The 57,671-nt window shown below is 71.9% G+C and carries 48 protein-coding genes (2 of these 48 only partly in view); 34 read left to right on the forward strand and 14 right to left on the reverse strand.

Annotated features, from left to right (window positions below):
• The 9 genes from ACZ53K_RS12140 to ACZ53K_RS12180 all read left to right on the forward strand — a co-directional run.
• Positions 1-691, forward strand: partial view of an ABC transporter permease gene (locus ACZ53K_RS12140; RefSeq protein ID WP_468834419.1) — the 3' portion only. Its footprint begins 308 nt before the window's first position; the window shows 691 of its 999 coding nt (coding positions 309-999); its start codon lies beyond the left edge, outside the window; its stop codon occupies positions 689-691.
• A gap of 70 nt (positions 692-761) precedes the next feature.
• Complete coding sequence (locus ACZ53K_RS12145; protein WP_468834421.1) at positions 762-2,510, forward strand: ABC transporter substrate-binding protein; 1,749 nt, start codon at positions 762-764, stop codon at positions 2,508-2,510.
• A gap of 77 nt (positions 2,511-2,587) precedes the next feature.
• Positions 2,588-3,598, forward strand: coding sequence for an ABC transporter permease (locus ACZ53K_RS12150; RefSeq protein WP_468834423.1), 1,011 nt, complete (start codon positions 2,588-2,590; stop codon positions 3,596-3,598).
• The gene (locus ACZ53K_RS12155; RefSeq protein WP_468834425.1) at positions 3,595-4,785 is read left to right on the forward strand and encodes an ABC transporter ATP-binding protein; all 1,191 of its coding nucleotides are present in this window, start codon (positions 3,595-3,597) and stop codon (positions 4,783-4,785) included. The genes ACZ53K_RS12150 and ACZ53K_RS12155 overlap by 4 nt, the downstream gene beginning before the upstream one ends.
• Complete coding sequence (locus tag ACZ53K_RS12160) at positions 4,782-5,873, forward strand: ABC transporter ATP-binding protein (RefSeq protein WP_468834427.1); 1,092 nt, start codon at positions 4,782-4,784, stop codon at positions 5,871-5,873. The genes ACZ53K_RS12155 and ACZ53K_RS12160 overlap by 4 nt, the downstream gene beginning before the upstream one ends.
• 164 nt (positions 5,874-6,037) lie before the next feature.
• Positions 6,038-6,853 (forward strand): class I SAM-dependent methyltransferase, encoded by an 816-nt coding sequence (locus ACZ53K_RS12165; RefSeq protein WP_468834429.1) that lies wholly within the window; start codon positions 6,038-6,040, stop codon positions 6,851-6,853.
• A 121-nt stretch (positions 6,854-6,974) separates the two neighbouring features.
• On the forward strand, positions 6,975-8,378 hold the full coding sequence (locus ACZ53K_RS12170; protein ID WP_468834430.1) for a M1 family metallopeptidase: 1,404 nt from the start codon (positions 6,975-6,977) through the stop codon (positions 8,376-8,378).
• A gap of 114 nt (positions 8,379-8,492) precedes the next feature.
• Entirely contained in the window at positions 8,493-9,554 is a 1,062-nt protein-coding gene (locus tag ACZ53K_RS12175) for an alpha/beta hydrolase (protein WP_468834433.1), read from the forward strand.
• Between the two features lie 192 nt (positions 9,555-9,746).
• Entirely contained in the window at positions 9,747-10,103 is a 357-nt protein-coding gene (locus tag ACZ53K_RS12180) for a DUF6191 domain-containing protein (RefSeq protein ID WP_468834435.1), read from the forward strand.
• On the opposite strand, the gene ACZ53K_RS12185 is transcribed toward ACZ53K_RS12180, so the two are convergent.
• Positions 10,100-10,717, reverse strand: a complete 618-nt coding sequence (locus ACZ53K_RS12185) for a trimeric intracellular cation channel family protein (RefSeq protein ID WP_468834437.1) — start codon at positions 10,715-10,717, stop codon at positions 10,100-10,102. The genes ACZ53K_RS12180 and ACZ53K_RS12185 overlap by 4 nt on opposite strands.
• Before the next feature lie 138 nt (positions 10,718-10,855).
• Between ACZ53K_RS12185 and ACZ53K_RS12190 the strand changes: the two genes are divergently transcribed.
• From ACZ53K_RS12190 to ACZ53K_RS12210, 5 genes are read left to right on the forward strand one after another with little or no spacing between them, the layout of a single operon-like run.
• Positions 10,856-11,716: a thioesterase family protein gene (locus tag ACZ53K_RS12190; protein ID WP_468834439.1), complete on the forward strand. Its 861-nt coding sequence runs from the start codon at positions 10,856-10,858 to the stop codon at positions 11,714-11,716.
• Between the two features lie 53 nt (positions 11,717-11,769).
• Positions 11,770-12,213, forward strand: a complete 444-nt coding sequence (locus tag ACZ53K_RS12195; protein WP_468834441.1) for a CU044_2847 family protein — start codon at positions 11,770-11,772, stop codon at positions 12,211-12,213.
• A gap of 22 nt (positions 12,214-12,235) precedes the next feature.
• Positions 12,236-14,503 (forward strand): VMAP-C domain-containing protein, encoded by a 2,268-nt coding sequence (locus ACZ53K_RS12200; RefSeq protein ID WP_468834443.1) that lies wholly within the window; start codon positions 12,236-12,238, stop codon positions 14,501-14,503.
• Positions 14,504-14,538: 35 nt separating this feature from the next.
• The gene (locus ACZ53K_RS12205; RefSeq protein ID WP_468834444.1) at positions 14,539-15,558 is read left to right on the forward strand and encodes an AAA family ATPase; all 1,020 of its coding nucleotides are present in this window, start codon (positions 14,539-14,541) and stop codon (positions 15,556-15,558) included.
• Positions 15,555-20,825: an SAV_2336 N-terminal domain-related protein gene (locus ACZ53K_RS12210; RefSeq protein ID WP_468834446.1), complete on the forward strand. Its 5,271-nt coding sequence runs from the start codon at positions 15,555-15,557 to the stop codon at positions 20,823-20,825. The genes ACZ53K_RS12205 and ACZ53K_RS12210 overlap by 4 nt, the downstream gene beginning before the upstream one ends.
• A gap of 5 nt (positions 20,826-20,830) precedes the next feature.
• Here the strand turns inward: ACZ53K_RS12210 and ACZ53K_RS12215 are convergent, their stop codons facing one another.
• A complete protein-coding gene (locus ACZ53K_RS12215; protein ID WP_468834448.1) occupies positions 20,831-21,661 on the reverse strand; it encodes an alpha/beta fold hydrolase in 831 nt (276 codons plus the stop codon).
• Between the two features lie 165 nt (positions 21,662-21,826).
• Here ACZ53K_RS12215 and ACZ53K_RS12220 point away from each other — a divergent pair, with 165 nt between their 5' ends.
• Positions 21,827-22,996 carry a cysteine desulfurase family protein gene (locus ACZ53K_RS12220; protein WP_468834450.1) on the forward strand — a complete coding sequence of 390 codons (1,170 nt, stop codon included), beginning with the start codon at positions 21,827-21,829 and terminating at the stop codon, positions 22,994-22,996.
• 76 nt (positions 22,997-23,072) lie between these two features.
• On the opposite strand, the gene ACZ53K_RS12225 is transcribed toward ACZ53K_RS12220, so the two are convergent.
• Positions 23,073-23,636, reverse strand: coding sequence for a hypothetical protein (locus tag ACZ53K_RS12225; RefSeq protein WP_468834452.1), 564 nt, complete (start codon positions 23,634-23,636; stop codon positions 23,073-23,075).
• 58 nt (positions 23,637-23,694) lie between these two features.
• Complete coding sequence (locus ACZ53K_RS12230; RefSeq protein WP_468834454.1) at positions 23,695-24,384, reverse strand: N-acetylmuramoyl-L-alanine amidase; 690 nt, start codon at positions 24,382-24,384, stop codon at positions 23,695-23,697.
• Between the two features lie 54 nt (positions 24,385-24,438).
• Between ACZ53K_RS12230 and mnmA the strand changes: the two genes are divergently transcribed.
• Both mnmA and ACZ53K_RS12240 read left to right on the forward strand, forming a co-directional pair.
• On the forward strand, positions 24,439-25,557 hold the full coding sequence (gene mnmA, locus ACZ53K_RS12235) for a tRNA 2-thiouridine(34) synthase MnmA (protein ID WP_468834455.1): 1,119 nt from the start codon (positions 24,439-24,441) through the stop codon (positions 25,555-25,557).
• Between the two features lie 161 nt (positions 25,558-25,718).
• Positions 25,719-26,054 carry a hypothetical protein gene (locus ACZ53K_RS12240; protein WP_468834456.1) on the forward strand — a complete coding sequence of 112 codons (336 nt, stop codon included), beginning with the start codon at positions 25,719-25,721 and terminating at the stop codon, positions 26,052-26,054.
• Positions 26,055-26,103: 49 nt separating this feature from the next.
• Here the strand turns inward: ACZ53K_RS12240 and ACZ53K_RS12245 are convergent, their stop codons facing one another.
• Both ACZ53K_RS12245 and ACZ53K_RS12250 read right to left on the reverse strand, forming a co-directional pair.
• Positions 26,104-26,274: a hypothetical protein gene (locus ACZ53K_RS12245; protein WP_468834458.1), complete on the reverse strand. Its 171-nt coding sequence runs from the start codon at positions 26,272-26,274 to the stop codon at positions 26,104-26,106.
• A 178-nt stretch (positions 26,275-26,452) separates the two neighbouring features.
• A complete protein-coding gene (locus ACZ53K_RS12250; protein ID WP_468834460.1) occupies positions 26,453-26,830 on the reverse strand; it encodes a hypothetical protein in 378 nt (125 codons plus the stop codon).
• A gap of 130 nt (positions 26,831-26,960) precedes the next feature.
• Between ACZ53K_RS12250 and ACZ53K_RS12255 the strand changes: the two genes are divergently transcribed.
• Positions 26,961-27,515: a hypothetical protein gene (locus ACZ53K_RS12255; protein WP_468834461.1), complete on the forward strand. Its 555-nt coding sequence runs from the start codon at positions 26,961-26,963 to the stop codon at positions 27,513-27,515.
• Entirely contained in the window at positions 27,512-27,838 is a 327-nt protein-coding gene (locus ACZ53K_RS12260; protein WP_468834463.1) for a transcriptional regulator, read from the forward strand. The genes ACZ53K_RS12255 and ACZ53K_RS12260 overlap by 4 nt, the downstream gene beginning before the upstream one ends.
• 224 nt (positions 27,839-28,062) lie before the next feature.
• Here ACZ53K_RS12260 and ACZ53K_RS12265 read toward each other — a convergent pair whose 3' ends face one another.
• Positions 28,063-28,896: an alpha/beta fold hydrolase gene (locus ACZ53K_RS12265; protein WP_468834465.1), complete on the reverse strand. Its 834-nt coding sequence runs from the start codon at positions 28,894-28,896 to the stop codon at positions 28,063-28,065.
• Positions 28,897-28,944: 48 nt separating this feature from the next.
• On the opposite strand from ACZ53K_RS12265, the gene ACZ53K_RS12270 reads away from it, so the two are divergent.
• Entirely contained in the window at positions 28,945-29,346 is a 402-nt protein-coding gene (locus ACZ53K_RS12270) for a MerR family transcriptional regulator (RefSeq protein WP_468834467.1), read from the forward strand.
• Between the two features lie 172 nt (positions 29,347-29,518).
• On the opposite strand, the gene ACZ53K_RS12275 is transcribed toward ACZ53K_RS12270, so the two are convergent.
• A complete protein-coding gene (locus tag ACZ53K_RS12275; RefSeq protein WP_468834468.1) occupies positions 29,519-30,577 on the reverse strand; it encodes an aldo/keto reductase in 1,059 nt (352 codons plus the stop codon).
• A 215-nt stretch (positions 30,578-30,792) separates the two neighbouring features.
• Between ACZ53K_RS12275 and ACZ53K_RS12280 the strand changes: the two genes are divergently transcribed.
• Positions 30,793-31,623, forward strand: coding sequence for a VC0807 family protein (locus ACZ53K_RS12280; protein WP_468834470.1), 831 nt, complete (start codon positions 30,793-30,795; stop codon positions 31,621-31,623).
• On the opposite strand, the gene murJ is transcribed toward ACZ53K_RS12280, so the two are convergent.
• Positions 31,589-33,262: a murein biosynthesis integral membrane protein MurJ gene (gene murJ, locus ACZ53K_RS12285; RefSeq protein WP_468834473.1), complete on the reverse strand. Its 1,674-nt coding sequence runs from the start codon at positions 33,260-33,262 to the stop codon at positions 31,589-31,591. The two genes, ACZ53K_RS12280 and murJ, sit on opposite strands and share 35 nt — an antisense overlap.
• A 183-nt stretch (positions 33,263-33,445) precedes the next feature.
• Here murJ and gdhA point away from each other — a divergent pair, with 183 nt between their 5' ends.
• From gdhA to gatB, 10 genes are all read left to right on the forward strand, one after another.
• A complete protein-coding gene (gene gdhA, locus ACZ53K_RS12290) occupies positions 33,446-34,828 on the forward strand; it encodes an NADP-specific glutamate dehydrogenase (RefSeq protein ID WP_468834474.1) in 1,383 nt (460 codons plus the stop codon).
• An 82-nt stretch (positions 34,829-34,910) separates the two neighbouring features.
• Positions 34,911-35,453 (forward strand): LOG family protein, encoded by a 543-nt coding sequence (locus ACZ53K_RS12295; RefSeq protein ID WP_468834477.1) that lies wholly within the window; start codon positions 34,911-34,913, stop codon positions 35,451-35,453.
• Between the two features lie 138 nt (positions 35,454-35,591).
• Positions 35,592-36,281 carry an SDR family oxidoreductase gene (locus ACZ53K_RS12300; protein WP_468834480.1) on the forward strand — a complete coding sequence of 230 codons (690 nt, stop codon included), beginning with the start codon at positions 35,592-35,594 and terminating at the stop codon, positions 36,279-36,281.
• A 124-nt stretch (positions 36,282-36,405) separates the two neighbouring features.
• Positions 36,406-37,368 (forward strand): methionine synthase, encoded by a 963-nt coding sequence (locus tag ACZ53K_RS12305; protein WP_468834559.1) that lies wholly within the window; start codon positions 36,406-36,408, stop codon positions 37,366-37,368.
• A gap of 31 nt (positions 37,369-37,399) precedes the next feature.
• On the forward strand, positions 37,400-39,616 hold the full coding sequence (gene ligA, locus ACZ53K_RS12310; RefSeq protein ID WP_468834482.1) for an NAD-dependent DNA ligase LigA: 2,217 nt from the start codon (positions 37,400-37,402) through the stop codon (positions 39,614-39,616).
• A 156-nt stretch (positions 39,617-39,772) separates the two neighbouring features.
• Entirely contained in the window at positions 39,773-41,893 is a 2,121-nt protein-coding gene (locus ACZ53K_RS12315) for a putative bifunctional diguanylate cyclase/phosphodiesterase (RefSeq protein WP_468834485.1), read from the forward strand.
• 276 nt (positions 41,894-42,169) lie between these two features.
• Positions 42,170-42,466: an Asp-tRNA(Asn)/Glu-tRNA(Gln) amidotransferase subunit GatC gene (gatC, locus tag ACZ53K_RS12320; protein ID WP_003984986.1), complete on the forward strand. Its 297-nt coding sequence runs from the start codon at positions 42,170-42,172 to the stop codon at positions 42,464-42,466.
• A 5-nt stretch (positions 42,467-42,471) separates the two neighbouring features.
• Positions 42,472-43,965 (forward strand): Asp-tRNA(Asn)/Glu-tRNA(Gln) amidotransferase subunit GatA, encoded by a 1,494-nt coding sequence (gene gatA, locus ACZ53K_RS12325; RefSeq protein ID WP_468834488.1) that lies wholly within the window; start codon positions 42,472-42,474, stop codon positions 43,963-43,965.
• Positions 43,962-44,204, forward strand: a complete 243-nt coding sequence (locus ACZ53K_RS12330) for a hypothetical protein (RefSeq protein WP_468834491.1) — start codon at positions 43,962-43,964, stop codon at positions 44,202-44,204. Before gatA ends, ACZ53K_RS12330 begins: the two co-directional genes overlap by 4 nt.
• A gap of 24 nt (positions 44,205-44,228) precedes the next feature.
• Positions 44,229-45,737, forward strand: a complete 1,509-nt coding sequence (gatB, locus tag ACZ53K_RS12335) for an Asp-tRNA(Asn)/Glu-tRNA(Gln) amidotransferase subunit GatB (protein ID WP_468834494.1) — start codon at positions 44,229-44,231, stop codon at positions 45,735-45,737.
• Positions 45,738-45,804: 67 nt separating this feature from the next.
• Here the strand turns inward: gatB and ACZ53K_RS12340 are convergent, their stop codons facing one another.
• Complete coding sequence (locus ACZ53K_RS12340) at positions 45,805-47,565, reverse strand: chitinase (RefSeq protein ID WP_468834497.1); 1,761 nt, start codon at positions 47,563-47,565, stop codon at positions 45,805-45,807.
• A 344-nt stretch (positions 47,566-47,909) separates the two neighbouring features.
• Between ACZ53K_RS12340 and ACZ53K_RS12345 the strand changes: the two genes are divergently transcribed.
• Positions 47,910-49,580, forward strand: a complete 1,671-nt coding sequence (locus ACZ53K_RS12345) for an FAD-binding oxidoreductase (RefSeq protein ID WP_468834499.1) — start codon at positions 47,910-47,912, stop codon at positions 49,578-49,580.
• A 430-nt stretch (positions 49,581-50,010) separates the two neighbouring features.
• Here the strand turns inward: ACZ53K_RS12345 and ACZ53K_RS12350 are convergent, their stop codons facing one another.
• The 4 genes from ACZ53K_RS12350 to ACZ53K_RS12365 all read right to left on the reverse strand — a co-directional run bounded on the left by ACZ53K_RS12350 (position 50,011) and on the right by ACZ53K_RS12365 (position 53,086).
• Positions 50,011-50,919 (reverse strand): radical SAM/SPASM domain-containing protein, encoded by a 909-nt coding sequence (locus ACZ53K_RS12350; protein ID WP_468834501.1) that lies wholly within the window; start codon positions 50,917-50,919, stop codon positions 50,011-50,013.
• A gap of 85 nt (positions 50,920-51,004) precedes the next feature.
• Positions 51,005-51,322, reverse strand: coding sequence for a DUF7848 domain-containing protein (locus tag ACZ53K_RS12355; RefSeq protein ID WP_468834504.1), 318 nt, complete (start codon positions 51,320-51,322; stop codon positions 51,005-51,007).
• Positions 51,319-51,543 carry a hypothetical protein gene (locus ACZ53K_RS12360; protein WP_468834506.1) on the reverse strand — a complete coding sequence of 75 codons (225 nt, stop codon included), beginning with the start codon at positions 51,541-51,543 and terminating at the stop codon, positions 51,319-51,321. Before ACZ53K_RS12360 ends, ACZ53K_RS12355 begins: the two co-directional genes overlap by 4 nt.
• Before the next feature lie 268 nt (positions 51,544-51,811).
• The gene (locus ACZ53K_RS12365; RefSeq protein ID WP_468834509.1) at positions 51,812-53,086 is read right to left on the reverse strand and encodes a helix-turn-helix domain-containing protein; all 1,275 of its coding nucleotides are present in this window, start codon (positions 53,084-53,086) and stop codon (positions 51,812-51,814) included.
• Between the two features lie 219 nt (positions 53,087-53,305).
• On the opposite strand from ACZ53K_RS12365, the gene ACZ53K_RS12370 reads away from it, so the two are divergent.
• Positions 53,306-55,438, forward strand: a complete 2,133-nt coding sequence (locus ACZ53K_RS12370; protein ID WP_468834511.1) for a phosphocholine-specific phospholipase C — start codon at positions 53,306-53,308, stop codon at positions 55,436-55,438.
• Positions 55,439-55,684: 246 nt separating this feature from the next.
• A protein-coding gene (locus ACZ53K_RS12375; protein ID WP_468834514.1) for an MMPL family transporter crosses the window boundary here: on the forward strand, positions 55,685-57,671 show its 5' portion. The gene runs 290 nt beyond the window's last position; only the first 1,987 of its 2,277 coding nucleotides appear in the window; it begins with the start codon at positions 55,685-55,687; the stop codon falls past the right edge of the window.

Raw genomic sequence — 57,671 nt, forward strand, 5'->3', positions numbered from 1 at the left:
CGGCGTGGACCCGAAGTTCGGCCGCGACCTGCTCGCGCGGGTGCTGGAGGGCTCCTGGGTCTCGCTGATCGTGGCGTTCGGGGCGACGGTGCTGTCGGTGGCCATCGGCACCGTGCTCGGTGTGGTGGCCGGCTTCTACCGGGGCCGGGTGGACGCGCTGATCAGCCGGCTGATGGACGTCTTCCTGGCGTTCCCGCTGCTGCTGTTCGCCATCGCCATCTCGGCCTCGCTCCAGGGCGGCGCCTTCGGGCTCGAAGGGCTGCCGCTGCACATCTCGGTCCTGATCTTCGTGATCGGATTCTTCAACTGGCCGTACATGGGCCGGATCGTGCGGGCCCAGACGCTCTCGCTGCGCGAGCGGGAGTTCGTGGACGCCGCGCGCGGCATGGGTGCCCGCGGCCCGTTCATCCTCTTCCGGGAGCTGCTGCCCAACCTGGTGGGCCCGATCATCGTCTACTCGACGCTGCTGATCCCTTCCAACATCCTCTTCGAGGCGGCGCTGAGCTTCCTGGGCGTCGGCATCCAGCCGCCCCAGGCGTCCTGGGGCGGAATGCTCAACCAGGCGGTCAAGTACTACGAGGTCGACCCGCAGTACATGCTCGTCCCCGGCCTCGCGATCTTCGTCACCGTGCTGGCGTTCAACCTCCTCGGCGACGGCCTCAGGGACGCGCTGGACCCGCGCAGCCGCTGACTCCGCCCGGGCCCGTACGCCCGGCAGCACCCATCCAAGTTTCCGACCCATGAAGGGGAAACCGACCATTATGCGAAGGTCAGTCCCGGTCGCGGCGATCGCGGCCCTCACCAGTGCGGGCCTGTTGCTGTCCGGCTGCAGCGGCAAGAGCTCCAGCAGCGGCTCGTCCGAGGCGAACGCGGCCACCAAGGGCATCGTCAACGCCTCGGACGACAAGGGCGGCACGCTCACGTACGCGATGAGCGACGCCCCCGAGTCCTACGACCCGGGCAACACGTACTACGCGTACGTCTGGAACTTCAGCCGCCTGTACGCGCGTCCGCTGACCACCTTCAAGCCGGGCCCGGGACCCAAGGGCAACGAGCTGGTGCCCGACCTGGCGGAGTCGATGGGCAAGTCCAGCGACGACAACAAGACCTGGACGTACAAGATCCGCAAGGGTCTCAAGTACGACGACGGCAAGCCGATCATCTCGAAGGATGTCAAGTACGCCGTGGAGCGCAGCAACTTCGCGCGCGACGTGCTCTCGCTCGGCCCGAACTACTTCCAGACGTACCTCAAGGACAACGAGGGCGGCTACAAGGGTCCGTACAAAGACAAGAGCCCGGAGGGCCTGAAGTCCATCGAGACGCCGGACGACCAGACCATCGTCTTCCATCTCAAGCAGCCCTTCGCCGAGTTCGACTACCTGGTCAGCGCCCCGCAGACGGCGCCGGTGCCGCAGGCCAGGGACAAGGGCGCGGACTACACCAAGAACATCGCCTCCTCGGGCAGCTACAAGTTCGACACCTACGAGGAGGGCAAGAAGGTCGTCCTCGTCCGCAACCCCCACTGGGACGCCAAGACCGACCCGCTGCGCAAGCAGCTGCCGGACAAGATCGTGCTGAACATGAAGGTCGCCCAGTCGACCATCGACAAGGACCTGAAGGCCGGCAACACCCACATCGACATGGCCGGCCGCGGTGTGGACGCCCAGACCCAGGCCCAGCTCCTGACCAGCACCAAGGAGAAGGCCAACACCGACAATGCGCTCGGCCAGCGCCTGTCGTACGTGGCGATCAACCCCAAGGTCGCGCCGTTCGACAAGGTGGAGTGCCGCAAGGCCGTGCAGTACGCGATCGACAAGAAGGCCGTGCAGACCGCGCAGGGCGGTCCGATCCGCGGTGACATCGCCTCCACGGTGCTGCCCACCGACCTCGCCGGGTTCCAGAAGTTCGACCAGTACCCGCAGAAGTACAACGGTGACAACCTCGACCTGACCGAGGCCAAGAAGCAGTGGCAGGCGTGCGGCGCCGGCAACGTGAGCACCACGATCACCGCCCGCAGCGACCGGCAGGACGAGGTGGACGCGGCGACGTCGGTGGTCGGCTCGCTGAAGAAGATCGGCATCGACGCCAAGATCCAGACGTACCCGAGCGGCAAGTACTTCTCGGACTACGCGGGCGTGCCGGAGTTCACCAAGAAGAACAACATCGGCCTGATGATGATGCAGTGGGGCTCGGACTACCCGACCGGCTTCGGCTACCTCCAGCAGATCGTCAACGGCAAGGCGATCCAGAAGTCCGGCAACTCCAACCTCTCCGAGCTGGACGACCCGACCATCAACAAGCTGCTCGACGAGGCCATCGCCACCAGCGACAAGGCACAGCGCGAGAAGGACTACGCGGAGATCGACAAGAAGACCATGGAGCAGGCGGTCATCGTCCCGCTGACCTACTTCAAGATCCTGCTGTACCGCTCGCCGAAGGCCACCAACCTGGTGTCCACCTCCGCCTACAGCGGTGAGTACGACTACCTCAACGTCGGCGTCAAGAAGTAGCAGCCCCGGAAGGCAGGTGAAGGCATTGGTGTCCGCGGGCCGGCCGGTCCGGTCCGCGGCGCCGACGCCGCAGTCCCGTGTTCGCGTACATCATCCGCAGGTTGATCAGCGCGGTGATTCTGCTGCTGATCGTCAGCGCGGTCACCTTCGGCATCTTCTTCGTGCTGCCGAAACTGGCCGGACAGACCGCCGACCAGCTGGCCGCGCAGTACATCGGAAAGGCCCCATCGGCCGCGGACCTCGCCGCGGTGAAGAAGAACCTCGGCTTGGACAAGCCGGTCTTCGTACAGTACTGGGACTTCCTCAAGGGCATCTTCGTCGGGGTCGACTACAAGTTCGGCCCGGACGCCGCCACATGCAACGTGCCGTGCTTCGGCTACTCCTTCAAGACCCATATCGAGGTCTGGCCCGAGATCCAGACCCGGCTCCCGGTGACGATCTCGCTGGCCGCCGGCGCGGCCGTCGTATGGCTGGTCTCCGGCGTCGCCACCGGCGTGCTCTCCGCGCTGCGCCCCGGCTCGGTCTTCGACCGGGTGGCGATGAGCGTCGCGCTGGCCGGCGTGTCGCTGCCCATGTTCTTCACCGGCGCCCTGGCCCTGGCCCTGTTCACCTACCAGTGGCCGATCATCCAGCGCAGCGACTACGTACCGCTGTTCGAGGACCCGTTCATGTGGGCCCAGACGCTGGTGCTGCCCTGGATCACCCTGGCCTTCCTCTACTCCGCCCTCTATGCACGCCTGACCAGAGCGGGCATGTTGGAGACGCTGAGCGAGGACTACATCCGTACCGCGCGCGCCAAGGGGCTGGGTGAGCGCAAGGTCGTGGTGCGCCACGGCCTGCGTGCCGCGCTCACCCCGATCATCACGGTGTTCGGCATGGACGTGGGCCTGCTGCTCGGCGGTGCGCTCATCACCGAACAGGTCTTCTCCCTCAAGGGGGTCGGCGCGTTCGCCGTCGAGGCGATCAACGCCAACGACCTGCCGAACATCCTCGGCGTCACCTTGCTCGCCGCGTTCTTCATCGTCATATGCAACCTGGTGGTGGACGTTCTGTACGCCGCCGTCGACCCGCGGGTGAGGCTCTCGTGACCGACTCCCCAGACTCCACCGCCGGCCCCGGCGCCGGACCCACCGCCCCGGAGACCGCCACGGCCGGGCCGCTGCCCGCCGCCGCGCCGGACCTGACGAAGACGGGAGCCGTGGTCGGCGAGCCGGCTCCGGCCGGCTCGGGAGCGCCCACCGCCTTCCTCGAAGTGCGTGACCTGAAGGTGCACTTCCCCACCGACGACGGCATCGTGAAGTCCGTGGACGGCCTCTCCTTCACCCTGGAGAAGGGCCGCACCCTCGGCATCGTCGGCGAGTCCGGCTCCGGCAAGTCCGTCACCTCGCTCGCCGTCATGGGCCTGCACCGGGCCTCCCGGCAGCAGCGCGCCAAGGTGGACATGTCGGGGGAGATCTGGCTGGACGGCAAGGAGCTGGTCGGCGCCGACCCGGACGAGGTGCGCCGGCTGCGCGGCCGCGAGATGGCGATGATCTTCCAGGACCCGCTGTCCGCGCTGCACCCGTACTACACGGTCGGCGCCCAGATCGTGGAGGCGTACCGGGTCCACCACGACGTCGACAAGAAGACCGCACGCAAACGGGCGGTCGAGATGCTGGACCGGGTGGGCATCCCGCAGCCCGACAAGCGGGTGGACGATCACCCGCACCAGTTCTCCGGCGGGATGCGCCAGCGCGCGATGATCGCCATGGCGCTGGTCAACAACCCCGAACTGCTGATCGCGGACGAGCCGACCACCGCCCTGGACGTGACGGTCCAGGCGCAGATCCTCGACCTGATCCGCGACCTCCAGAAGGAGTTCGGCTCGGCGGTCATCATCATCACCCACGACCTGGGGGTGGTCGCCGAACTGGCGGACCAGCTGCTGGTGATGTACGGCGGCCGGTGCATCGAGCGCGGCCCGGCGGACAAGGTCTTCTATGAGCCGCAGCATCCGTACACCTGGGGGCTACTGGGGTCGATGCCGCGCATCGACCGCGAGCAGACCGAACGCCTGATCCCGGTCAAGGGATCGCCGCCCAGCCTGATCAACGTCCCCAGTGGCTGTGCCTTCAACCCCCGCTGCCCGTACGCGGACGTCCCCAAGGACAACGTCACCCGCACGGTCCGCCCCGAACTGCGCGAGGCCGGCGGCGGCGGACACTTCTCCGCCTGCCACATGGCGCAGGAGGAGCGGGAGCGTATCTGGACCGAAGAGATTGCGCCGAAGCTGTGACCGAGACTGATGAGACCGGCGTCGCCGCCGGTACGACGGGCGGGACCGACGAGAGCGCCGACGCCGCGCCGCTGCTGAAGGTGCGCGGCCTGGTACGGCACTTCCCGATCACCAAGGGCCTGCTCAAGCGGCAGGTGGGTGCGGTTCAGGCGGTCGACGGCATCGACTTCGACGTACGACCGGGGGAGACCCTGGGCGTGGTCGGCGAGTCCGGCTGCGGCAAGTCGACGATGGGCCGGCTGATCACCCGGCTGGACGAGCCGACCGGCGGCAGCATCGAGTTCGAGGGCCGCGACATCACGCATCTGTCCCCGGGCAGGCTGCGTCCGATGCGCCGCGACGTCCAGATGATCTTCCAGGACCCGTACGGCTCGCTGAACCCGCGGCACACCATCGGCGGCATCATCGGCACCCCCTTCCGCCTCCAGGGCGTCGAGCCCGAGGGCGGCGTGAAGAAGGAGGTGCAGCGGCTGCTGGAGCTGGTGGGCCTGAGCCCGGAGCACTACAACCGCTATCCGCACGAGTTCTCCGGCGGCCAGCGGCAGCGCATCGGCATCGCGCGGGCGCTGGCCCTCAAGCCCAAACTGGTCGTCGCCGACGAGCCGGTCTCCGCGCTGGACGTCTCCATCCAGGCGCAGGTCGTCAACCTCATGGACGACCTCCAGGACGAACTGGGCCTGACCTACGTCATCATCGCGCACGACCTGTCCGTCATCCGGCACGTCTCGGACCGCATCGCGGTGATGTACCTCGGCAAGATCGTGGAGCTGGCCGACCGGAAGTCGCTGTACGAGGCGCCGATGCACCCGTACACCAAGGCGCTGCTGTCCGCCGTGCCGGTGCCCGACCCCAAGCGGCGCACCCAGCGCGACCGCATCCTGCTCAAGGGTGACGTGCCCTCGCCGATCAACCCGCCCTCGGGCTGCCGGTTCCGTACCCGCTGCTGGAAGGCGACCGAGGTGTGCTCGACCACCGAGCCGCCGCTGGTGGCGCTGCGCGGCGGCCACAAGGTGGCCTGCCACCACCCGGAGAACGCGCCCGAGAGCGTCGGCGCGGGAACTCCGGACGCCGCGGGGAGCGGCGGCTGAACCGGCGGACACGAGGCGTGCGGGGCCGGTGCGGAGCGAGCGGGAACGCCGCCCCGCACCGGCCTCCGCGCGTCCGCGACCGCCCTTGACCGGCCGGTTTTGCCGACCATAGATTCATCGGCGCCCCGGCGGCGCCCGCCGGCCGGTCCCATGGAGGTAGTGCCTTGTCCGCGCAGCAGGAAGCCCACGACGCCGACGCCACGGCCCCCGACCCCGCGCTGACCGCCTACGAGGCGGTCGCGGCGGAGTACGACACCATCGTCGAGGACCCGTATCTGCTGCGCTGGGTCACCTTCTACCGCAAGCTCATCGAGCGGTACGGGCCGGACGGCAAGCGGCTGCTGGACGCGGGGTGCGGCACGGGGCGCGGCACCCTCGCCCTGCGGGACCGCCTCGGGTTCACGGTGACCGGCTGCGACCTGTCGCCGCAGATGATCGAGGCGGCGCGCGCCAAACCGGAGGCGGCCGGCACCCCGTTCGTCGTCGCCGACCTGCGGGACATGCCGGACCTCGGCTCCTTCGACGTGGTCACCTGCATGGGCGAGCCGCTGGCCTACCTGGCCGGCGGGCAGCTCGCCGCCGCCTTCGCGGGCCTGGGCCGGCAGCTCGCGGACGGGGGTGTCGTCGTCTTCGACATGACGACACTGGGCAGCTTCCGGCGCGACTACGCGGTGACCAAGGTCGTGGACCGGGACGGCCGGTTCGACGTGTGGCGAGGCGGTCCCGTACCGGTTGCGCCGGACGCGGTCGTGGACGTCACCCATGACTATTTCGCGCGCACCGGCGAGGACACCTGGCACCGGGTGTCCTCCCGGCACCTGTACCACCACCACTCCGACGCCACGGTGCGCCGGGAGCTGGCCGCGGCCGGTCTGCGGCTGATCGCCGCACACGGGGTCGACGGCCGCAAGCTGACCGATGTCCCGGATGAGGACGCCTGCCGCAAGATTCTCTACGTGGCCGGAAAGTCGTCTGAGTGAAGCATCAACTGCCCTGTATGTAATGACGAGTTGGCAAAATGCGGCGTGAAAAGCGACAGCAGAGTGCAGAGTCGGCGCGGTTGTTCGTCAGACGACATCCGTGTGTCCGAAGGGACGGCTCATGGCACTCTCCCGTTCAGCACGTCGCCGCGCTCGTCTGCTCCCTCTCGCCACCGCGGTGGCCGCCGCCTGCACCATCGCGGCGGCCCCCGCCGCCTCACCCGGCGCCCCGGGCGTCGGCGACCCGTACTTCCCGAACCTCGGCAACGGCGGCTTCGACGCCCTGCACTACGACCTCGGCGTCAGCTACGAGCCCGCCACCGGCCGTCTCGACGGCCGTACCGAACTGACCGCGCGCGCCACCCAGGACCTCAGCTCCTTCCACCTCGACCTCCAGAAGCTGGAGGTCACCTCGATCGAGGTGGACGGCAGACGCGCGCGGTTCACCCGCTCCGGCGACGAGATCACCGTCACGCCCAAGCGGCCGCTGGAAGAGGATGAACGATTCACCGTCGAGGTCGTCTACGGAGGCGTGCCGCTGCCGCTCAGCGGGCCCATCGTCTTCGGCTCGGACTACGGCTGGATGAAGACCGACGACGGGGTCTTCGTGGCCTGCGAGCCGAACGCCGCGTCCACCTGGTTCCCCTCCAGCGACCACCCGGGCGACAAGGCCACGTACGACATCCGCATCGACGCGCCCGAGGGCCTGACCGGCGTCTCCAACGGGCGGCTGGTCGACCGGTACGACGAGGACGGGCGCTCGTACTTCCACTGGCGCGAGCGCAAGCCGATGGCGACGTATCTGGCCACCGCCACGATCGGGAAGTTCGACGTCCGGACGGGCACCACCCCCGGCGGTATCCCGATCTACGTCGCCACCGACCCGAAGCTGCCGACCGGGACCGTCGACGTCTACGGCATCACCGCCGCGGTCACCGATTACTGGTCCAAGGTCTTCGGCTCGTACCCCTTCGAGGAGACCGGCGCGATCGTCGACGACATGCCACAGGCGGGCTTCTCCCTGGAGACCCAGACCAAGCCGGTCTACTCGGCCGTACGCAACGAGACGACCATCGCCCACGAGGTCGCCCACCAGTGGTTCGGCGACTCCGTCACGCCCCGGAACTGGCGGAACATCTGGCTGAACGAGGGCTTCGCCTCGTACGCGCAGTGGCTGTGGGACGAACACAAGGGCACCCGCACCGCGGCCGACGCCTTCCGCGCGGCGTACGCGGCCCGGCCCGCCGAGTCGGACTTCTGGAAGGTCAAGGTCGGCGACCCGCAGCGGGACACCATGTTCGCGCAGGCGGTCTACACCCGCGGCGCGATGACGTTGCAGGTGCTGCGCGAGCGGATCGGTGACCGGGCGTTCTTCAAGCTGCTGCCCGCGTGGACCAAGCAGCACCGCCACGGCAACGCGGACATCGGGCAGTTCATCGCGCTGGCGGAGAAGATCTCCGGGCAGCGGCTCGGTGACCTCTTCCACACCTGGCTCTACACCACCGGCAAGCCGGCGCTGCCCTGACGCACCGGCGGGCCCGCGCGGCGGAAACCTTCCGGCGCGCGGGCCCGGTCCCGTGGTGGGGCGGGACATGTCACGTACCGTCGGAGGCGGTACGCGAGGTGGAAGGGGACGCGGATGAGCCTGACCGGAACCCCGTTCTTCGTGGTGCTGGTGATCGCGACGGTCCTCGCCGTCCTCGCCACACTGCTGCTGTGGGGCAGAGCCCGGGGGCCGCGTCCCCTGCGCTGGCTGGCCAGAATCCTGCTGATCGGCCTGTGCCAGCTCACCGCCATCTGCGTCGTCGCGGTCGCCATCAACAACAGTTACGGCCTCTACGCCTCCTGGGACGACCTGCTCGGCACCGAACAGGACGCGGTCGCCATGCCGGGGCCGCCGGTCGCCCGCGCCAAGTTCAACGACGGCCCGAACGGCATCAAGGACACGTACTTCCGCGGGGCGAAGTCCCGGCTGTCCGGGCAGGTGATGGTCTGGACGCCGCCGCAGTACGACGACCCGGCGTACCGCAAGACCAGGTTCCCGGTCGTGATGCTGCTGCACGGCGTGCCCGGCTCACCGCAGTCCTGGCTCGAACAGGGCGGAATGCCCGGCGACCTCCAGCAGCTCGTCGAGGGGAACGCGGCGCACCCCTTCATCCTCGCCATGCCCGTGGTCAACCCGGGCAGCGTGGACACGGACTGCTCCGACACCCCGCACCGCAAGACCGCGACCTGGCTGGCGACGGACGTCACGGACCTGATCAGCCACCACTTCCGTACGGCGCCGGGGCCGAAGAACCGGGGACTGCTGGGCTTCTCCACGGGCGGGTACTGCGCGGCCAAGCTGCCGCTGCAGTATCCGAAGACGTTCGGCGCGGGCGTGGCCTTCGACCCCGATCCGCTGACCGGCGACCCGGACGTGCTGACCGATCCCGCGCTGCGGCAGCGCAACAGCCCGCAGTGGCTGGTCCGGCACGCCAAGGCCGACGTGGGGCTGTTCCTGGCGACCTCGGCGCAGGACCCGATCAGCCCGCCCGCCAACATCGAGCGCTTCAAGAAGGCCGCCCAAGGCACCAGGACCCGGGTCAGGACGCTGGTGCTGCCGACGGGCGGCCACAACTACGGGACGTGGACGCGGATGTATCCGGCAGCCTTCGGGTGGCTGAGCCAAGAGCTGGAGGCGCCGCGGCCGGCGGCGTAGGGACGGCCATCGCCCCGGTCGAACCCTCCTGGACCAGGACGACGCGGCGCCTCCGCCGCATGGGGGAGGCGGATCGTCCTCCGGGCTGATCCCTGCGCGCCGCGGACCCGGAACAGTGGTCCCCATGACGATCAGCGGGACGGGTGCGGCTGCGGTGCGGACGGCGGGGGGCCGTCCGTGACGGTCTGGCTCATGTCGTTCCCGGCCTTCGCGTGTCTGCTGGCCTTGTTCGCCCTGGTGGAGAGCGGATGGCGGTGGTTCACCGGACTGGGCCTGATCCCGTGGCTGCGCCGGCACTCGGGGCCTTCGTTGTCGGGCATCGCCTTCGACGAATTCACGGCGGTGGTGAACGGGAACAAGGCGGCGGAGCTGGAGCAGCGGCGGGTGGAGCTGCTGCGGCGGGACGACGAGAGCGACGGTGCGCCGCTCTGCTCCCGTATCGACCTGACCAGTGGCACGGCGTTCATCGTGGTGCCGGAGGAAGCAGGCCCGGCCCGTGCGCTGATCGGGCCGGCGCCCGCGGGCGCCGGCCGGTCGGACCCGTCCTAACCCCGCGGTTTGAGCTGCTGCGGGCGCGGCAGGTGGAAGCCGAAGTAGACCGCCGCCATCCGGAGCGCGAAGACCAGCCCGGCGCAGACCACGGCGGCGACGTCGGCGCGTACGTGGAGGTGGTGCAGGCCCAGGTAGGAGGCGGCGCCGGCGAGTGCCGCGATGGCGTACACGTCCTCGCGCAGCAGCAGCGGCGGGAACTCGCCGCACAGCACGTCGCGGATCACCTCGCCCGCCACGCCGCTCATCACCGCGAGGATGATCACCGCCAGCGGGGTCGCGCCCGCCGCGATGGCGGCGCGGGCGGCGATGACGGTGACGACGGCCAGCCCGACCGCGTCGACGACCAGCAGCGACTTGCGGGGCAGCTGCCAGTACCGCAGGTAGATGATGGTGCCGACACTGACGCAGACGATCAGCGTGAGCAGGACCCAGTCGTGCGTCCAGTACAGGGGGTGGTCGTCGAGGATCAGGCTGCGCAGGGTGCCGCCGGAGGTGGCGGCGGCGAAGGCGAGCACCAGGCCGCCGAACGGGTCCATGTTGGCGCGGTACGCGGCCAGCACCCCGCTCGCGGCGAAGGCGGAGACGCCGACCAGGTAGAGCACGTGAAGCATGGGCCCATGATCTCAGGCCGCCGGGGCGCGGCGCGCGGGCCGCGCACGGGCGGTGCCCGTGGCCGGGTGCCAGACCCGGCGGGCGGTTGAAGAAAAAAGGTCTACCGGTCAGTAACAAATCCGTGTAGCGTGCCGCGCATGGCACAGGTGACCATAGGTAACAGCGAATTCGACCGCGACACGGCGGTCGTCCGCCGCGCCCCCGGCCACTACGAGGCGGATCTCTCCGCCGGCTGGACGATCATCCACGCGGTCAACGGCGGCTATCTGCTCGCCCTGGTGGGCCGGGCCCTGGGTGACGCCCTGCCGCACCCGGATCCCTTCTCGGTCACCGCGCACTACCTGACCGCCTCGGTCCCCGGACCCGCCGTCATCCGCACCGAGGTCGTCCGCACCGGCCGCACCATGTCCACCGGCACCGCCACCCTCGTACAGTTCGAGGAGGACGGCAGCGAGGTCGAGCGGCTGCGCGTGCTCGCCGCGTACGGCGACCTCGACACCCTCACCGACGACGTACGGACCACCGCCAAGCCGCCCGCCATCCCCCCGTACGAGCACTGCCCGGGCAGCGAGAGCGCGCCCGAAGGGCAGCCCACCATCCCCGGCAGCACCGCCATCGCCGACCGCCTCGACATCCGGCTGGACCCCGCCACCTGCGGCTGGGCCGTCGGCGCGCCCTCCGGCAACGGCGAGATGCGCGGCTGGTTCGGCCTCGCCGACGGCCGCGACCCCGACCCGCTGTCGCTGCTGCTCACGGTCGACGCGCTGCCGCCCACCGCCTTCGAGATCGGCCTGACCGGCTGGGTGCCCACCGTCGAGCTGACCACCCACATCCGTCGCCGCCCGGCCCCCGGCCCGCTGCGCGTCGCCATCACCACCCGTAACCTCGCGGGCGGATTCCTGGAGGAGGACGCGGAGGTCTGGGACAGCGCGGACCAACTGGTCGCCCAGTCCCGTCAACTGGCCCGCGCGCCCAGGGAGGGCGCGGACGCGGCGTGAATCGCTGCCCCAAAGGGGGCGCGGCGGCCCCGGTGACGTGCCAGACTGATCACATGGGGGACATGCCACTGAGCATCGACGAAGGCACCGGCGAAAGCGCGGTCGTCTGGCTGCACTTGGCCCCGGCCGGCGCGCCCGGCGGCAACGGCGCGCAACGGCCCGCGGACGCGCCCGACGGCAAGCCCGGGGAGCACGACGGCCAACTGGAGCTGCCCGACGGTTTCGGCCACTCCCGCCCGGTCAGCGTGGACGGACGGGTCGCACGCGCGCTGACCCGCGGCGGCGAGACGCTGGAGGGCGCGCTGCGGCCGCTCGGCGCCGTACTGGGCAGCATCCACCGCTCGCTCGCCGCCGGTGACCACCGGCCGGACGAGGTCACGGTGGAGTTCGGGGTCACCCTCGGCTCGGACCTGAGCCTGGGGGTCTTCTCCGGCAACGGCGAGGCCAGCTTCAAGGTCTCCGCCACCTGGAACCTCGGCAGCGGCAGCACGACCTGAGGACGGCATGGTGGTGTCCGGTGTGGATCAGCCGCTGTACCGCTCCTTCGTCTCGGTGCGCGACGCCGGGCGGGCCGTGGGCGCCGGTGTCCTGCTCGGCGACGACGCCGTGCTCACCTGCGCGCACGTCGTCAACAGCGCCCTGGGACGGGACCGTTACGACCAGACGCTGCCTGGCCCGGGACAGCCGGTCCGCGTCCGGCTCCCGCACGTCGCGCCCGACCGGGATCTGACCGCCCGGGTCGAGCCCGCCCTGTGGAGCCCGCCGCGGGCCACGGCGGGCGGCAGCGGACCCGTGCCGCCCGGCGCGCTCCTCTACCACGGCGACCTGGCCGTGCTCCGCCTGTCGGGACCCGCGCCCGCCGGTGCCGAACCGGCCCCTTTCCTCCCGCACGCCTACGGCAACGAAGTCATCGCCCTGTGGGCCAGCGGCCACCCGCTGCCCACCGTGCGCGCGGTGCCCCGGGTCTCCGCGCCGCCCTGGGTCGCGCTGGACGTGGTCGGCGGCACGGAGGTCAGGGAGGGGTTCAGCGGCGGGCCGCTGTGGGACCGCGAACGGCAGGCCGTCGTCGGACTCGTGGTGGCCGACCTCCAGGCCCCGCCCGGCGCCCGGCCGTCGGGGGCACCGGCCGCGGCCACCCTCTACGCGATCAGCGTCCCCGCGATCGAGGCCGAACTGCCCGACCTGCCACCACCCGTGGTGCCCACCGCCCGGCGCGGCGTCCAGCAGCTGCTGGCCGTCCTGGAGACGATCCTGACCACCCCGGACGCGGTCCGCGGCTGTGAGGAACTGCTCGCCTCCCGGCTGCGCCGGCCGTCCCTGGGCCCCGGCGCCGACCTCGACCGGCTGGTCGGCCTGGCCGTGGGCGTCCGGCGCGGCGTACCCGAACTGCTCCAGGCCGTACGGCAGCTGATGCCGGCCGGCGGCGGGCCGCAGTGGGAGCGGCTGTGCAGGGTGGCCCGCGCCGTCAGCCCCGGCGAGAGTCTGACCCACAAGCAGCGGCGCGACCTGACCGGCCTGCTGGCGCACTGCGGCCGCACCGACCCGCGGGAACTGCTCACCACCGTACTGCCGCACGCCATCGAACTGCCCGCGGTGACCGGACTGGCCGACGCCGTCGATGTCCTGGAGGGCTTCGAGGCCCAGGGCGCCCAGCCCATGCCGCCGCTGCTCCAGGGCGTGGTGCGCATCGGTGTCGACGAGGGCGAGGCGGGCCCGTACCCGGCCGAGGACCTGGAGGCGTGGACGGAGCGGACCGCCGTACGGCTGGGGGTGGACGTGGCCGCCGTACGCCAGTACACCGCTGACGTACGGGGCTACCGCGCGGAACGGGCACGGTACGCGGCGGCGGAACACCGCGCCGTCCACCACGACGCCCGCCGCGACGCGCGGCCGCCCGGCGGCTGGGCGGGGATCGGGAGCGACGCGGTGGGCATGGCGGCGGCCGGGACGCCCCCGGCGGTGAACGGCAGCCGCCCGCCCCGGGCCGGGGGGCAGCCAGGCGGCGCGCGGCTGTCGAAAGTGCCGCGCGTCCAGGTGGAGCTGCTGCCCACCGCCACCGGACGGCACTACACGTACCAGGTCTGGGCATGGAGCGGCGGCGACGCGCCGCACCACCTCGTCCTCGCCCAGGACGCCGAGGTGACCAGCGAACAGGTCGTCGACGACATCCACCGGGTGCTGGTCGACGAGATCCGGGAGGACCCCGAGCCCGCGCTGGTCGAATTCTTCCTGCCGGCTGCCTGGCTCGGCCTGCCGGTGGACCGCTGGGAGTCCTTCGACAGCGACGAGGACGGCCCCTTCGGCCTGGGATTCACCCGCCGGGTGGTGATCCGCACCGCCCGGCGTTCCCCCGCGAGCTACGCCGGGTGGAAGCGGCGCACCGCCGCCCTGGACGGCGCCCGCAGCCTCGTCCTGGACCACGACTGCACCGACCGCAAGGTGGCCCGCGCCCGGCTGGAGATGCAGCCCGAGGTGGGCACGGTGATCGTGTGCTGCGAACCCCGCCACCACGGGGCGCTGCTGCGCCAGTGCGTACAGGCGGGCGTCCACACCGTCCTGTGGCACCGCGAGGAGCACGGCGAGAGCGTCGCGGCGGGCCTGCTCGAACTGGTCGAGGGCGGGCACCACACCCAGCTCCCGGAGACGGTACGGCTGGAGCGCGCCAAGGCGGTCGCCGAGGTCGCGTGCACCGGCCACCGGGGGCGCCAGCTCTCCCTGATGTACGACGCGCCCGACCACCGGCCACCGCAACTGGCCCCGGACGCCTGGGTCCTGACCCAGCCGTGACGCAGCAAGCGAGCAAGGACGAAGGAGAACGACCCGTGGCCCGACCAAGCACACCCGACCACGGCCCGGAAGCCGGGCCGGAGCCCGAGGGCTGGTGGGTGTTCCGCGGTCCCGCACCCCTGCCGGCGGCGCCCCCGTGGCGGTACTTCGCGGCCGCCCGCAGGCGGGCCGAGACGCCCGCGCCGTATCTGATGGACCGCAACGAGGTGTCCGTCGTCAACGCCGCCCTGCACCTGCACCGCCCGCTGCTGGTCACCGGTCGCCCGGGCACCGGCAAGAGCTCGCTGGCCCGCGCCGTCGCCGCCGAGCTGGGGCTCGGTGACGTCCTGCGCTGGTCCGTCAACTCCCGCTCCACGCTCGCCGACGCGCTCTACCGCTACGACGCGGTGGGCCGGCTGCGCGAGGCGTCGTTGCGCCGGGAGCGCGAGGCGGCCCGTACGGCGCCGCGGCGGCTCAAGGACCACCGCGGCTCCTTCACCACGGACATCGGCCACTACCTGCGCCTGGGCCCGCTCGGTACGGCGCTGGCGGCCACCGAACGCCCCCGGGTGCTGCTCGTCGACGAGCTGGACAAGTCCGACATCGACCTGCCCAACGACCTGCTGGTGGTCCTGGAGGAGGGCGAGTTCGAGATCCCGGAGCTGGCGCGCCTGTCCGAGCAGCACCAGGACGTGCATGTGCTCACCGACGGCAGCCGGGACCGGGTCCGGGTGCACCGCGGCGTCGTCTCCTGCGCGCACTTCCCGGTCGTGGTGATGACCAGCAACGGCGAACGGGAGTTCCCGCCCGCCTTCCTGCGCCGCTGCGTCCGCCTGGACCTGCCCGATCCGACGCCCGAGCGGCTGCGCCAGATCGTCGCCCACAACCTGGGGCCGCAGGCGCTCACCGAGGCCGAGGACCTCATCGACGGCTTCCTCCAGCGCTCCAAGACCGAGACGCTCGCCACCGATCAGCTGCTGGCCGCCGTCCACCTGCGCATCACCGGCGCCGACCTGACCAAGGACGAGCTGCTCTCCGCGGTCATGCACCGCCTGGACGAACCCATGTCGCCATGATCGACCGGCTGCGGCAGATCCTCGCGGGCCAGGGGTACGACCTCGGTGCGAGCGAACTGCTGGACGTTTTATGGCTGGCCCGCGCGGTGCGCGAGGGCGAGCGCCGTTCCGCCGTGCCCGGCGGGGCGCCCGACGAGGACACCGGGCCGGGCCCGGACGGCGGCCCGGCCGGGGGCACGGAACCGGCGGACACGCGCGAAGACGGGGCCGGCGGCGGCCCGGGGGAGGCGGGCGGCCCGGACGGTACGGACGATCCACGGGACGGCGAAAGGGCCGGAGGCCTGCCCGACGGCGCCGCCGCGTCCGTACTCCCCGCGCAGCGTTCCCTGTACGCGATGGGCAGCGAGGGCGGCAGCACGCTCAGCCGGCGGGCCCGGCCCGCTCGGGCGCCCGGCCGCCGCGCGCTCGCCCGACCCCAGCACCTCTCCCGGGCCCTGCGCCCACTGCGCCGGTCCGAGCCGCACCCCCACCGCTGTGTGCCCGACGTGGAGGCCACCGTCCGGCTCGCCGCGGAGACCGCGCTGTTCGACGTCGTCTCCCGGCCCGACCGGGAACACCGCTGGTCCGCCGTCCTGCTGGTGGACGAGGCGCCCTCGATGCAGGTGTGGGGCCAGCTCGCCGGTGAGCTGCGGGCGGTGCTGGACCGCGGCGGCATCTTCCGCAGCGTGCGCGTGTGCGCCTTCGACCCCCGGCGGATGGCCGCCCTGGGCCGGCTGCCGTGGGCCGCCGGGCCCACGCTGACCTTCGTCCTCACCGACGGTACGAGCCCCGGGTGGCGGACCCCGGACGCGGCGCGTGCCGTGCGCCGCTGGGGGCGGTACGGGCCGGTGGCGGTCCTGCACCCGCTGCCGCGGCGCCTGTGGCGGGGCACCGCCCTGGATGCCCAGCCCCGGCTGCTGACCTCCCCCGTGGAATTCGCCGGCCCGGACCGGACCACCGTGCTCGACCCGCTGACCGGCGAACCGGACCCCGAGGCCGAGGAGCCGGGCACGGTGGCGCTGCCCGTCGTCCCCCTGACGCCCGGCGGGCTCGGCCAGTGGGCCGCGCTGCTGACCCGCCCCGGCGTCCCGCACCTGATCGACACGGTGCTGCTGGGCGAGGACCCGGAGCAGGACCCGCCGCGGCCCGCGGGCTCGGCGGAGGACCTGGTCGCGCACTTCCGCGGCGCGTTCTCGCCCGAGTCGTACCGCCTGGCCGTACGGCTCTCCGCCATCAACCCGCTCACCGTGCCCCTGATGCAGCTGGTGCGGGCCGCCACGATGAGCGACGCCGGACCGACCCAGGTCGCCGAGATCCTCCTCGGCGGCCTGCTGGAACGTGCCGCGGCCCCGCACGGGGCGCGGGCCCTCGGCGCGTTCGGCGGGCCGCTGGGCACCGGCCCCGGGCAGCCGGTCTACGACTTCCGGCCCGGCGTGCGCGAACTCCTCTTCAGCGGCCTCGGCACCCAGCAGTCGCTGGCCGTCGTCGAGGCGGTCGGCCGCGCCCTGGAGCCGTACATGGGACGGCTGCCCGACTTCCCTGCCCTGGTCGCCGACGAGACGGGCGAGATGCGCCTCCAGGAGTCGGCGCAGGCGTTCGCGGTGCTGGCCAGTCCGGTGCTGGAGCGGCTGGGCGGCAGCGTGCTGCCGCGGGTGACGGACGCGGGGGCCGAGGGCGGACTCCCGGGCAGCCGTACCGGAACAGCCGTGGTGGACACCTCCGCCCACGCCGCCTTGGTGGCGGACCCCGTGGGGTCCCTGGCCGGAGACGCCCCGTCCGCCGAAGAACCCCCCGCCGATGAGCCGGACACATCGCCGGAGCCCGCCGCCGAACCGGCCCCGCCCGCAGCCGCCGGCCGCCCCGTGCCCGTCCTGCCCGTCGAGGAACTGCGCGAGCCGCTGCGCTTCACCGTGCTCGGACCGGTCGGCCTGTGGCGCGGCGACCAGCGCATCGAGGTCCCGTCCCGCATGGACCGGGCGCTGCTCGCGGCCCTCCTCCTGCGCCACGAAGGCGTCGCCTCCGAAGCCGAACTGCTCAACGCGCTCTGGGGCGGCGACCCGCCCCGCAGCGCCCGCTCGATGCTGGACCACAGCATCACGCGGCTGCGCAAAGCCCTCGGCGAGGACGAACACATCCTGGTCCGCGAGCGCGTCGGCTACGCCCTGCGCGGCGACGCCGGCACCGACATGGACCTGGACCTGGAACGCGCCGAGGGGTACGAGCGTGCCGCCCGCGCCGCCCGGGACGCGGGGGAGTGGGACCGCGCCCGCACGCTGCTGAAAGCGGCCCTCGCCCTGTGGCGCGGCGAGCCGCTGTCCGGGCTCCCCGGCCCGTACGCGCAGTCCGAGCGGCTGCGGCTGACCGAGTGGCGGCACACCCTGACCGAGGACCGCATCGAGTGCGACCTGTGGCTCGGGCGGTACGACGAGGCCCAGGCCGAACTGTCCGAACTGCTCGCCCGCACCCCCTCCCGCGCCCGCCTGCGGGAACTGCTGACGCTCGCGCGGAACCAGGGCTGGTCGGACCGGGACACCCCCGCCCCGCGGCCCCCGCGCGAGCCGCTGCGCATCACTGTGCTGGGCCCGGTGCGGATGCTGCGCGGCAGTGTGGATCTGGCGACCGGCTCACCGCAGCAGCGCGCGCTGCTCGCTGTGCTCGTCCTGCGCGCCGGGCGGGTCATTTCCGAGGCCGACCTGATCGACGCCCTGTGGGGCGACGACCCGCCGAACTCCGCGCACGCCGCCCTGCGTACGTACGCCTCCCGGCTGCGCAAGGCACTGGGGCCGGACGCGGACGTCCTCGTCGCCGAGAACGGCGGTTACGCGCTGCGCCGGACCGCCAGGACCGACCTGGACGTGGACCTGCGCCGGGCCGACGACCTGGTCACCGTGGCCCGCGGCGCCCGCGCCGCCCGGGACTGGGACAGCGCCAGGGACCTGCTGGACGCGGCCGTCGCCCTGTGGCGGGGCGGCCAGCCCCTGGCGGGCCTGCCGGGGCCGTATCTGCGCGCCGAGTCCCGGCGGCTGGCCGACCGGCGCCGCACCCTGGTCGAGGACCGCACCGAGATGGAACTGCGCCTGGGCCGGCACGCCGCCGCCGAGGAAGCGCTGACCTGGCTGCTCTACCTGGACCCGGCCCGCGAACGCACCCGCGAACTCCTCGCGCGCGCCCTCGCCCACGACGAACCGGTCTCCCCGGGGCTGCGCAGCCTCCTGCGGGCCGGCCGGTACGGGCCCCGGCAGGACCGCGCGAGCGGCAGCCGGGCGGCCGAACTGGGGCAGCTGGCGGACCACCTGACGCGGCAGCGGCCGACGGGACGCAACGCCTGCGTCATCTCCGGGGGCGCGGGCGTCGGCAAGACGAGCCTGGCGGCGCGGGTGGCCGACGCGGTGCAGGACCGGTTCCCGGACGGGCGGCTGTACGCGATCATGCCGGCCGAGGGCGAACCGGAAGCCGCGGTACCGCAACTGGCCGGTGTGCTGCTGCGCCAGCTCGGCTACCGCGACGAGGAGATCCCCGCCGAGGCCGGGGAGCGGGTGACGTTCTACCGGGCGGCGGCCGGTGCCCTGCGCCTGGTCGTCGTCCTGGACGAGGTGCGCGACGTCGGGCCCGTACTGCCCCTGCTCCCGGACGCCGCGGGCGCCGCCCTGGTCATCGGCCGCGACCGGCCGCCGGCCGGCCTGAGCGGCGTCCTGTCCCTGCACCTGGAGAGCCTGAGCCTGACCGACGCGCTCGAAATCCTCGCGCTGCGGGTCGGCGAGGAACGGGTCGCGGCCCGCCGCGCGGTGGCCCGCGCGGCGCTGGAGGCGTGCGGCTGTTCGGAGGCCGCGGTCGAGGCGGTGGCCGCGGAGCTGATGGTGGACGGCCCGGCGGACCGTACGGCGGCCGAAGCCATGATCCACAGCACCGCGCTGCGCCTCACCCACGACCTCGCCCCGCCGGCCCTCGCCGCCTTCCGGCTGCTGGCGCTGCCGCACTGCCCCGACCTGCCGGCCGACGCCGTGGCCGCCCTGACCGGCACCGACCCCGCCACCGCCCGGACGCACCTGGACACCCTGGTGCGGACCGGACTGCTGAAGACCGCAGCCGCCGGCCGCTACCGGCACCGCGAGGCGCTCGCCACCTTCGCCTACGACGAACTGACCCGGTACACCGCACCGGAGGACCGCACCGCCGCGCTGTCCCGGCTCCTCGACTGGTACCTGGTCACCGCCCACCGGGCGTACGGCCTCGACGCGCCCGGCGCCCTGCTCCTGGAGCGGAGCGCCCCGCCCGCGGCCCCCGTCAAGGCCCGCCCGCTCGCGGACCGCGCGGCGGCGTCGGACTGGTGGGCCGCGGAGGGATCCGGCGCGCTGTCCATCGTCCAGCAGACGGTGGGGCTGCCGTCCGGGGCGCACACCGCCCGGTGCGCCGACACGCTGCTCCTCCTCGAACCCCTGCTGGGGAGGGGGCATCTGACGGACCGGTACGAACAGGCCGCCCTCGCCGTGACCGGACGGGCCGTCGCGGGGCGTGACAAGCGCGCGGAGGCGCGGGCCCGGCTGGCCCGTGCCCGTGCCTGCCTGACGGCCGACCGGTTCAGCGAAGCGGACGAGGAGGCCCGCCGTGCGTACCGGCTGGGGCTCGACGCGGAAGACCCGGTGACCAGCGGCCGTGCGCCGCTGGTGCGCGGCGCCGCCGCGGTCGGGCTGCGCGGGCCCGACGCCGGGCAGCACTTCACCCTGGCCATGAGCCACTGCCAGGTGCAGGGGGACCGGCTGGGCGAGGCCGCCGTACTGGTGGAGCGCTCCCGGCTGAGCGTCCGCGACCGGGAGGCGGCGCGGGGCGTCGGGCTCGCCCGGCATGGCGTGGAGATCTACCGCGCCATGGGCCAGGGGCACCGTCTCGGCACGGGGCTGTACTTCCTCGCCGTCGCCCTGGCCGAAGCGGGCCGCCACGAGGAAGCGCTGGCCGCCCTCCAGGAGGCAGCACCCCTTTTCCGCGAGGCCGGGCAGCGGCTCTGGATGGGCCTGACCCAGCTCCGGACCGCCGAGTCCTCCCTGGCCGTCAACTGGCCGGACGGCGCCGTACAAGCGGCGGAGGAAGCGGTACGCCTGCTCGCGGAGGCGGGCGGCGACCGGCGGATGGCCGACGGGCTGAGTCTGCTGGCCCACGCACTGGACGCCCTGGGCCAGGAGAAGCGGGCCCAGGAGCGTTGGCGCGAAGCGCTCGCCCTGTACGAGACGCTCAACGCGACCGGCTCGGCGGGACCGACGCTGCGGCCGCCCCTGGAGCCTGGCGGGGCGTGAGAGCCCTACGCGGCGAACGCCCCGAGTACCGCCGCCAGCTCCGCCGGCGCGTCCTCCTGTACGAGATGCCCGGCGCCCTCGAAGAGGTGCAGGCGGGCGCCGGGGATCGCCGACACGAGGCCGTGCGCCCAGGTGACGGGCAGCCAGGTGTCCTGCGCGCCCCAGCACACCAGCGTGGGCACCGTGATTTCGCCGTAGCGGCCGTCGAGGTCGGCGGTGGTGTGCAGACCGTTCTGCTCGATCTGGCGGTAGAAGGCGGGCTGCCCCTCCTCCGTGCACCACGGTGCCACCAGCCGTTCCAGTACGGCCGGGTGCAGGCCGGGGTGGCTCGCCGAGGAGATGTACTCGGTCACCAGGGCCCGGTGCAGGCTGGCCGGCAGCTGGGCGAAGACATCGCTGTGGCTGCCGAGCAGGCGGTACGTGGCGGAGCCCCAGCCGGTGAGGGCGACCGCGTCGACGAGCGCGAGGCGCCCGTAGCGCGCGCCGTGTACGAGGTGGGCCCGTAGCGCCACGTAACCGCCGAAGTCGTGGGCGACGACGGTGGGTTCCCGGTCGGCGAGTCCCCAGTGGGCGAGCAGCTCGGTGAAGACCTCGGCCTGGTGGGGCAGGGATACGTCCTGGCCCGCGGATTTCTCGGAGGCGCCGTAGCCCGGCAGGTCCCAGGCGTACACCCGGAAGCGGGCGGACAGTGCCCGTGCGACGCCCCGCCAGACGTACGAGGAGAACGGTGTCCCGTGCAGGAGGACCAGAGGCGGCGCCCCCTCCTCGCCGAGTGCGGTCCAGCGCACTTCACCGGCGGTACTGCGGTACGTACGGTCCAAACGCCACTCTGTCATGACCGTAAGCGTAGTAACTCCTTACAAGGGTGTCGAGGGGTGCCGCGAGGGCCGGTGGGTGCCCGTGGGGCGACGGCTCCGGCGCGCGCTCGGCCGGGGGAGTGGAGCCGAGCCCCTACGCGCCCGCCATGCGCCCCCGCGCCTGCTCGTAGAATCGTGCGCACCATGGTTTACCTCGACCACGCCGCCACCACTCCGATGCTTCCGGAGGCGGTGCAGGCGATGACCGCCCAGCTGACCGTCACCGGCAACGCGTCCTCGTTGCACGCCGCCGGCCGGCGTGCCCGGCGCACCGTCGAGGAGGCGCGGGAATCCCTCGCCTCCGCGCTCGGCGCGCGCCCCAGTGAGGTGGTCTTCACCGCGGGCGGCACCGAAGCCGACAACCTCGCGGTCAAGGGCCTGTACTGGGCCCGCCGGGACGCCGACCCGGCCCGTGTCCGCGTCCTGGCCAGCCCCGTCGAACACCACGCCGTCCTGGACGCCGTGGAGTGGCTCGCCGAGCACGAGGGCGCGCACGTCGAATGGCTGCCCGTCGACGCGTACGGACGGGTGCACGCCGACGCGCTCCGCACGGCGATCGCCCGCAACCCCGACGATGTCGCCCTCGCCACCGTGATGTGGGCCAACAACGAGATCGGCACGATCATGCCGGTCCGCGAACTGGCCGAGGCCGCGGCGGAATTCGACGTGCCGCTGCACTCCGACGCGGTCCAGGCGTTCGGACAGCTGGAGGTCGACTTCGCGGCCTCCGGGCTGGCCGCGATGACCGTCTCCGCGCACAAGATCGGCGGGCCGTACGGCGTCGGAGCGCTGCTGCTGCGGCGCGAGTACGCGCCCGTACCCGTCCTGCACGGCGGCGGCCAGGAACGGCAGGTGCGCTCCGGCACCCTGGACACCCCCGGCATCGCCGCGTTCGCCGCCGCCGCGCGGCACGCCGTCGCGCACCGCGAGGAATTCGCCCGCGACATCGGTGCCCTGCGCGACGACCTCGTCAAGGCGGTACGCGCCGCCGCCCCGGACGCCGTCCTCGGCGGCGACCCCGACCCGGCGGGCCGCCTCCCCGCCAACGCGCACTTCTCCTTCCCCGGCTGCGAGGGCGACTCCTTGCTCCTCCTCCTGGACGCCCAGGGCATCGCCTGCTCCACCGGCTCCGCCTGCACGGCGGGCGTCGCCCAGCCCAGCCACGTCCTGCTCGCCGCGGGCACGGACGCCGACCTGGCCCGCGGCACGCTGCGCTTTTCGCTGGGCCACACCACCACCGAGGCGGATGTGGCGGCGCTGGCGGAGGCGATCGGCCCGGTGGTGGAACGGGCGCGGAGCGCGGGACTGAGCTGACCAGGGGGAGACCTGCCGGTCGGAGCCGGTCCCCAGGGAAGACCTGCCGGTCAAAGCCGGCCCGGGGCCCTGCCCCTCAGAGCCAGTCGAGCAGGGCCTGGAGGAGCAGCCGCCAGGTCGGCTCGGCGCCGGTGCCGAAGGCCGCGGCGAGGGCGTACCCGATCGCGGCGTCCTCGCGCAGCGGCGGCGCCACGTCCGGATGCCAGTCGGCCCAGACGTGCCCGGTGCCGTCCGAGGAGAAGTCCGCGATCCGGCGGCCCTCCTTGACCAGTCGGCTCCCGTTGGGGGAGTCCGGCAGCAGCCGGTACACGGCGCCGCCGTAGATCACGCACACCCGGTGGGAGCGCCGGGTCAGCCGTCCCTTCGCGGGAGTGATGTGCGCGGGCCGGCCGTCGACGGACAGGTGGAGGTACGCGCCGTCGCGGGTGCCGATCGGTACGTGTCCGGCCGCCGGCGCGCCCGGCGCGCGTTGCAGCCCGGCCGTCGCCACCCGATCGCCCCGCACCGTGAGCAGGCCGGCTTCGGCGTCCAGGTCCAGCCGGACGCGGCCGAAGGTGCGGTCCTCGGCGAGGCCGGGCCCGGTGCTGGTGCCGGTGCTCCGGTGGGCCGGCCCGGTGGCCGGGGCTCTGTCGTACGCCATGAGTGGTCCGTTCCGCGAGGGGCGCCGCGCGGCGCCCGGGCGCCCCGGCGGCCCCGGATCACGCCCCCGGCGTGGGGGACGGCCGGCGCAGCTCGGCGCGCACCAGGTCCAGGTACAGCCGCCAGTTCCAGTGTGGCCCGGGATCGGTGTGGTCGGTGCCCGGTACCTCCACATGGCCCACGATGTGCTGCCGGTCGGCGGGGAAGCCGTAGCGCCGGCAGATCCCGGCGGTCAGCCGCGCGGATGATGCGTACATGGCAGGAGTGAAGGACGCCGGGCGGTCCACGAAGCCCTCGTGCTCGATGCCGATGCTGCGCTCGTTGTACGCGCGGTTGCCCGCGTGATACGCCACGTCCAGCTCCCGGACCGTCTGCGCCACCTGCCCGTCCTTGCGCACCACATAATGCGCCGCGGCGCCGTGCAGCGGGCTCTGGAAGACCCGCAGCGCGTCCGTGTAGCCACCCTGGACGACGTGGATGACGACCCGGTCCACGGTGAAATCGTCCGGGCGGTCGGCCTGCCGCCAGTTCGCCGAGGCGGCCGGGACCCAGCGTGCGCCGCCGTAGTCCACCGCGCCGTCCGTCCGCGGCTTCTTGCGGCCCGGCAGGCGCCACCACCAGCGCAGCAGATCGTCGTGCAGCGCGTACGCCGCACCGCCCGCCAGCACCGTCCCCGCGCCCCCGAGCAGCAGGGCCCGCCTGCTGAATCCCTGGCCGGCCGGCTGCCCGGTCTCCCCCGCGTCTCCCATGCGCTGCACAACGCTTGGAGGGCTGTCGGTGGTTCCGTCTACCCTGGAAGGGTTATGACGACTGACGCTCCCCGCCTCCGTGTGCTCGCCGCCATGTCCGGCGGTGTCGACTCCGCCGTCGCCGCCGCCCGTGCCGCCGAGGCCGGCCACGACGTGACCGGCGTGCACCTCGCGCTCTCCGAGAACCCGAAGTCCTTCCGTACCGGCGCCCGCGGCTGCTGCACGATCGAGGACTCGCACGACGCGCGCCGCGCCGCCGACGTCATCGGCATCCCGTTCTACGTGTGGGATCTCGCCGAACGCTTCCGCGAGGACGTCGTCGAGGACTTCTTCGCCGAGTACGAAGCCGGCCGGACCCCCAACCCCTGCCTGCGCTGCAACGAGAAGATCAAGTTCGCCGCGCTGCTGGACAAGGCGCTCGCCCTCGGCTTCGACGCGGTCTGCACCGGCCACTACGCCACGGTCGTGCAGCACCCGGACGGCAGCCGCGAGCTGCACCGCGCCTCCGACATGGCCAAGGACCAGTCGTACGTCCTCGGCGTGCTCGACGACAGGCAGCTCGCCCACGCCATGTTCCCGCTCGGCGACACCCTCACCACCAAGGCGGAGATCCGCGAGGAGGCCGCCCGGCGCGGCCTGTTCGTCGCCAAGAAGCCCGACAGCCACGACATCTGCTTCATCGCCGACGGCGACACCCAGGCGTTCCTGGCCAAGCGGCTCGGCACGGCCGAGGGCGACATCGTCGACGAGTCCGGCGCGAAGCTCGGCACCCACGAGGGCGCGTACGGCTTCACCATCGGCCAGCGCAAGGGCCTGCGCATCGGCACCCCGGCCCCCGACGGCAAGCCCCGCTACGTCCTGGACATCTCCCCGGTCGACAACACCGTCACCGTCGGCCCGGCCGAAGCCCTGGACGTGACGGCACTGACCGCCGTCCGCCCCCGCTGGTGCGGCGCCGCACCCTCCGGCCCCGGCACCTACACCGCCCAGCTGCGCGCCCACGGCGGCGAGACAGAGGTCACCGCCGACCTGATCGACGACACACTGCACGTCACCTTCACCGAGCCGGTCCGCGGCGTCGCCCCCGGCCAGGCCATCGTGCTGTACGACGGCACCCGGGTGGTCGGCTCGGCAACCATCGCGACGACGGACCGCGCCCGCGCGGCGGCGTGACCCGCGGGCGGGGGGCGGTGGGGCCGGGTGCGGACCTGCGCACCTTGGCCAGCCACCGCCTCGGCCTGGTCAATGACCGGAGTGCAATCCACCAGACATGCACCCGGCACACGGAGGAGGTCACGGCGGAGAATCCGCGAGGCACCCTTCATTATGGAACGGTGCCGCACATCCCAGACCATCCCGGCCGACTCCCCGCCCCATGGTGGGCGCCCGACGGCGGCCTGCACGGCCTGGAACGGGAACTGCACCGCGAACTGCCACCGGACCACCTGCTGTACGGTGCCCGGGTCCGCGCGGCGGCGCGGTGCGAAGCCTGCGACGACGTGCTGTTCAGCGTCTCCGACCGTTCCTTCCGCTGGGCGGTGGTACATCTGACCTGGAGCGGCCGCCGGGAACAATCTCCCTGGCCCCGGACGACACCACTGGCCGACCTCAACGTCCTGCTCACCCGTCACTCCGCTCACGACGGCGTCGGCGGCCCCAGCCTGTCGTAGGCAAGCTCGCACGGTAGGCGCGCGGCAGGCGGCGTTTGCATCATGAACTTCACCGTGGGCAGCAGTCCGGGCGATCGCGGCGAAGCTCCTCGTATCGCTGGGCGTAGACATCGACCGCCTCGCGAAGGGTGCAGCCGAACGATTCACGGATCGTCTTGATCGCGAGAATTGCCCGGTCCTCCAGAATGTCACGGTCCACGTTCTCGGGCAGCTGATTCATGGGTCCCCAGTCGAGTTCTTCGTCCGCTGTGCATTCAACATGATGTCGGCCGCTTGCCGGTTCCGGAATCCCACGCCAATTCACCGCGATGACCCAGACCGGTGAATGAACCCGGACGAACATCTCTCGGTCATCCATGACCGCGCCGGGACAGCTCTGGCCGCTTTGCACGCGGCATTCAGGTCCATGGACGGCGTCTGACGAGGGCGGCTGCCGGTGCGGCGAGGGCAGTGCCGAAGACGGTCCAGAACACGAACTTGCCGGTTGGCCCATTGACCGTTCGCCATTCCCCGTCATCGTGCAGGCAGAACGAGTCGGGCGGGAAGTACTGCACGATCGGGGTGCCGGTGCGATGGCACGGCGATGTCTCCGGAAACAGACCACCCAGCGCTCGCTGCGAGAGAAACCCGCCGACGATCACTGCCAGCCACCCGGCCGACAAGAACACGGCCAGCATCCAGGCAGGGACCTTCGCTCGTCGCCCCAGCAGCCAGACCCCGGCTGTCGGCACGACGAACACCATGAGCGGAACGGACAGTAAGAGCAGCGCTTTCACGATGCGATTACAGCACTGGCCGCCGACGGGACCCAGCCTGGCTCCCCTGCCCGAGGAACCCACCGTGTCAGCCGGGAGACCGGCCCCGGTTTGTGCAACGGCACCGCCACTGGGGCTCTTCGGACCCGGGTTGCTGGATGTGGCCCTGGAAAGTACTTTCTACCTGGAAAGTTACGTTGCGTGCGGGAGCGAGTGGATGGACGAGTACCGGGCGGGCATGGACGTGGTGGTTCGTCAGCGCCGGGTCGCGGCTGGGCGGGTCCGGCTGGGCCGGTGGTTTCCGGTGGTGGCCGCGGTGTCCTGGGCGCTTGCGGCCGGCAGCGCGTTCCCGGCGGCCGGTTACCGGCGCCTGGGTGTTCCGGACCTGCCGTACGGCCAGGTGGGCGGTCTGCTGTTCCTGGCGGTGATCGTGCTGTTCTCCGTGCGGTCCGGGATGAATCGGCGGGACGTGTTGCCGTTCGCGGTGTATCCGTCGTTGCGCCGGCGCTTCCCCGCGTTCGTCCTGGTGTGCCTGGGCGGTGTGGCGGTGGTGTTCGGGCTGGGCCGGCTGAGCGGGCCGTCGAGCGGTGCCGCATGGGCGGCCATCGTGGTCGCGGTGTTCGCGGGGTGCGTGATCGCGTTCCTGCTGACCTGGATGGCTGCGGGGATCCGCGGCGACATCCTGACGGGGAGCCGGCGCCGGTGACCGACGCACCCGGGGAGCTGGACCCGGTGATCCATCCGCTGCCGAAGCTGTCGATCTGTGCGCTGCTGGCCGCGGGCCCGCAGTGGGTGGAGTTCCGCGCGGTCCGGGAGGCGACGGGGCTGAGCGATTCGATGGTGTCGAAGCACAGCCGTGCCTTGGAGGACGCGGGCTACATCGACATCCGCAAGGGCGGGGTCGGGCGGCGTCCACGTACCTGGTTCCGTATGACCCCGCTGGGCCAGGCCCGTTACGGCGGGCACGTCGCGGCCCTGCAGCAGCTGCTCCGGCGTGCATCCGGCCAGGACACCGCCCCGGACGCCTGACTGCCGCGTACGGGAAAGCAGCGATCGTGCGGGGGCTGTGACGGCGTCCCCGATCCTTGCAGAGTGCTGCCGGGCACCTCGCATTTTTGAGGTGGCCCGGCAGCATCCGATCAATCAGCTACTTGCCCAGGCAGGGCCCCGAAGCGCTCACGTTCTGCGCGTCAGGGCCGCCGCAGCCGCGGGTGGTCAGGGTCGACGGGCCGGTTGCGTGCGGGGTGGAGCGGTCACGCCGACGCGGCGGGGAGAGCGCCGAGGAACTCGCGGACGTGGTGCAGCCACGTCGCGCGGTCGGTCTCGTTCAGGATGTGGGCCGCGCCGGGCAGTTCGATCAGCTTGGCGCCCGGGATGCCCGCCGCCAGCCGGTACGAGCTTTCCGGCAGCACCAGCCGGTCGCCGGTGGGTGCCATCACCAGGGTGGGCGCGGACAGGTTGGCCAGGTCTGAGCGGACGTCCACGCGGGACACCAGGTCGAAGTGGTCCAGCATGCCGGGGGGCATCCCGGCCAGGGTCTGGGCGACCGCGGTGTCGAGGTCGGTCGGTGAGATGTCCGCCAGGTCCGTCGGCGACAGGCACGAGAGGCAGGCGAGCCGGGCCACGTCATCCCACAGGCCCGCGCCCGCCAGGGACTTGATGAGCCGGGCGGCCAGGCCCAGGACGGGGTCCGCGACCGGGAAGCCGGCGGTGAGGACGAGTGCCCGGACCCGCTCGGGGTGCCGGGCGGCGACCCGGACGGCCACGGCGCTGCCGAGCGACTCCCCGAGCACGGCGAACGACTCCTGGCCCGCCGCGATGGCGGCGGCGACCAGCCGGTCGGCGAGGTCGTCCAGGTCCAGAGGTGCGGTGGCCACGGGGGAGCCGCCCGCCCCCGGGTAATGCGGGCCGACGAGGGTGTGGTCCTGGGCGAGGTCGTCGAGGACGAGGCCGAAGTTGCCCTGGATGCCGCCACCGGCGCCATGGGCGAGCAGGAGCGCGGGGCCGCTGCCCCGCACGAGGACATCGAGGTCGGGCAGGCGGAGCGAGGAATCGTTGATCATGTAGCCGACGCTAAGGTCTGACATCAGTGTCAGAGTCAAGTCGCACGTTGCGCAGGGGGAGACGCGAGCCGTATGCGGATGAAGGAAATGGTCCGGCGCACGGGAGTCCATGAGCGGCTGCTGCGCTACTACGAGCAGCAAGGACTGCTGGAACCGGAACGGCTGCCGAGCGGCTATCGCATCTATACCGAGTCGGACGTCGAGACGGTGCGCCGCATCCGCTGCCTGCTGGCAGCCGGCCTTCCGACCTCGCTGATCGCCCAGGTTCTGCCCTGCATCCGGGCGGACGACGGCCGTCTTGTGGCCACCTGCCCGAATCTGATCGCCCAGCTGCGGCAGGAGAGCGAGCGGATCGCCCGCTCCATCGAGGAGTTGCAGGCGTCCCGCGCGATGCTCGACACCATCGTTGCCGCGCCCCTGCAGCGCGCCGGGGCGCCGGAGTTGTCCCGGTCGGTCATGGCCGAGGCAAGGTGACGGCCGGAAGCCGGGTTCCGGCGGTCTGACTGAGGTTGACGGTGCGGTGGCCAGGCCGCGTCGCGCAGCGGGGTGAAGCCGATGGTGGCCACCCCGCTGCGCGATGCGAGCATGAGGTCCTGGACGGCTCGGACCACAAAGATCACTCGGATCGTGAACCACGAGCCGACGCTCAGAGCACCCCGCGCACCGACCGCCGGTAGCCGGACCGCCGCTCCTCGATGGCGGCCCAGCGGTCGCCGTAGACGTTCCGGGTGATCGCGGGCTCCGCCAGGAAGTCGTGCGGGAAGCCGAGCGGCACGGCGCTCACCTCGTCGAGCCGTCGCAGGGCGGCCGCGTCCAGCTCGACGTCCACGCTCGCCAGGTTGTCGGCGAGCTGGCTCTCCTTGGTGGCGGCGATGACCGGGATGATGTTGCCCGGTTGCTGCCGCAGCCAGGCCAGGGCCACCTGCGCCGGACTCCAGCCGCCCTGCTCGGCGACCTCCAGCACCGCCGAGATGGTCGCCTCCTCGGTGTCCGCCGTACGGCCGTCGTCGCCGACGACGTCCAGCCGGCCCCGCTCGCCGCGCCGGTACTTGCCGGTGAGCTTGCCCGCCGCCAGCGGGGCCCACGCCAGGACGGCCAGGTCGAAGGCGCGCGCCTGGGGGAGCAGTTCGCGCTCCGGCGTGCGCTCCAGCAGGCTGTAGCGCAGCTGCGAGCCCGCGAACGCGGTCCAGCCGCGCAGCTCGGCCAGGGTGTTCGCCTGGGCGATCTCCCAGGCGGGCCAGTCGGACACGCCGACGTAGAGCACCTTGCCCGTCCGTACGACGTCGTCCAGCGCCCGCATGGTCTCCTCGACGGGCGTGAAGTTGTCCCGCGCGTGCACCCAGAGGACGTCGAGGTGGTCGGTGCGCAGCCGGGCGAGGCTCTGCTCCACCGACCGCACCAGGTTCTTGCGGTGGCTGCCCGCCGAGTTCGGGTCGCCCTCGCGGGTCGCGCAGGTGTACTTGCTGGCGAGTACGAAGCGGTCCCGGCGGCCTTCGAGCAGCTTGCCGAGGATCTTTTCGGAGCTGCCGTCGGTGTAGTTGTCGGCGGTGTCGATGAAGTTGCCGCCCGCGTCGTCGTAGGCGTCGACGATCCGCGCGCTGGTGTCCTCGGGGGCGCCCCAGCCCCAGTCCGATCCGATGGTCATGGTGCCGAGGCTCAGCTCGCTCACCCGCAGACCGGTCCTGCCGAACAGTGTGTAACGCACGGAGAGTTCCCCTTCGGTGGTCGGGCCGTGTGCCTGATGCGTCAGACGCTAGGAGCTGGAGGGCACTCCAGCGCAAGCGCCCGGCCGGTCGGGTGCCCGGGTACTGACAAATGTCACGGAGATGTCCTTACAGCCGTTTCTGCCGGGGCGAGGGGCCCGGAAGCGAAGCTGAACGCATTACGACGGACGGCGCGGACAGCGACACGGAGGACTCCATGGACAGCCAGACCCCGCACGCCACGGCAGGCAGTACCGGCACCGGCGGAGAGCCCCGGCCCGGCGGGAAGCCACGGCCCGACGGGAAAGCCCGGCCCGGCGGGCAGCTGGAGGGCCCCCGGGCGCTGCTCCTGGACGCGGGCATCCCGATCGCCTCGTACTACGTCCTCACCGGCGCCTTCGGCATGAGCACCCTCGCCGCGCTGGGCTTGAGCGGCGCGCTGCCGGCCGCCCGCTCGCTGTGGAGCCTGGTCAGGGAGCGCCGCTTCAACGCCGTTGCCACGCTGATGACGGTGACCAACATCGTCGGCCTGCTGCTGAGTCTGGTGGCCGGCGACGAGCGGCTGATGATGGCCAAGGACAGCGCCGTGAGCAGCACCTTCGGCCTGGCGGTGCTGGTGTCCGCACTGATCGGGCGGCCGATGATGGCGCCGATGCTCAAGCCGTGGATCACCAAGGGCGACGCGGCCAGGAGCGCCGCGTGGGACCGGCTGACGGCGGAGTCGGCGTGGTTCCGGAGGGTGCAGCGCCGGCACTCGGCCGTGTGGGGTGTGGCGCTGCTGGGCGAGTGCGTGGCGCGGGTGATCGGGGCGTTCACGCTGCCGGTGGACACGATGGTGTGGCTGGGCACGGTGATGCTGATCGCGGCCATCGTCATCGCCATCGTGGTCAGCGGGGTGGTCGGTATCGACAAGATGGAGAAGAGGGTCGCGGCCGAGGCGGCGGCGTGGACGGAGGCCGGGTCGGCTGCGGGACCGGAGGCCGGGGCGGCGGCCACCGCCCCGGCCCCGGACGTCAGCGCAGCCCCGGCAGGGACCGCAGCTCGGTGATCCGCAGGACGCGCGCCAGCAGCAGGAAGAGCAGGGCCATGGTCGCCGCCCCGGCGGCCAGGGCCAGCGCCGTGGACCAGAAGGCGTCCCCGGTGGCATCGGCACAGGCGTGGGCCGCCGCCCAGCCGACCGCTCCGGCGGTCAGTGCGGCGCCGGTCAGCTTGCCGTACGTACGGCTCAGGCGGCGCCCGTCGAGCCGTCCCTCCAGCCGACGGCGCAGGAGGTACGCGCTGGTCAGCAGTCCGATGCCGTACGACACGGCGTACGCGGCGGCCATGCCGACGACCGCCCAGCGGGCCGGCAGCAGCAGGTGGCAGGCAGTGGCGAGCGCGATGTTCACGCCGGAGATCCAGGCGGCCATCAGGAACGGCGTACGCGTGTCCTCGAAGGCGTAGAAGCCGCGCAGCAGCAGGAACTGGGCAGAGAACGGGATCAGGCCCAGCCCCAGAGCCTGGAGCATCTGCCCCAGCGGCATGGCGGACTCCGCACTGGCGGCGCCGTGCGCGTACAGCAGCTGTGCGATCTCAGGGCCGAAGGCCACGAAGAAGACAGCGGACGGGACGATGACGGCGCCACTGATCCGCAGCGCGCGGGAGAGATCGTCCCGCAGGTCGTCCAAGCGCTGTTCGGCGACTGCCCGCGTCATCCGCGGCAGCAGCGCGGTGATCAGCGAGACGGTGACGACGGACTGCGGCAGGCCCCAGATGTTCTGCGCGTACGAGTACGAGGAGAAGCCGGCCCCGGCTGTGGGAAGTTCCTGGTCGGTGAGGGTCGCATAGTGCGCGACGATGGTCATCGAGACCAGGTTGACCAGCACGAACAGCAGCGTCCAGCGCGCCGCGTTGGCGCTCTTGCGCAGCCCGGTGCCGCGCCAGTCGAAGCGCGGCCGGAAGCGGAAGCCCGCCTCGCGCGCGTAGGGGATCAGCGCGAGCGCCTGGAGGGCGATGCCGATCGTGGTGCCCACCCCGAGCATCCGCACCTGCGCGTCGGTGATGTCCGTCACCGTCTCCGGGACGGTCAGCAGGCCGATGTACGCGCCGAACATGGCGACCAGGACGACGTTGTTGAGCACCGGCGTCCACATCATCGCGCCGAACTTCCCGCGCGCATTGAGTACTTGCCCCAGGATGCCGAACACCCCGTAGAAGAAGATCTGCGGCAGCAGGAAGCGGGCGAAGACGACGGTCAGCTCGTAGGCGGCGTGGTTCTCCGGCGTGTCCGTCGTGTAGAGGCTCACGATCTCGGGGGCGGCCCACACTGCGAGCAGCGTGCCGATGCCGAGGACGGTCAGGACGAGCGTGACGAGTCGCTGTTCGTGCGCCCGGCCGCCGTCCGGGTGCTCCACCCGGGCCCGTACGAGCTGCGGTACGAGCACGGCGTTGAGCGCGCCGCCGATCAGCAGTGTGTACAGGCTCATCGGCACCAGGTTGGCTGTGTTGTACGTGGTGGCCAGCAGCCCCGTGCCGAGGGCGCCGGCCTGGAGGACGCCTCTGATCAGGCCCGTGGCCCTGGAGACGACCGTACCGGCGGCCATCAGCAAGGAGGAACGGCGCAGACTCCCGCCGCCGTCCGTCCCCATGTCCCCCTCGCCGTCGGCCGTATGCGTTTTGTGCGCGCTTGGGCGCGTTCCCTCCACCATGACCGCAACCTAAACCCAGAGGATCACGCATCGCGACTTCCGCCCCGGTGGCCACGCGCTGCCCCCGGGCCCCTAGGCTCGGCGGCAGCGACGGGACGCCCTGGGCCGCCCGGCCGGAGTCCGGCGCCTCGCGGGGGCCGGGCCGCCGACGGCCCTTCGTCGGCCACGAAGGGAAGTACGGATATGTCGACAGTGCATGCCGGGGCCGGTACGGCCGGACGGAGCCCGGCGGGCTCACTGGAGTCGCTGCACAAGGAACTGGTGCGGCGCAATCCCGGGGAGCCCGAGTTCCACCAGGCCGCCCTCGAAGTGCTGCAGACCCTCGCCCCTGCGCTGGCGGCCCGTCCCGAGTACGCCGAGGCCAAGATCCTGGAACGGATCTGCGAGCCGGAGCGCCAGATCCTCTTCCGGGTGCCGTGGCAGGACGACTCCGGGGCCGTGCACATCAACCGCGGCTTCCGGGTGGAGTTCAACAGCGCGCTCGGTCCCTACAAGGGCGGGCTGCGCTTCCACCCGTCCGTCAACCTCGGCATCGTCAAGTTCCTCGGCTTCGAGCAGATCTTCAAGAACGCGCTGACCGGACTGAACATCGGCGGCGGCAAGGGCGGCAGCGACTTCGACCCGCGCGGCCGCTCCGACGCCGAGGTGATGCGTTTCTGCCAGTCCTTCATGACCGAGCTGCACCGGCACCTGGGCGAGCACACCGACGTACCGGCGGGCGACATCGGCGTCGGCGGCCGGGAGATCGGCTACCTCTTCGGCCAGTACCGGCGGATCACCAACCGCTGGGAGGCCGGGGTGCTGACCGGCAAGGGCCTCGACTGGGGCGGCTCCACGGCCCGCACGGAGGCCACCGGATACGGCAACGTGCTGTTCACCGCCGAGATGCTGCGGCAGCGCGGCGAGGACCTGGACGGCCAGCAGGTCGTGGTCTCCGGCTCGGGCAACGTCGCCCTCTACACGATCGAGAAGGCCCAGGCCCTCGGCGCGAACGTGCTCACCTGCTCCGACTCCGGCGGCTACGTGATCGACGAGAAGGGCGTCGACCTCGCCCTGCTCAAGCAGGTCAAGGAGGTCGAGCGGGGCCGCATCGAGGAGTACGCGGACCGGCGCGGCGCCTCCGCCCGGTACGTACCGGGCGGCCGGGTCTGGGACGTGGCATGCGAGGTCGCGCTGCCCTCCGCCACCCAGAACGAACTGGACGCCGACGCCGCCCGCATCCTGGTGCGCAACGGCGTCAAGGCCGTCTCCGAAGGCGCCAACATGCCCACGACGCCCGGCGCGGTGGCCCTCTTCCAGGAAGCGGGCGTGGCCTTCGGACCGGGCAAGGCGGCCAACGCGGGCGGCGTGGCCACCAGCGCGCTGGAGATGCGGCAGAACTCCGGCCGCGAATCCTGGAGCTTCGAGCGCACCGAGGGCGAGCTGGCGGCGATCATGCGCGGCATCCACGACATGTGTCACGAGACCGCCGAGCGCCACGGCCTGCCCGGTGACTACGTCACGGGCGCGAACATCGCGGGTTTCGAGCGGGTGGCGGACGCGATGCTGGCGCAGGGGCTGATCTGAGGGGCCGGCCCCCGGCGTCCCCGGTACCCACACCGCGCCCGGTCCCGGGCCGGTGTCAGTGCCGGCTCGTAGAGTGACCGGCATGAACATCTGTGTCTTCTGCTCCGCCGCCGACCTCGACGCCCGCTACACCACCCCCGCCCGCGAGTTCGCCCAGCTGATCGGCAAGGGCGGTCACGCCATGGTGTGGGGCGGCTCGGACAGCGGGCTGATGAAGGTCATGGCGGACGGCGTGGAGGCGGCGGGCGGCCGGCTCGTCGGCGTCTCGGTGGACTTCCTCGCGCACAAGGTGCGTCCCGGGGTGGACGACATGGTGGTCACCAAGGACCTCGCCGAGCGCAAGGCCGAGCTGGTGGCGCGCGCCGACGCGGTCGTCATCATGGTCGGCGGCACCGGCACGCTCGACGAGGCCACCGAGATCCTGGAGCTGAAGAAGCACGGCCTGCACACCAAGCCGGTGGTCCTGCTGAACACCGCCGGTTTCTACGACGGCCTGAAGGAGCAGTTCCAGCGCATGGAGGACGAGGGCTTCCTGCCGCTGCCGCTCACGGAGCTGGTGTTCTTCGCGGAGGACGGCGCCGGGGCGCTGGCGTACCTGGAGGAGCAGGCGGGCGTCCAGGGCTGAGGCGTGCGGGCGGGGGCGGGCCGCCGGGGACCGCCCCCGGGCCGGATGCGACCACCCCGGGCCGACGGCGGAATGAACTATTCCGCTCCGCGCGGACGCGCGCGCCCCGCCCCCGCGCCCCTCGTTAGGATCGGGCCCATGGGTACGCACTTGATCACGGGCGCAGGGTCGGGCATCGGAGCGGCGGTCGCGCGGCGGCTCGCCGACCGCGGCGAGGAACTCTGGCTGCTGGCGCGCGACGCCGGCCGCGCCAAGGAACTGGCCGAGCGGTTCCCCGGCGCCCGTACGGTGGTCGGCGACCTCGCCACCCCCGAGAAGCTGGACTGGGCCTTCGGCAAGCAGTCGCTCCCGGACCGTCTCGACTCCCTGCTGCACATCGCGGGCGTCGTCGAACTGGGCGCCGTCGGCGACCTCGGCCCCAAGGCCTGGCAGCGCACGCTCGCCGCCAACCTCGTCTCGCCCGCCGAACTGACCCGCCAGTTCCTCCCGCAGCTGCGGGTCGCCAAGGGCCACGTCGTCTTCGTCAACTCCGGCGCCGGCCTGCACGCCCACGCGCAGTGGGGTGCCTACGCGGCCAGCAAGCACGGCCTGAAGGCGCTGGCCGACTCCCTGCGGGCCGAGGAGCACGGCAACGGCGTACGGGTCACCTCCATCTACCCGGGCCGCACCGCCACCCCCATGCAGGAGAACGTCTTCCGCCAGGAGGGCCGCGAGTACGACGCCTCCCGGTGGATCGACCCGGAGTCGGTGGCCACCACCCTCCTCACGGCGCTCGACCTGCCGCGGGACGCGGAGATCAACGACCTGACGGTGCGCCCGGGGCGGTAAGGACACCGGCCCGCCCGGCGCCCTGCGGCTCCGGGCCGCATACCCTCGACGGGTGACCGAGAACAACACCCCCGCCCGCCTCGCCGGCAACACCGGCACCGGTACGGCCACCGGCATCGGCTCGATGCCCGGTGGCGACGCCCGCGAGGCCGCCAGGACCGTCACCGGCTCGCTGGAGACCTTGCCGTACCTGCCGGAGCTGCCCGCCCGTGGGCCCGGCGCCGACATGATCGGCCGTACCGCCGGGCTCCTCGTCGAGGTGTACGCGCACGTGGAGCCGAGCGGCTGGCGGATCAGCGACCGGCCCGGCCGGGACACCCGGCGCGCCCGTTCCTGGATGGGCGAGGATCTGGACGCGCTGGAGGAGTTCACCCAGGACTACGCGGGTGACCTGAAGGTTTCGGCGGTCGGCCCGTGGACGCTGGCCGCCGCGATGGAGCTGCGCAACGGCGAGGCGGCCCTCAGCGACCCCGGCGCCTGCCGGGACCTGACGGCGTCGCTGGCCGAGGGCCTGCGGGCGCACCTCGCGGACGTACGGCGGCGGGTGCCCGGCGCGCGTCCGGTGCTCCAGCTCGACGAGCCGTCGCTGACGGCCGTCCTCCAGGGGCGGATCAAGTCCGCGAGCGGCTACCGCACGCACCGCGCCGTGGACCGGGCCGTCGTCGAGGGCGCGCTGCGCGACCTGGTCGCCGTCGCCGGGGAAGCGGGCGCGCCGGTGGTGGTGCACTCCTGCGCCCCCGAGGTCCCGTTCGGCCTGCTGCGGCGCGCCGGGGTGACCGGCATTTCGTTCGACTTCGGACTGCTCACCGAGCGTGAGGAGGAAGCGATCGGCGAGGCGGTCGAGGGCGGTACGACGCTGCTGGCGGGCGTGGTGCCGGGCGTGGACGGCCCATTGTCAGACCCTGCCGGTAGCGTCATGGGTGTCAGGACGCTGTGGCGCAGGCTGGGGCTGGCGCCGGGGACTCTCGCGGAGTCCGTGGTGGTCACTCCGTCGTGCGGGCTGGCGGGCGCTTCGCCCGCATATGCCCGTGCGGTGCTCGCCCACTGCGTCCGGGCGGCGAGATCGCTCGCAGACAACCCTGAGTGACGGCACTCAAGGACCACGGGAGGACGTAACGGTGGCCGGCGAACAGCACACGGCGGGGCACGCGGTGCCCGCGAAGGCGCGGGAAGAGCACGCCCATCTGGCCGAGCAGATCGAGGAGCACCGCTTCCGCTATTACGTGCGGGACGCCCCCGTCGTCAGCGACGCGGAGTTCGACAAGCTGCTGCGGTCCCTGGAGGCGCTGGAGGACGAGCACCCCGGGCTGCGCACCCCGGACTCGCCGACGCAGAAGGTCGCCGGGCAGTACGAAACCGAGTTCACCGAGGTCGCGCACCGCGAGCGGATGCTCTCGCTGGACAACGCCTTCGACGACGAGGAGCTGGCGGCCTGGGCCGAGCGGCTGGCGACGGAGCTGGGCGGCGATCCGAAGAGCGCCGGCTACCACTTCCTGTGCGAGCTGAAGGTCGACGGCCTCGCGGTCAACCTGACGTACGAGAAGGGCAGGCTGACCCGCGCCGCGACCCGTGGCGACGGCCGTACGGGCGAGGACATCACGCCCAACGTCCGTACGATCACCGAGATCCCGGACCGCCTGAAGGGCGACCGCGTCCCGGACCTGGTGGAGGTGCGCGGCGAGGTCTACTTCCCGATGGAGAAGTTCCTGGAGCTGAACGAGCGGCTGGTGGCCGACGGCAAGCCGCCGTTCGCCAACCCGCGCAACGCTGCCGCCGGTTCGCTGCGCCAGAAGGACCCGAAGGTCACGGCCACCCGTCCGCTGCACATGGTCGTGCACGGCATCGGCGCCCGCGAGGGCTTCGACATCGACTGCCAGTCCCACGCGTACGACCTGCTGCGCGAGTGGGGCCTGCCGACCGCCGACCACAACGAGGTCGTCGACTCCCTGGAGGCCGTGCGCGGGTTCATCAAGCGCTACGGCGACCCGGAGACCCGGCGCACGGCCGTCGCCCACGAGATCGACGGCACCGTGGTCAAGCTGGACGAGATCGCCCTGCAGGGCCGCCTCGGCTCGACCTCGCGCGCTCCGCGCTGGGCGATCGCGTGGAAGTACCCGCCGGAGGAGGTCAACACCAAGCTGGTGGACATCCGCGTCGGCGTCGGCCGTACGGGCCGCGTCACGCCGTACGCGGTCGTCGAACCGGTCACGGTGGCCGGCTCCGAGGTGGAGTTCGCCACGCTGCACAACCAGGACGTGGTCAAGGCCAAGGGCGTCTACATCGGCGACACGGTCGTGCTGCGCAAGGCGGGCGACGTGATCCCGGAGATTCTGGGCCCGGTCGTGGACCTGCGGGACGGCAGGGAGCGGGAGTTCGTGATGCCCGCCGAGTGCCCCGAGTGCGGTACGGCGCTGCAGCCCGCCAAGGAGGGCGACATCGACCTCCGCTGCCCCAACGCCCGCTCCTGCCCCGCCCAGATCCGCGAGCGGCTGTTCTACCTGGCCGGCCGCAAGTGCCTGGACATCGAGAACTTCGGCTATGTCGCGGCCACGGCGCTCAGCCAGCCCCTGGAGCCGGCCGAGCCGCCGCTCAAGGACGAGGGTGATCTCTTCAGCCTCTCCATCGAGCAGCTGCTGCCCATCAAGTCCTACGTCCTGGACCCGGACAGCGGCCTGCCCAAGCGCGACCCGAAGACCGGCGAGGAGAAGGTCGTCACCTTCTTCGCCAACCAGAAGGGCGAGCCGAAGAAGAACGCCCTGGCGATGCTGGAGAACATCCAGGCGGCCAAGGAGCGCCCGCTGGCCCGGATCCTGACGGGCCTGTCGATCCGTCACGTAGGCCCGGTGGCCGCCCAGGCGCTCGCCCTGGAGTTCCGTTCGCTGGACCGGATCAGGGACGCGAGCGAGGAGGAGCTGGCCGCCGTCGAGGGGGTCGGCGCGACCATCGCGGCCTCGCTCAAGCAGTGGTTCGCCGAGGACTGGCACCGCGAGATCGTGGAGAAGTGGCGGGCCGCCGGGGTCCGGATGGAGGAGGAATCCTCAGGAGACGAAGGCCCGCGGCCCCTTGAAGGCGTCACCGTCGTTGTAACGGGCACACTTCAGTCACACACCAGAGATGGCGCGAAAGAAGCCCTGCAGCGTCTCGGAGCGAAGGTGACCGGTTCCGTTTCGAAGAAGACCGGTTTCGTGGTGGTGGGAGACAATCCTGGTTCGAAGTACGACAAGGCCATGCAGTTGAAGGTGCCTGTGCTAGACGATGACGGCTTCGCGGTGCTGCTGGAGCAGGGTCCCGATGAAGCACGAGCGGTAGCTGTCACTCCGCCTGAGGGCGAGTGAGGAGTCACCTCATCGGCGCATAGCAGATGGTTCCGGATGGCCGGGTCGCATTCGGGCAACCGCTGCCGATCGCTGCCCGCGGCGGCCTTCTGCGGCCTACTGTTGAGGTGTGCGCCTGCCGTGGCGCGGGCACAGCCGGCTGTGAGAGGTATCGGAATGAAACCGACCGACAGCGCCGCTCCGGCGTCGCGGCTCCGCCGGCTCGTCGTGCCCGCGCTGCCCGCGGCCGTCGTGCTGATGGCGGGCACCGCGCTCGCGGCGGGAGTGATCCGGACGCTCGGCGCCGGCCGGGCCCTGTTCCCGGAAGGCGCCGTCGGCTGGGCCCTGGCGATCCTGACCGGCGTCATCGTGGGCCATCTGGTCGCGCTCGGCCGCGACCGCTGGTGGGGCGGCACGGGCTCCGGCGCCGCCCTGGCCCTCGCCGTCCTGCTGCTGTACGGCTGGGTGCCCGCCGTCCTGGTGAGCGTGGCCGTCGTCCTGCTGGTCGGCGCCGCCCGCCGGCACCGCTGGCGACAGGCCCTGCTGCACGGCGCGGTGGACATCCTGGGGATCGGCGCCGCGGCGCTGGGCCTCGCCGCGTTCCACGTCGTACCGACCATCGAACACCCGTGGCGGCCCGCGGCCTGGGACCTGTCCGTACTGCCCGACATCCTGGTCGCGGCCGCCGCCTACCTGGTCGTCACCCGCGCCCTGCTGTGGTTCACGATGGCCTCGCGCAGCGGCAGCCTGCCCACCATCGCCCGGACGGCCCTGGCCCGCCAGGCCCTGGTCGGCGTGGCGCTGCTCGGCATCTCGCCGCTGATCGTGGTGGCCGCCGTGCACGCGCCGTTCCTGCTGCCGATGTTCGCCGTACCGCTGATCGCCCTCGACTCCACCCTGTGGATCGCCCGCGCCCGGGCCGAGGAGCAGCTGCGGGACCCGCTCACCGGCCTGCCCAACCGCCAGTGGCTGCTGGAACGCACCTGGACCGCGCTGGACGACGCCGAGCGCATCGGCGCCCGCTCCGCCCTCGTCCTCATCGACCTGGACCGCTTCCGCTCGGTCAACGACACCCTCGGCCACCTCGCGGGCGACCGGCTGCTCCTCCAGATAGCCGACCGGCTGCGGCACGCGCTGCCGCGCGGAGCGGAAGTGGCCCGGCTCGGCGGCGACGAGTTCGCGGTCCTGCTGCCCACCGCCGACTCCCTGACCAGCGCCCAGCGGGTGGCCCGCAACCTGGTCGCGGCCCTCGGGTCGCCGCTCGACCTGGACGGACTCACCCTCGTGCTGGAGGCCAGCGCGGGGGTCGCGGTCTTCCCCGACCACGCCCTGGACGCCGAGGGCCTGCTGCGCCGGGCCGACGTCGCCATGTACCAGGCCAAGCGGGACCGCAGCGGCGTCGAGGTGTACGAGGCCAAGCGGGACGGCAACACTCCCGACCGGCTGGGCCTGCTGGGTGACCTGCGCCGCGCGCTGGACGCCGGCGACGTGGAACTGCACTACCAGCCCAAGGTCGGCTTCGACGGGCATGTGGCCGGGCTGGAGGCACTGGTCCGGTGGGTCCATCCGGAGCGCGGCAGGGTCCCTCCGGACGAGTTCATCGCCATCGCCGAGTCGTCCGGACTGATGCCGCGCCTGACCGAGTACGTCCTGGAGACCGCGCTCGCCCAGGTGGCCCGGTGGCGCGCGTCCGGCCTGGAGGTGCCGGTCGCGGTCAACGTCTCGCCGCGGGACGTGCACACCCCCGGCTTCGCCGGCGCGGTGGCCGCACGGCTGGCCCGCCATCAGGTACCGCCGGGCTCCCTCCAGTTGGAGATAACGGAACACGTCCTGCTGGAGGACCCGCAGCGGGCCGCCGACACCCTGGCCGGACTGACCGGCCACGGCGTCAAGATGTCCCTGGACGACTTCGGCACCGGCTATTCGTCCCTCGTCCACCTGCGCCGCCTGCCGGTCAGCGAGCTGAAGATCGACCGCTCCTTCGTCGCCCGGCTCGCCGTGGACAACGAGGACGCCGAGATCGTCCGCTGCACCCTGGACCTGGCCCACTCGCTCGGCCTGCTGGTGGTCGCCGAGGGCGTCGAGGACGACGAGACCTGGGAGCGGCTGCGCGACCTGGGCTGCGACGCCGTACAGGGCTGGCTGGTCGCCGCCGCGATGCCGCCGGACGAGACCACCGCCTGGCTGCGGGCCCGCGGCGAGCGCGGCTGGCAGCGCGAGGCGGAGCGCCCCGCCCCCGAGCCCCGGCACGAGCGCGCCACGGCGGTCGAGCAGACCGCCGACCAGCGCGTCACCTGACCGGGACGCCGGGCAGGGGGCTTGCCGGGGCAGCGGCCTTGCCCGGGCGTCCGACCGACCGCCGGCTCGCGGGTTCGCCGGTCGGCCGATCCGCCGGTCCGCCGTCTCCGGAGCCTGCCGCCCCACCGATCTTGCGGCCCCCTCCACCCACCCCGCCCCACGCCCTGGACCCCCCCACGGCGAGCCCTGCCGGGAATGCGTTTCGAACCCCTATCGGCTACGCAATAGGATTGGCCCGGACAACACAGCCAAGACACTCACCCTGAGGATCGCTGCATGCCTGGCATCACGCGCGAGGAGGTTGCCCACCTCGCCCGGCTGGCGCGCTTGGAGCTGAAGGACGAAGAGCTCGATCACTTCGCCGGACAGCTCGACGACATCATCGGCGCGGTCGCCCGCGTCTCCGAGGTCGCCGACCAAGACGTACCGCCGACCTCCCACCCGCTGCCCCTGACCAATGTCATGCGGCCGGACGTGGTCCGTCCGTCGCTGACGCCCGAGCAGGCGCTGTCCGGCGCCCCGGCCCAGGAACAGCAGCGTTTCAAGGTGCCGCAGATCCTGGGGGAGGAGTGACCGACATGGCAGATCTGATCAAGCTCACCGCCGCCGAGACCGCGGCGAAGATCGCCGCCGGCGAGGTCACGGCCGTCGAGGTCACCGAGGCGCACCTGGCCCGCATCGAGGCCGTCGACGAGAAGGTGCACGCCTTCCTGCACGTGGACCGCGAGGGCGCCCTCGCCCAGGCCCGTGCCGTGGACGCCAAGCGCGAGCGCGGCGAGAAGCTCGGCCCGCTGGCCGGCGTGCCGCTCGCCCTGAAGGACATCTTCACCACGGAGGGTGTGCCCACCACCGTCGGTTCGAAGATCCTCGAAGGGTGGATCCCGCCGTACGACGCGACGGTGACCAAGCGGCTCAAGGCCGCCGACGTCGTCATCCTCGGCAAGACCAACATGGACGAGTTCGCCATGGGGTCCTCCACCGAGAACAGCGCCTACGGCCCGACCGGCAACCCCTGGGACCTCACCCGTATCCCGGGCGGCTCGGGTGGCGGCTCCTCCGCCGCGCTCGCCGCCTACGAGGCCCCGCTCGCCATCGGCACGGACACCGGCGGCTCCATCCGCCAGCCCGCCGCCGTCACCGGCACGGTCGGCGTCAAGCCCACCTACGGCGCGGTCTCCCGCTACGGCATGGTGGCGTTCTCCTCGTCCCTCGACCAGGGCGGTCCCTGCGCCCGTACGGTCCTGGACGCGGCCCTGCTGCACGAGGTGATCGCCGGCCACGACGAGCTGGACTCGACCTCCATCGACGCGCCGGTCCCGGCGATCGTCGAGGCGGCCCGCAACAGCGACGTCAAGGGCATGCGCGTCGGCGTCGTCAAGGAGTTCTCCGGTGAGGGCTACCAGGCCGGCGTCATGCAGCGCTTCGACGAGTCCGTGGAGCTGCTGCGCGAGCTGGGCGCGGAGATCGTCGAGATCTCCTGCCCGTCCTTCGACAAGGCGCTCGCCGCGTACTACCTGATCGCGCCGTCCGAGTGCTCCTCGAACCTGGCCCGCTTCGACGCCATGCGCTACGGCCTGCGGGTCGGCGACGACGGCACCCGGTCGGCCGAGGACGTCACGGCCCTGACCCGCGAGGCCGGCTTCGGCCCCGAGGTCAAGCGCCGCATCATGCTCGGCACGTACGCGCTCAGCTCCGGCTACTACGACGCGTACTACGGCTCGGCGCAGAAGGTGCGCACCCTGATCACCCAGGACTTCGAGAAGGCCTTCGAGCAGGTCGACGTGCTCGTCTCCCCGACGACGCCGACCACGGCCTTCCCGATCGGCGAGCGCGCCGACGACCCGATGGCGATGTACCTGGCCGACCTGTGCACGATCCCGACGAACCTGGCAGGCAACGCGGCCATGTCGCTGCCCTGCGGCCTGGCCCCCGAGGACGGGCTGCCGGTGGGGCTGCAGATCATCGCTCCTGCCATGGCCGACGACCGGCTCTACAAGGTCGGTGCCGCGGTCGAGGCCGCGTTCACCGCCCGTTGGGGGCACCCGCTGCTTGAGGAGGCACCGTCCCTGTGAGTGGAAAGCTTGCGAAGGCCAAGGGCTTCAAGAAGTCCAAGGCCGGTACGTATCTGTCCATCGGCACCACGCTGTTCGGTGCGGTGAGCGTCGTCAAGCAGGCGAAGAAGGCGAAGGGCGAGCAGGACAAGCTCCAGCTCCTCGATGCCGTCGTCTCCGCCGCCGCCATCGCCACCGGAGTCGCGCTGCTGGTCCGTGATCTTCGTCGGCTCGCCGACGACGATGTGCTCGCGGGCTGAGCGGGACTGAGAGGTTAGTTTTCCGTGACCGTCACTGAACTGGTGTCGTACGAGGACGCGCTGGCCACCTACGACCCCGTGATGGGTCTTGAGGTGCACGTCGAACTCGGCACCAAGACCAAGATGTTCTGCGGGTGTTCGACCACCCTGGGTGCCGACGCCAACTCGCAGACCTGCCCCACCTGCCTGGGCATGCCCGGCTCGCTCCCGGTCGTCAACGCGGTGGGCGTCGAGTCCGCCGTCAAGATCGGCCTGGCCCTGAACTGCTCGATCGCCGAGTGGTGCCGTTTCGCCCGGAAGAATTACTTCTATCCGGACATGCCGAAGAACTTCCAGACGTCGCAGTACGACGAGCCCATCGCCTTCGACGGGTACCTGGACGTGCAGCTGGAGGACGGCGAGATCTTCCGTGTGGAGATCGAGCGCGCCCACATGGAGGAGGACACCGGCAAGTCCACCCATGTGGGTGGCGCGACGGGCCGTATCCACGGCGCCTCGCACTCCCTCCTGGACTACAACCGCGCCGGCATCCCGCTCATCGAGATCGTCACCAAGCCCATCCAGGGCGCGGGTGAGCGGGCCCCCGAGGTCGCCAAGGCGTACGTCGCCGAGCTGCGCGAGCTGATCAAGGCGCTGGGCGTGTCCGAGGCCCGGATGGAAATGGGCCAGATGCGCTGCGACGTGAACCTGTCGCTGCGCCCCAACGGCACCGAGAAGTTCGGCACGCGCTCCGAGACGAAGAACGTCAACTCGCTGCGCAGCGTCGAGCGGGCCGCCCGCTTCGAGATCCAGCGGCACGCGGCCGTGCTGTCCTCCGGCGGCACGATCGTCCAGGAGACCCGCCACTTCCACGAGGAGGACGGCTCCACCACCCCCGGCCGGATCAAGGAGGAGGCCGAGGACTACCGGTACTTCCCCGAGCCCGACCTGGTCCCGGTGGCCCCGTCCCGTGAGTGGGTCGAGGAACTGCGCAAGGGCCTGCCCGAGCTGCCGCGCGTACGCCGTAACCGGCTGCGCGAGGAGTGGGGCGTCTCCGAGCACGACATGCAGTCGATCCTCAACGCCGGTGCCGTGGACCTGATCGTCGCCACCACCGAGGCCGGCGCGGACTCCGCCGCCGCCCGCAAGTGGTGGATGGGCGAGCTGGCCCGCCGCGCCAACGAGGACGGCGTCGACCTCGCCGCCCTGCCCATCACCCCGGAGCAGGTCGCGCGGGTCGCGGCGCTGGTCGCCGAGGGTTCCCTCAACGACAAGCTGGCCCGCCAGGCCATCGAGGGCGTCCTCGCGGGCGAGGGCGACCCGGACACCGTCGTCGAGAAGCGCGGCCTGAAGGTCGTCTCGGACGAGGGCGCGCTGGGCAAGGCCGTCGACGAGGCCATCGAGTCCAACGCGGCCGTCGCCGACAAGATCCGCGGCGGCAAGGTCGCGGCGGCCGGCGCGCTGGTCGGCGCGGTCATGAAGGCCACCCGCGGCCAGGCCGACGCGGCCCGCGTCCGCGAGCTGATCTTGGAAAAGCTGGGCGTCGAGGGCTGACACCCGGTTCCGGTACGCGAGGGGCGGCACACCACCGGTGTGCCGCCCCTTTCGCTGCCACAGGCACTTACGGCAGGTTGTGCACGTGCGGCCCCACCGCGTTCGACCAGGCGTTGCCGGTCGCCGCGTCCCAGTTGGTGGACCAGGTCATGGCGCCGCGCAGGGCCGGGTAGGTCTTGGCGGGCTTGAAGGAGCCGCAGCCGGTGCCCTTGGTGAGGCAGTCCAGCGCGCTGTTGACGACGCCGGGCGACACGTAGCCGCCGCCGGCAGCGCGCGTCGAAGCAGGCACACCAATCCCCACCTGGGACGGGTCGAGGCCGCCTTCGAGCTGGATGCAGGCCAGCGCGGTGAGGAAGTCCACCGTGCCCTGCGAGTAGACCTTGCCGTCACAGCCGAGCATCGAACCGCTGTTGTAGTACTGCATGTTGACGACGGTGAGGATGTCCTTGATGTTCAGCGCGGTCTTGAAGTAGCCGCCCTGGGTGGACTGCATGTCGATGGTCTGCGGAGCCATGGTGATGACCAGTTCGCTGCCCGCCTTCTGCGACAGCGAGCGCAGGGCCTGCGACATGTAGGTCGGGTTGATGCCGTTTTCGAGGTCGATGTCGACGCCGTTGAAGCCGTACTCCTGCATGAGGGCGTACGCGCTGTTGGCGAAGTTGTTCGCGGATGTCGAGTCGTTGACGGAGATGGTGCCCTTCTCGCCGCCGACGGACAGGATGACGTTCTTGCCGGCCGCCTGCTTGGCCCGGATGTCGGCCTTGAACTGCGCGACCGTGTAGCCGCCCAGGCCCGCCGAGTCGAGGTTGAAGGTGATCGCGCCGGGTGTGGTGGTGGCGTCGGCGAACGAGACCGCGATGATGTCGTAGTGGCCCGGCACATCGCTGATCTTCTGCACGGTCGCGCCGTTGTTGAAGTTCTGCCAGTAACCGGTGACCGCGTGCTTCGGTACGGAGGGGCCGGGGCCGCCGCCACCCGGGGACGTGGTGGCGGTGACCTCGGCGGACTTGGCGGACTCGCCCGCCGCGTTGGTCGCGGCGACCTGGAAGCGGTACGCGGTGGACGGGCTCAGGCCGGTCACGGTGGCCGACGTACCGGTGACGGCCTGCACCTTGGCGCCGTCGCGGTAGACGCTGTACCCGGTGGCGTACTTCGCCGGGCTCCAGGACAGTGCCACGGAGGACGAGGTGACCGCGCCGGCGGTCAGCCCGGCGGGCGCGTCGGGGACGGGATCGCCCGGGTCGCCGTTGCCCCCGCCGTCCGGCCCGAAGACGCTGACGTCGTCGGCGAAGTAGGCGGACTGCCCGTACCAGCCGTGGGTGTAGACGGTGACGGAGGTGGTGGAGGGGCCGGTGGTGAAGGTGGTCTTCAGCTGCTGCCAGGTGGTGGCGCCGGGTGTCCAGGTGGATACATCGGTGGTGCCGGTGCCGCTGGCGCCCAGGTAGACGTACGAACCTTGCACGTACGCGCTGAGCGTGTACGTCGAGCCCGGTTTGACCGCCACCGTCTGCGAGCACTTGGCCTGGTCGGAGCCGGCCGGCGTGGCCTTCAGGGCCGAGGTGCCGCCGTGCACCGGAGAGGACACGCTGGAACCGGCGCCCGCCGAACACGTCCAGCCGGAGAGCCCGGACTCGAACCCGGGGTTCTTGGCGTTGTTGACGTCGGCGGCGATACCGGGGGCACCGGGGGCGGCGGCGTGGGGAGCCGCCGAGGCGCCGGTCTGGGTACCGGTCACGGCCAGGGCGGCGGCGGCCAGCCCGGTGCAGGCGGTGGTGAGCCACCGTCTGTGGCGGGAGCGGGGGGTGCGGGACATGAGGGGGTGCGGCATGGCTGTCTCCAAGTCCTGGGCCCGGGAGGGCCGTCCGCCCGGTCCGGAGGCGGGGCGGGCGTTGGCCACAAAATGGTCCAGACCAATGCCGTTGTCAAGAGTTCGTGAAGACTTATGCGTGCGTTGGCGCCGCCGACCGGGCAGCGCGAACCGTTCTCCGGGATGATGCGCGCCTCCCGTGTCCCCTCCTGGGGTAGGGGAGGCGGAAGGCGGCGTACATCTTCCTCCCTAGGGGGCAGCTGGTCACCGTGGACGATGAACCGGCGCCCGGCGGGCCCGATGGTGGAGGGGTGCAGCAACACCAACCACCCACACGGGCACCCCAGTTACAGGAGTGGACGACCATGGCTGAAGTGAACCGCCGGAGCCTCCTCGCCGGAGCGGCGGCACTGGGAGGCACGGCCGCGGCCCTGGCAACGCCGGGCCTCGCGGCCGCGGCGACCACGCCGGCGGCGGCCGGCGCGCCGGACGCGACCGCCGCCACGGCCGGCCGCCCGCCCGGCACCGGCGCCGGCCTGGTAACCCTCGGCCCCGACGACCCGCGCTACGCCTCCCTGACCCACCGCGGCTGCAACGCCCGCTTCGTGGGCAAGCCCGACCACGTACACGTCGTGAGCACCACCGAGCAGGTCGTCGCCGCGGTGCAGCGGGCCGTACGGGACGGCAAGCGCATCGCCGTACGCAGCGGCGGCCACTGCTTCGAGAACTTCGTCGACGACCCGTCCGTCCGCGCCCTGATCGACATTTCACCCATGCGCGCGGTCTACTTCGACGCCGCCCGGCGGGCTTTCGCCGTCGAACCCGGTGCGCTGCTCGGTGAGGTCTACCGCGCGCTGTTCCTCGGCTGGGGCGTCTCCATCCCGGCCGGCGCGACCGCCGAGGTCGGCGTCGGCGGGCACGTCCTCGGCGGCGGATACGGCACGCTCTCGCGGCGGTACGGACTGTCCGTGGACCACCTGTACGCCGTCGAGGTCGTCGTCGTGGACCGCGACGGCAGGGCCCGCGCCGTGGTGGCCACCCGCGATCCCAAGGACCCGAATCACGACCTGTGGTGGGCGCACACCGGCGGTGGCGGCGGCAACTTCGGCATCGTCACCCGCTACTGGTTCCGCGACCCGCACGCCAAGGGCGACGACCCCGCCCGGCTCCTGCCCAAGGCCCCCGGGGCCATGCTCAGCTTCGCCGCGACCTGGAACTGGAAAGACCTCGACGAGCGCGCCTTCACCCGGCTCGTCCGCAACCACGGCACCTGGTACGAGCACAACAGCGGCCCGGACTCCCCGTACAACGACATGTTCAGCGTCTTCATGCTCAACGCCCGCAACAGCGGCACCATCCTCCTGGTGGGACAGCTGGACGCCACCACACCCGACGCCGAACGGCGGATGCGGGCCTACGTGGACGCCGTCGGGCGCGGCACAGGCGCCCGACCCACGCTCCAGCACTCCGTCCGGCCATGGCTGGAGGCGGTGGCCCTCGTCCAGGAGAGCGAGCCCGCCCGGTTCAAGGTCAAGGCCGGCTATCTCCGCAAGCGGTACGCGGACCGGCAGATCACCGCGCTCCACCGGCACTTGGCGGGCCCCGCGGGCAGCAAGGACGCGGTGCCCGAGGGCGTCAACGGCTCGCTGTGGCTGGTCTCGTACGGCGGACAGGTCAACAGCGTCGCACCGGACGCGACCGCGGTAGCCCAGCGGGACTCGATCCTCAAGGCTGTCTACATGACCGGCTGGGAGGGCACGGAGGAAGCCGGGACAAAACCCCTGACCTGGCTCCGGAACCTCTACCGCGACGTCTACGCGGACACCGGCGGCGTACCCGTCCCGAACGCCGTCAGCGACGGCTCGTTCATCAACTACCCGGACCGGGACCTGGCCGACCCGGAGCTGAACACTTCCGGCGTGCCGTGGCAGACGCTCTACTACAAGGGCAACTACCCGCGGTTGCAGCGGGTGAAGGCCCGCTGGGATCCGCGGGACGAGTTCCGGCACGGTCTGTCGATCCGGCCGGCGCGGTGACGTAGGTCGCGACCGGGACCGGCCCGGCCTGGACGCTGCCGGGGCCGGTGCGATGGTCACTGCTGGACGTGTGCGCGGGTGCTCTGGTCCCGTAGCTCGGCCAGCCGCCGCTGGTACAGAGTTCCGACGGCGTGAGCTCCCCGCTCCTGGCTGGGGGTGGCTTGCTCGATCACATGATGAGCCGCCGCCTTCAGATGCGCTGCCCACGCCAAGACGTGCTGCTGAGCGGGTCGTCCACACTCCTGCGGTTCACAGGGAGGCACAGTGGAAGATCAGGACCGATCTTGTTCGCGGCGTGCCGGATGCACCGGGCGATGGCGGCCCACTCCTCATCGTTCGCTGTACGGTGCCAGCGTTACCGTCTGTGCCCCACGGGCCGAAGTCGTCGCCGTGATCGTGCATGTGCGCGCTCCCTGGTGATCTCTGCGGGTCAGGCGGGTGCGCCGATCGTAGCCGTCTCGGCCACGGCGTCGGCCTCCCGCGGGTCGCAGTGCCCCACAGAGGGGACACACGGTGAGCACGGACCGCACATGGGCAGGAACTGCGGCGGTGTGCAGGATTGCACCCCTTGGCCGCGCAGGGCAGTGATGCCGGCCGTCACCTCGGCCATTCGTGCGCCACCCCAGATACCGGCGAGCGATGATTCCCGTACGTTGCCGATGGTCAGAAACCGGCCCAGCACGCACGGCCACACGTCCCCCGTCGGACCGATGGCGCACTTCTCGTGCGCGCAGTGCCCGCACAGGTCGGCGATCGCCGGTGTGGCTCCCCGGCTTCCCCTCCCGAACGCCCGGGTCCGGTCAGCGCCGACCGTGCCCACGCCGAGCGCCACAAGGTCCTTGGCCGCTTCTCGAACGCGCTGCTCCTCCCGCACCGCGATCACACCACCGCGCACCGGGATACCCAGGCTGAGCGCTTTCTTGATGCTGCTTCGGGTCCGCCGGTGCGATCCCCGGAGATTGGTCACCTTGTCGTGGGCGTCCGCCGTGCCGGAGTAGTACGACGTGGCGAGTGCGACCCCGCAGCTCGCGAAGGTCTCCCACAGGTGATCACGAACGTGCGTGAGGTTGGAGAACACCTCGATGGACAGTCCCGCCCCGTGGGTGTGCCTGATCAGGTCGGTCAGGTGCGGGTACAGGGTCGGTTCCCCGCCGATGAACTGCACGTCGCGAGCGCCCATCCTCGCGAGCTGGTCAATGGTGCGTTTCCAGTCCTGGACGGTCATCGTGCCGTGTGTCCCCTTGGGGGATGAGTCTGCGTAGCAGTGATCGCAGAACTCATTACAGAATCCTGTGACTTCCAGCCATGCGAAAGCCAGCCGGTTTCGGGCAGCGTTCATTACAGGCTCCTTGCGGCTTTGGATGGGGTGTCCCCTACCGAGCGGGGCGCGCGGCGTGGGGAGCACGGTGTCGCGCGGTCTCAGGTCACCGTGAGAGGGGGGGCTGGTGGGTCACGCTTTCCTGTTGGGGCCCCTCGGGCGGAAGCGGCGGGATCGCCGCCCGCCCCTCGTTCAGTTCCAGGCGGCGTACGAGTGCCACGTCCTCGTAGGTCCGGGCGAACGTCGAGTGCCCGGTGCGGCCCGTGTGGGTCATCAGCGCCAGGTCGGCGGCTTTGAAGTCGGCGGTTGCCGCCAGCGTCCACCCGCAACCGCCGCCCAGGCAGTGCGCCGTGAGGGTGATCTCGCTCTGCGGGTGGGTGCCGATGGCGTGCTGCACGGCGCGGATCACACTGCGGGTGCTCACGGGCGTACCGATGGGGTGTTGATCGGCAGCCTCGTCACGCGCGGCTGGTGCGGGTGGTTGCGGATCTCCAGGGAGCAGTCCACGGCCGCCGACCGGTTCGTGTAACCGTCCGCCGTGCCCTTTCCCGTCCGGTACGCCTGCCGCCATGCCGCAGCGTGCGCGCAGGCGGCGCAGCCCTCGACCGGTACCGGTTCGAGTGACGCGGCTGGCGCCGGGAGCACGATCGGTGGTTCCGGGTAGCTGCGGTGCGAGGGGGGTGGGACCGGCTCATGGCCGACTCCGAACCGGGCGCGTCCAGGTCCGAGCCCGTGCGCGTTCTTCGTCGGTGGGCTCGCGCAACTGGTCGCGCCCGACCTCCCACTCCGCGCCGCCACCCGGCGGAACGAGGTATGCGGTCTCTTCGAGGAGCCTGCGTACCTCACCGATTCGGTGCCTGGTCGTGTCCACCACGTACGTGCCCGTGGTGAGGGCCCAGTCAGAGGCCATGTTTCATCGCCGTCCCCTCGCGTGGTCCGATGACTCAACGCTAGGAACGGCGACTCTGTGTTGTCTGTGGCACTTCGCAGACCCACCGCAGGGAAGTGCCACAAGTACTAGAGCGGCAGGCCGACCACGTCGGCCATGGCCCGCATGTCCGCCGTCAACGTCCGGCGCCCCCCGGGCCACTCGGCCGAGGATGTCCCGGGCGTACCGCTGGTTCGGCAGCCACTCCGGACTGTCGGCCCGGATCTGCTCCAGCTTGCCGAAGGCCTCGGCGTAGTCGCCGGTCTTCGCGTACGCGTCGGCCACGTCCAGCAGGTGGCGGTTCCGGTTGTTCGACGTGGGCTTGAGGCTGAAGACGGGCACGCGTTCGGCGATGCGGAGCACCATGTCGGGCCGGTCGGTCACACTGGCGTTCTCCGCGGCCTTGAGTTTGACCGTGGTGGGCCCGAACGTGCGGAGGAAATCGTTGTTCGGCGCGTGCTCACGCCCCAGCGCGACCGCTGCCGCCGTGGCGAGCTTCAGCGCGTCCTCCGCGTCGCCGGGCCGTGAGTTCCGTACGGCAGCAGCGGACACGCGCAGCAGCATCCAGCCCCACGTGCTCAGCTCCGCCGGGGTCGCGCGGGACATCCGGGGCTCGGTCTCATCGGCCCACTTGACGGCCAGGTCGTAAGCCTTCACCAACTCGCCCTGCCGCAGCAGCAGCCAGCACAGCGTGTTGACGGTGGCAGCCCCCTCCATACGATTCGCCGAGTCGTCCAGGGCTCGCTCCAAGGCCGTCTCGGCGACGTTGAACTGCCGGGTCTGGACCATGAGCCACCCGGCGAGTTGCAGGAGCCGCACACGCACCGCCCGGCCCTCCGCGCCCAGCGCGTCCGCATCCCGCAGCAAGGGCGGCAACAGTACCGACAGCGCCGTGTACTGGTCGCTGGAGAACAGGGGAGCCGTGTCCGCCAAGGCGGCGCGTACTCCGCTGACGGTCGGCGGCTCGTCGTCCGCCCCGAGGATGGCCGGGGGGCGTTCCAGCGCATCGCGGACGGCAGCCCACCGGTCCACTGTGTCCGCGCCGGCGCCCTCCGGGTCCGGTGCGCCGGCCAGGCGCATCGTCGGCACCCTCAGCGCGTGCGCGAGTTTGCGCAATGTCTCCAGGCGGGCGGTTTCCCGCTCTCCTTGTTCGAGTTTCCGGATGGCCGAGAGCGAGACTCCCGACGCGTCCGCCAGTTCACGCTGTGACAGCCTGCGACGCTTGCGGACTTCTTTGACCCTCTGCCCCGCAGTGCTCATGTTCCGAGCGTACGACTCGGGCCCGCCCCGGGCACGCGAAAGGACCCAGCTCCACCTGCCTCGCCCTTCCGTAACCGTAACCGGAACCATCCGTTCTCGAAACCGTCACCCCGGCACCTGTCGCCCGCCACCCCGCTCCACTACCGTCCCGCTCGCAGCCGCCAATGGGCTGCGGGCGAACCATTGCCCGACCGTGGGCAGTCGACTGGGAGGTCGAGCGTGGCATCCGAGGTATCTCGCAGACGGGTCATGGGACTTGGCGCGGCGGCAGCCGGAGCGGCAGCCGCTGCTTCGCTGCTGCCGCCGTCCCTTCAGCAGGCGCTGGCCGCCGAACCGGCCGCTTCCGGGCGCGGGCACGGGCACGGCCGGGGCGGCCTCGGAGACATCAGGCACGTCGTCGTGCTGATGCAGGAGAATCGTTCCTTCGATCATTACTTCGGGATGCTGCGTGGTGTACGCGGTTACGCCGACCGTAACGCCGTCCAGCTGCCCGGCGGTGAACGGAGCGTCTTCGAGCAGCCGGGCGCGCTCGGCGTCGGCACCGTGCTGCCCTTCTCCGTACGTGAGGCCGCGGCGGCCCAGAAGAAGGACCTCCAGTACATCGGGGCGCTCAACCACGAGTGGGCCGGTGGCGCCAAGGCCTGGCGGGACGGCTGGATGGACAACTGGGTCACCGCGAAGACAGCCGCCACCATGGCGCACTACGACCGCCAGGACGTCCCGTTGCACTACGAGCTGGCCGACACCTTCACCGTCTGCGACGCGTACCACTCCTCGATCCACTCCTCCACCAGCCCCAACCGCAACCACCTGGTCAGCGGCTGGACCGGCTTCGAGCCGGGTTCCGGCAAGCGTGCGGTGGGCAACGACGCGTACGCGGAAGACACCCACACGGGTTACACCTGGCCCACGTACGCCGAGCGGCTGGAGAAGGCCGGGCGCAGCTGGCGCGTCTACCAGGAGTGGGACAACTTCACCGACAACAACCTGGAGTTCTACGCCACCTTCAAGACCGTCATGAAGAAGGCGCTGGCCAAGGTGGGCGGCGGCGTGCAGAACATGACCGCGTTCTACGGGAAGGTCGCCGCGGCCGGTGAGGCGGAGCGCAAGCGCTTGCAGGGGCTGTTGGAGGAGGGCGTACGGGCGCTGAGTTCGGCCGACCGCAGCCTTTTCGAGCGCGCGCTGCGCCGTGGGGAGCCGGACTCGACGGCCACCGCCTTCGCCGCCGATGTCGCCGCGGGCAAGCTGCCCGAGGTGTCCTACATCGTCCCCTCCGCTGCGGACTCCGAGCACCCCGGCTCGTCCTCGCCGGTCGCCAGCGCCACCATCGTCTACAAGGTGCTCGATGCCCTCGGGAAGAACCCGGATGTATGGCGGCATACCGCGCTGTTCCTGACGTACGATGAGAACGACGGATTTTTCGACCATGTGCCGCCGCCGGTGCCGCCGGCCGGTACGGAGGGCGAATTCTGGGACGGCAAGCCGACCGGGCTCGGGATGCGGGTACCGATGCTGGTGATCTCGCCCTGGTCCGTGGGTGGATACGCCTGTTCGCAGGTCTTCGACCACACCTCGATCGTCCGCTTCCTGGAGCGCTGGACGGGCGTGCGGGAGCCCAACATCAGCGCCTGGCGGCGCACCGTCTGCGGCGATCTCACCACCGCCTTCGACTTCTCGCGCGGGCGCCGGCAGCCCGCCGTGGAGCGGCCCGGCGCGATCCCGCCGTTCAGCGGGCGCTGGGCGCCGCGCCCGCCGCGCGAGCAGCGGCTGCCGCGCCAGGAGCCGGGCACGCGGCCCGCGCGCCCGCTGCCGTACCAGCCCGACGCGGACGGCGCGTACGACGCGCAGGCGGGGCGCTTCCGGCTCGCGGTGCGCAACGACGGCCGGGCCAGCGCGCACTTCGCGCTGTACCCGTACGCGGGGGAGTACGGCACGCCGCAGCACCGCGACGTGCTGGGCCGGGCCGACTGGGAGGTGCCCGTCAAGGGCGGCGCGTACCGCTTCACCCTCACGGGTCCCAACGGGTTCCGGCGCGAGCACGCGGGCACGGCCGCCGGCGCGGCCGCCGCGGTCCGGATCGGCACCCGCCTGGACGCGCACCGGCGTGAGCTGCACCTCACGCTCGTCAACAAGGGGCGCACCGACCTGAGCTTCACGCTGAAGCCGCTGGCGTACGGGGACGCCGCGCCGCGCACGATCACGGTGCGGGCCGGCAGCACCCGTACCGTCGCGCACTCCGCGGCGGCGGCGCACGGCTGGTACGACCTGGACCTGTCCGTCGCGCAGGACGCGTCCTTCCACCGCCGCTTCATGGGCCACATCGAGAACGGAAAGGAATCGATCACCGGCTGACCATGGACGGGCGGAACCGGTCGCCTGCGGGCACCGGCCGCGTTCCGCTTCCGGGTCCCTTTGTGGGGAAGTCCACAAAGCGGTCAAAGGATCTCTCCCTGCTGTCACTCTGCAAGGAGGTACGGGTCCGCCGCCCCTTCGTCGGCAGGCGGCGGTCCCGTGCTCCCCCCGCCATTACGCGTTCGGCACCACGGGTACATCCCGGGAGACATCGGCGCCTGACCCGGGAAGCAGACGAAGAGCCTGATGACCGCACTGACCCGGTGGTGCCTGCGGCGCCGCATCGTCGTGATCGTGCTCTGGCTCGCCGCCTTCGCGGGAGCCGCCGCCGCGGCCGGAGCCGCCGGCTCCGCCTACTCCGACCACTACGACGTCCCCGGTACGGAATCGGGGCAGGCCGGAGCCCTGCTGGAGCGGGCTTTCCCGGACCGGTCCGGGGACCGCGACACGATCGTGTGGCACACGGAGTCCGGCACCGTACGCGCGGGCGCCGTACAGAAGGACCTCCAGCGGACCCTCGACACGATCGCCGGGCTGCCCGGCGTCGCGTCCGTACAGAGCCCCTACGGGCCGCAGGGCGCCGGACAGATCAGCCAGGACGGGCACACCGCCTACGCGAACCTCGCCTTCGACGCGCCCGCCGAGGACCTGGACAAGGCGCAGGTCCAGCGCGTCGTGGACACCGCCAGAGCCGCAGCGGGCGACGGACTCCAGGTGGAGCTGGGCGGCGCCGGCATCGCGGTCACCGAGGCCTCCGGGTCCCAGCTCGCCGAACTGATCGGACTCGGCGCCGCCGCCGTCGTCCTCTTCCTCGCCTTCGGCTCGCTCGCCGCCACCCTGCTGCCGCTCATCACCGCGGTGGTCAGCGTGGGCACCGCCTCGGCGGGCATCGCCCTGCTCGGGCACGCCATGACGGTGGCCGACTTCGCCCCGATGCTGGGGATGCTCATCGGCCTCGGTGTCGGCATCGACTACGCGCTTTTCATCGTGACCAGGCACCGCAGAGGGCTGAAATCCGGCCTCGGTGTCCAGGAAGCCGCCGAGCGCGCGGTCAGTGTGTCGGGGCGCGCCGTGGTCTTCGCGGGGGCCACCGTCTGCATCGCCCTGCTGGGGATGCTCGTCCTGCGGCTGGGCTTCCTCAACGGCGTCGCCATCGCCGCCTCGCTCACCGTCGTGCTGACCGTCGCCGCGTCCGTCACCCTTCTCCCGGCCCTCCTCGGCGTCATCGGGCCGCGGGCGCTGAGCCGGCGCGAACGGCGCCGGCTGGCCGCCGACGGGCCCTGCCCCGAGCCGCCCGCCGGCTTCACGGCGTGGTGGTCCGGCTTCGTGGAGCGCCACCCCAAGCTGCTGGGGGCCGCCGCGGCCGTCGTCATGCTGATCCTCGCGCTGCCCACCCTCTCCCTGCACCTGGGCACCTCCGACCAGGGCAACAACCCCGCCACCAGCACCACCCGGCAGGCGTACGACCTGCTCGGCAAGGGCTTCGGACCGGGCTCCAACGGGCCGCTGACCCTGGTCGGCGACCTCGACGGGGCCAAGGACCGGCTCGCCTTCGACCGACTGCCGGACCAACTGCGGAGCACACCGGGCGTGGCGCGGGTGCAGGGGCCGGAGTTCGACGGCAGCGGCAGCACGGGTGTGATCACGGTCGTACCGGACGGCTCCCCGCAGTCGCGGCAGACCTCCGACCTGGTGGAACGGCTGCGCGAGGGGGTGCTCCCGAAGGCCGGGGAGGGCACCAGCATGCGCGTACACGTGGGCGGGGTGACCGCGAGCTACGACGACTTCGCGTCCGTGATCGTCGGCAAGCTGCCGCTCTTCGTCGGCGTCGTGATCGGCCTGGGCTGCGTGCTGCTGCTCCTCGCGTTCCGCAGCATCGGCATACCCCTGAAGGCCGCCGCGATGAACATCGCGGCCGTCGCCTCCTCCTTCGGCATCGTGGTGGCGATCTTCCAGTGGGGGTGGGGGAGCGAACTGCTCGGGCTCGGCAGCGCGGGCCCGATCGAGCCGTTCCTGCCCGTGATCATGGTTTCGGTCCTCTTCGGACTGTCCATGGACTACCAGGTCTTCCTGGTCAGCCGGATGTACGAGGAATGGCGGCTGACCCGCGACAACCGCCGCGCGGTACGCGTCGGACTCGCCGAGACCGGCCGGGTGATCAACTCGGCGGCCGTCATCATGATCGCGGTCTTCGCGGCGTTCGTGCTCAGCGGCGACCGGATCATCTCCATGT

The sequence above is a fragment of the Streptomyces sp. NPDC033221 genome (assembly GCF_055577005.1).

Bases quoted from the DNA above. Each gene is read 5' to 3' on its own strand.
- ACZ53K_RS12295 (WP_468834477.1), top strand. From the start codon at position 34,911: ATGAACATCTGTGTCTTCTGCTCCGCCGCCGACCTCGACGCCCGCTAC.
- ACZ53K_RS12315 (WP_468834485.1), top strand. From the start codon at position 39,773: ATGAAACCGACCGACAGCGCCGCTCCGGCGTCGCGGCTCCGCCGGCTC.
- ACZ53K_RS12230 (WP_468834454.1), bottom strand. From the start codon at position 24,384: ATGGGAGACGCGGGGGAGACCGGGCAGCCGGCCGGCCAGGGATTCAGC.
- gdhA (WP_468834474.1), top strand. From the start codon at position 33,446: ATGTCGACAGTGCATGCCGGGGCCGGTACGGCCGGACGGAGCCCGGCG.
- ACZ53K_RS12280 (WP_468834470.1), top strand. From the start codon at position 30,793: ATGGACAGCCAGACCCCGCACGCCACGGCAGGCAGTACCGGCACCGGC.
- ACZ53K_RS12365 (WP_468834509.1), bottom strand. From the start codon at position 53,086: ATGAGCACTGCGGGGCAGAGGGTCAAAGAAGTCCGCAAGCGTCGCAGG.
- ACZ53K_RS12265 (WP_468834465.1), bottom strand. From the start codon at position 28,896: ATGTCAGACCTTAGCGTCGGCTACATGATCAACGATTCCTCGCTCCGC.
- ACZ53K_RS12215 (WP_468834448.1), bottom strand. From the start codon at position 21,661: ATGACAGAGTGGCGTTTGGACCGTACGTACCGCAGTACCGCCGGTGAA.
- gatA (WP_468834488.1), top strand. From the start codon at position 42,472: ATGGCAGATCTGATCAAGCTCACCGCCGCCGAGACCGCGGCGAAGATC.
- murJ (WP_468834473.1), bottom strand. From the start codon at position 33,262: ATGGTGGAGGGAACGCGCCCAAGCGCGCACAAAACGCATACGGCCGAC.
- ACZ53K_RS12270 (WP_468834467.1), top strand. From the start codon at position 28,945: ATGCGGATGAAGGAAATGGTCCGGCGCACGGGAGTCCATGAGCGGCTG.
- ACZ53K_RS12175 (WP_468834433.1), top strand. From the start codon at position 8,493: ATGAGCCTGACCGGAACCCCGTTCTTCGTGGTGCTGGTGATCGCGACG.
- ACZ53K_RS12300 (WP_468834480.1), top strand. From the start codon at position 35,592: ATGGGTACGCACTTGATCACGGGCGCAGGGTCGGGCATCGGAGCGGCG.
- ACZ53K_RS12185 (WP_468834437.1), bottom strand. From the start codon at position 10,717: ATGCTTCACGTGCTCTACCTGGTCGGCGTCTCCGCCTTCGCCGCGAGC.
- ACZ53K_RS12245 (WP_468834458.1), bottom strand. From the start codon at position 26,274: ATGAATCAGCTGCCCGAGAACGTGGACCGTGACATTCTGGAGGACCGG.
- ACZ53K_RS12180 (WP_468834435.1), top strand. From the start codon at position 9,747: ATGTCGTTCCCGGCCTTCGCGTGTCTGCTGGCCTTGTTCGCCCTGGTG.
- gatC (WP_003984986.1), top strand. From the start codon at position 42,170: ATGCCTGGCATCACGCGCGAGGAGGTTGCCCACCTCGCCCGGCTGGCG.
- ACZ53K_RS12220 (WP_468834450.1), top strand. From the start codon at position 21,827: ATGGTTTACCTCGACCACGCCGCCACCACTCCGATGCTTCCGGAGGCG.
- ACZ53K_RS12195 (WP_468834441.1), top strand. From the start codon at position 11,770: ATGGGGGACATGCCACTGAGCATCGACGAAGGCACCGGCGAAAGCGCG.
- ACZ53K_RS12190 (WP_468834439.1), top strand. From the start codon at position 10,856: ATGGCACAGGTGACCATAGGTAACAGCGAATTCGACCGCGACACGGCG.
- ACZ53K_RS12225 (WP_468834452.1), bottom strand. From the start codon at position 23,636: ATGGCGTACGACAGAGCCCCGGCCACCGGGCCGGCCCACCGGAGCACC.
- ACZ53K_RS12145 (WP_468834421.1), top strand. From the start codon at position 762: ATGCGAAGGTCAGTCCCGGTCGCGGCGATCGCGGCCCTCACCAGTGCG.
- ACZ53K_RS12170 (WP_468834430.1), top strand. From the start codon at position 6,975: ATGGCACTCTCCCGTTCAGCACGTCGCCGCGCTCGTCTGCTCCCTCTC.
- ACZ53K_RS12350 (WP_468834501.1), bottom strand. From the start codon at position 50,919: ATGAACGCTGCCCGAAACCGGCTGGCTTTCGCATGGCTGGAAGTCACA.
- mnmA (WP_468834455.1), top strand. From the start codon at position 24,439: ATGACGACTGACGCTCCCCGCCTCCGTGTGCTCGCCGCCATGTCCGGC.
- ACZ53K_RS12340 (WP_468834497.1), bottom strand. From the start codon at position 47,565: ATGCCGCACCCCCTCATGTCCCGCACCCCCCGCTCCCGCCACAGACGG.
- ACZ53K_RS12345 (WP_468834499.1), top strand. From the start codon at position 47,910: ATGGCTGAAGTGAACCGCCGGAGCCTCCTCGCCGGAGCGGCGGCACTG.
- ACZ53K_RS12210 (WP_468834446.1), top strand. From the start codon at position 15,555: ATGATCGACCGGCTGCGGCAGATCCTCGCGGGCCAGGGGTACGACCTC.
- ACZ53K_RS12305 (WP_468834559.1), top strand. From the start codon at position 36,406: ATGCCCGGTGGCGACGCCCGCGAGGCCGCCAGGACCGTCACCGGCTCG.